The organism is Curvibacter lanceolatus ATCC 14669, from assembly GCF_000381265.1.
GTDB classification, from domain to species: domain Bacteria; phylum Pseudomonadota; class Gammaproteobacteria; order Burkholderiales; family Burkholderiaceae_C; genus Curvibacter; species Curvibacter lanceolatus.
Map to the genome: position 1 here is coordinate 112,274 of NZ_KB906266.1, position 55,270 is coordinate 167,543.

At 56.9% G+C, this 55,270-nt stretch carries 49 protein-coding genes and 4 pseudogenes; 37 read left to right on the plus strand and 16 right to left on the minus strand.

Annotation, left to right across the window (positions count from 1 at the left end):
• Window positions 1-112: 112 nt before the first annotated feature.
• Genes F624_RS33575 through F624_RS0121865 form a run of 3 tightly spaced genes read right to left on the minus strand, consistent with a single transcriptional unit; the run spans window position 113 to window position 6,960 of the window.
• Window positions 113-1,621: an SMODS-associated NUDIX domain-containing protein gene (locus tag F624_RS33575; RefSeq protein WP_019576491.1), complete on the minus strand. Its 1,509-nt coding sequence runs from the start codon at window positions 1,619-1,621 to the stop codon at window positions 113-115.
• 30 nt (window positions 1,622-1,651) lie between these two features.
• Window positions 1,652-3,412 (minus strand): phospholipase D-like domain-containing protein, encoded by a 1,761-nt coding sequence (locus F624_RS0121860; protein WP_019576492.1) that lies wholly within the window; start codon window positions 3,410-3,412, stop codon window positions 1,652-1,654.
• A complete protein-coding gene (locus F624_RS0121865; RefSeq protein WP_019576493.1) occupies window positions 3,409-6,960 on the minus strand; it encodes an AAA domain-containing protein in 3,552 nt (1,183 codons plus the stop codon). Before F624_RS0121865 ends, F624_RS0121860 begins: the two co-directional genes overlap by 4 nt.
• Window positions 6,961-7,472: 512 nt before the next feature.
• Between F624_RS0121865 and F624_RS34945 the strand changes: the two are divergent.
• Window positions 7,473-7,620, plus strand: a pseudogene (locus F624_RS34945) (IS481 family transposase); the annotation flags it as partial.
• A 102-nt stretch (window positions 7,621-7,722) separates the two neighbouring features.
• Here the strand turns inward: F624_RS34945 and F624_RS34170 are convergent.
• Genes F624_RS34170 through F624_RS0121900 form a run of 4 tightly spaced genes read right to left on the minus strand, consistent with a single transcriptional unit; the run spans window position 7,723 to window position 12,791 of the window.
• Window positions 7,723-8,193 carry a Mov34/MPN/PAD-1 family protein gene (locus tag F624_RS34170; protein ID WP_157443558.1) on the minus strand — a complete coding sequence of 157 codons (471 nt, stop codon included), beginning with the start codon at window positions 8,191-8,193 and terminating at the stop codon, window positions 7,723-7,725.
• Window positions 8,194-8,200: 7 nt separating this feature from the next.
• Window positions 8,201-9,958 carry a ThiF family adenylyltransferase gene (locus F624_RS34175; protein ID WP_084679587.1) on the minus strand — a complete coding sequence of 586 codons (1,758 nt, stop codon included), beginning with the start codon at window positions 9,956-9,958 and terminating at the stop codon, window positions 8,201-8,203.
• Window positions 9,915-11,156 carry a nucleotidyltransferase domain-containing protein gene (locus tag F624_RS0121895; RefSeq protein WP_019576499.1) on the minus strand — a complete coding sequence of 414 codons (1,242 nt, stop codon included), beginning with the start codon at window positions 11,154-11,156 and terminating at the stop codon, window positions 9,915-9,917. Before F624_RS0121895 ends, F624_RS34175 begins: the two co-directional genes overlap by 44 nt.
• A gap of 27 nt (window positions 11,157-11,183) precedes the next feature.
• Window positions 11,184-12,791, minus strand: a complete 1,608-nt coding sequence (locus F624_RS0121900) for an SAVED domain-containing protein (protein ID WP_019576500.1) — start codon at window positions 12,789-12,791, stop codon at window positions 11,184-11,186.
• Between the two features lie 146 nt (window positions 12,792-12,937).
• Between F624_RS0121900 and F624_RS0121905 the strand changes: the two genes are divergently transcribed.
• The 4 genes from F624_RS0121905 to F624_RS0121920 all read left to right on the plus strand — a co-directional run bounded on the left by F624_RS0121905 (window position 12,938) and on the right by F624_RS0121920 (window position 17,787).
• Window positions 12,938-13,264, plus strand: coding sequence for a helix-turn-helix domain-containing protein (locus F624_RS0121905; RefSeq protein WP_019576501.1), 327 nt, complete (start codon window positions 12,938-12,940; stop codon window positions 13,262-13,264).
• A gap of 1 nt (window position 13,265) precedes the next feature.
• Window positions 13,266-14,132, plus strand: coding sequence for an ImmA/IrrE family metallo-endopeptidase (locus F624_RS0121910; RefSeq protein ID WP_019576502.1), 867 nt, complete (start codon window positions 13,266-13,268; stop codon window positions 14,130-14,132).
• Between the two features lie 583 nt (window positions 14,133-14,715).
• A complete protein-coding gene (gene fusA / locus F624_RS0121915; protein WP_019576504.1) occupies window positions 14,716-16,767 on the plus strand; it encodes an elongation factor G in 2,052 nt (683 codons plus the stop codon).
• Window positions 16,768-17,151: 384 nt separating this feature from the next.
• Entirely contained in the window at window positions 17,152-17,787 is a 636-nt protein-coding gene (locus tag F624_RS0121920; protein WP_157443559.1) for a hypothetical protein, read from the plus strand.
• 45 nt (window positions 17,788-17,832) lie between these two features.
• Here the strand turns inward: F624_RS0121920 and F624_RS34950 are convergent, their stop codons facing one another.
• Both F624_RS34950 and F624_RS33580 read right to left on the minus strand, forming a co-directional pair.
• Complete coding sequence (locus F624_RS34950; RefSeq protein ID WP_157443560.1) at window positions 17,833-18,615, minus strand: hypothetical protein; 783 nt, start codon at window positions 18,613-18,615, stop codon at window positions 17,833-17,835.
• Window positions 18,612-19,043, minus strand: a complete 432-nt coding sequence (locus F624_RS33580) for a helix-turn-helix domain-containing protein (RefSeq protein ID WP_019576507.1) — start codon at window positions 19,041-19,043, stop codon at window positions 18,612-18,614. The genes F624_RS34950 and F624_RS33580 overlap by 4 nt, the downstream gene beginning before the upstream one ends.
• A gap of 61 nt (window positions 19,044-19,104) precedes the next feature.
• On the opposite strand from F624_RS33580, the gene F624_RS34180 reads away from it, so the two are divergent.
• The 8 genes and pseudogenes from F624_RS34180 to F624_RS0121955 all read left to right on the plus strand — a co-directional run bounded on the left by F624_RS34180 (window position 19,105) and on the right by F624_RS0121955 (window position 25,392).
• Window positions 19,105-19,392, plus strand: a complete 288-nt coding sequence (locus F624_RS34180) for a DNA-binding protein (RefSeq protein ID WP_019576508.1) — start codon at window positions 19,105-19,107, stop codon at window positions 19,390-19,392.
• Between the two features lie 174 nt (window positions 19,393-19,566).
• Window positions 19,567-20,247, plus strand: coding sequence for a TnsA endonuclease N-terminal domain-containing protein (locus F624_RS0121935; RefSeq protein WP_019576509.1), 681 nt, complete (start codon window positions 19,567-19,569; stop codon window positions 20,245-20,247).
• Window positions 20,189-22,150 carry a Mu transposase C-terminal domain-containing protein gene (locus F624_RS0121940; RefSeq protein ID WP_084679588.1) on the plus strand — a complete coding sequence of 654 codons (1,962 nt, stop codon included), beginning with the start codon at window positions 20,189-20,191 and terminating at the stop codon, window positions 22,148-22,150. Before F624_RS0121935 ends, F624_RS0121940 begins: the two co-directional genes overlap by 59 nt.
• 29 nt (window positions 22,151-22,179) lie before the next feature.
• The gene (locus tag F624_RS0121945) at window positions 22,180-23,139 is read left to right on the plus strand and encodes a TniB family NTP-binding protein (protein ID WP_019576511.1); all 960 of its coding nucleotides are present in this window, start codon (window positions 22,180-22,182) and stop codon (window positions 23,137-23,139) included.
• Window positions 23,129-23,521 (plus strand): annotated as a pseudogene (locus F624_RS36520) (TniQ family protein); the annotation flags it as partial. The gene F624_RS0121945 and the pseudogene F624_RS36520, both read left to right, overlap by 11 nt.
• A 132-nt stretch (window positions 23,522-23,653) precedes the next feature.
• The gene (locus F624_RS35920; protein ID WP_245573697.1) at window positions 23,654-24,091 is read left to right on the plus strand and encodes a hypothetical protein; all 438 of its coding nucleotides are present in this window, start codon (window positions 23,654-23,656) and stop codon (window positions 24,089-24,091) included.
• On the plus strand, window positions 24,088-24,951 hold the full coding sequence (locus F624_RS36525; RefSeq protein ID WP_084679590.1) for a TniQ family protein: 864 nt from the start codon (window positions 24,088-24,090) through the stop codon (window positions 24,949-24,951). Before F624_RS35920 ends, F624_RS36525 begins: the two co-directional genes overlap by 4 nt.
• Before the next feature lie 60 nt (window positions 24,952-25,011).
• On the plus strand, window positions 25,012-25,392 hold the full coding sequence (locus F624_RS0121955; RefSeq protein ID WP_019576514.1) for a hypothetical protein: 381 nt from the start codon (window positions 25,012-25,014) through the stop codon (window positions 25,390-25,392).
• 447 nt (window positions 25,393-25,839) lie between these two features.
• Here F624_RS0121955 and F624_RS0121960 read toward each other — a convergent pair whose 3' ends face one another.
• From F624_RS0121960 to F624_RS0121970, 3 genes are all read right to left on the minus strand, one after another.
• Window positions 25,840-26,178, minus strand: a complete 339-nt coding sequence (locus F624_RS0121960) for a carboxymuconolactone decarboxylase family protein (RefSeq protein ID WP_019576515.1) — start codon at window positions 26,176-26,178, stop codon at window positions 25,840-25,842.
• Between the two features lie 233 nt (window positions 26,179-26,411).
• Window positions 26,412-26,981 (minus strand): RNA polymerase sigma factor, encoded by a 570-nt coding sequence (locus F624_RS0121965; protein WP_019576516.1) that lies wholly within the window; start codon window positions 26,979-26,981, stop codon window positions 26,412-26,414.
• 4 nt (window positions 26,982-26,985) lie between these two features.
• Complete coding sequence (locus F624_RS0121970) at window positions 26,986-27,195, minus strand: YgaP family membrane protein (RefSeq protein WP_031255828.1); 210 nt, start codon at window positions 27,193-27,195, stop codon at window positions 26,986-26,988.
• A gap of 912 nt (window positions 27,196-28,107) precedes the next feature.
• Between F624_RS0121970 and F624_RS36275 the strand changes: the two genes are divergently transcribed.
• The 3 genes from F624_RS36275 (at window position 28,108) to F624_RS0121985 (ending at window position 30,898) form a co-directional block, all read left to right on the plus strand.
• Window positions 28,108-29,868, plus strand: coding sequence for a methyl-accepting chemotaxis protein (locus tag F624_RS36275; RefSeq protein ID WP_019576518.1), 1,761 nt, complete (start codon window positions 28,108-28,110; stop codon window positions 29,866-29,868).
• Window positions 29,869-30,122: 254 nt separating this feature from the next.
• A complete protein-coding gene (locus F624_RS0121980; protein WP_019576519.1) occupies window positions 30,123-30,404 on the plus strand; it encodes an MbcA/ParS/Xre antitoxin family protein in 282 nt (93 codons plus the stop codon).
• 122 nt (window positions 30,405-30,526) lie between these two features.
• Entirely contained in the window at window positions 30,527-30,898 is a 372-nt protein-coding gene (locus F624_RS0121985) for an antitoxin Xre/MbcA/ParS toxin-binding domain-containing protein (protein ID WP_031255829.1), read from the plus strand.
• Window positions 30,899-31,033: 135 nt separating this feature from the next.
• Here F624_RS0121985 and F624_RS0121990 read toward each other — a convergent pair.
• The 4 genes and pseudogenes from F624_RS0121990 to F624_RS0122005 all read right to left on the minus strand — a co-directional run.
• Window positions 31,034-31,303, minus strand: a pseudogene (locus tag F624_RS0121990) (ATP-binding protein); the annotation flags it as partial.
• Window positions 31,304-31,420: 117 nt separating this feature from the next.
• Window positions 31,421-32,431, minus strand: a complete 1,011-nt coding sequence (locus F624_RS34195) for a tripartite tricarboxylate transporter substrate-binding protein (protein WP_031255830.1) — start codon at window positions 32,429-32,431, stop codon at window positions 31,421-31,423.
• 69 nt (window positions 32,432-32,500) lie between these two features.
• Window positions 32,501-33,585: pseudogene (locus tag F624_RS32720) on the minus strand (porin).
• 87 nt (window positions 33,586-33,672) lie between these two features.
• On the minus strand, window positions 33,673-34,797 hold the full coding sequence (locus F624_RS0122005) for an FAD-dependent oxidoreductase (protein WP_019576524.1): 1,125 nt from the start codon (window positions 34,795-34,797) through the stop codon (window positions 33,673-33,675).
• Window positions 34,798-35,021: 224 nt separating this feature from the next.
• On the opposite strand from F624_RS0122005, the gene F624_RS0122010 reads away from it, so the two are divergent.
• From F624_RS0122010 to F624_RS0122100, 21 genes are all read left to right on the plus strand, one after another.
• On the plus strand, window positions 35,022-36,266 hold the full coding sequence (locus F624_RS0122010; protein WP_245573699.1) for an alpha/beta hydrolase family protein: 1,245 nt from the start codon (window positions 35,022-35,024) through the stop codon (window positions 36,264-36,266).
• Window positions 36,263-36,571 carry a hypothetical protein gene (locus F624_RS0122015; protein WP_019576526.1) on the plus strand — a complete coding sequence of 103 codons (309 nt, stop codon included), beginning with the start codon at window positions 36,263-36,265 and terminating at the stop codon, window positions 36,569-36,571. Before F624_RS0122010 ends, F624_RS0122015 begins: the two co-directional genes overlap by 4 nt.
• The gene (locus F624_RS0122020; protein WP_031255831.1) at window positions 36,564-37,391 is read left to right on the plus strand and encodes a DODA-type extradiol aromatic ring-opening family dioxygenase; all 828 of its coding nucleotides are present in this window, start codon (window positions 36,564-36,566) and stop codon (window positions 37,389-37,391) included. The genes F624_RS0122015 and F624_RS0122020 overlap by 8 nt, the downstream gene beginning before the upstream one ends.
• Complete coding sequence (locus F624_RS0122025) at window positions 37,388-38,161, plus strand: alpha/beta fold hydrolase (protein WP_019576528.1); 774 nt, start codon at window positions 37,388-37,390, stop codon at window positions 38,159-38,161. Before F624_RS0122020 ends, F624_RS0122025 begins: the two co-directional genes overlap by 4 nt.
• A gap of 8 nt (window positions 38,162-38,169) precedes the next feature.
• On the plus strand, window positions 38,170-39,168 hold the full coding sequence (locus F624_RS34205; protein ID WP_157443561.1) for a Bug family tripartite tricarboxylate transporter substrate binding protein: 999 nt from the start codon (window positions 38,170-38,172) through the stop codon (window positions 39,166-39,168).
• 377 nt (window positions 39,169-39,545) lie between these two features.
• On the plus strand, window positions 39,546-41,039 hold the full coding sequence (locus F624_RS34210; protein ID WP_084679594.1) for an amidohydrolase family protein: 1,494 nt from the start codon (window positions 39,546-39,548) through the stop codon (window positions 41,037-41,039).
• A 595-nt stretch (window positions 41,040-41,634) separates the two neighbouring features.
• Entirely contained in the window at window positions 41,635-42,582 is a 948-nt protein-coding gene (locus F624_RS0122040) for a LysR family transcriptional regulator (protein ID WP_031255833.1), read from the plus strand.
• Between the two features lie 125 nt (window positions 42,583-42,707).
• Window positions 42,708-43,214 carry a cupin domain-containing protein gene (locus F624_RS0122045; protein ID WP_019576532.1) on the plus strand — a complete coding sequence of 169 codons (507 nt, stop codon included), beginning with the start codon at window positions 42,708-42,710 and terminating at the stop codon, window positions 43,212-43,214.
• Window positions 43,215-43,270: 56 nt separating this feature from the next.
• Entirely contained in the window at window positions 43,271-44,278 is a 1,008-nt protein-coding gene (locus F624_RS0122050; protein ID WP_031255834.1) for a hypothetical protein, read from the plus strand.
• A 92-nt stretch (window positions 44,279-44,370) separates the two neighbouring features.
• The gene (locus tag F624_RS0122055) at window positions 44,371-45,834 is read left to right on the plus strand and encodes an aldehyde dehydrogenase family protein (RefSeq protein ID WP_031255835.1); all 1,464 of its coding nucleotides are present in this window, start codon (window positions 44,371-44,373) and stop codon (window positions 45,832-45,834) included.
• Between the two features lie 14 nt (window positions 45,835-45,848).
• Complete coding sequence (locus tag F624_RS0122060; RefSeq protein ID WP_031255836.1) at window positions 45,849-46,844, plus strand: Bug family tripartite tricarboxylate transporter substrate binding protein; 996 nt, start codon at window positions 45,849-45,851, stop codon at window positions 46,842-46,844.
• 2 nt (window positions 46,845-46,846) lie between these two features.
• On the plus strand, window positions 46,847-47,902 hold the full coding sequence (locus F624_RS0122065; protein WP_019576536.1) for a maleylacetate reductase: 1,056 nt from the start codon (window positions 46,847-46,849) through the stop codon (window positions 47,900-47,902).
• Between the two features lie 42 nt (window positions 47,903-47,944).
• Window positions 47,945-49,198, plus strand: a complete 1,254-nt coding sequence (locus F624_RS0122070) for an ABC transporter substrate-binding protein (protein WP_031255838.1) — start codon at window positions 47,945-47,947, stop codon at window positions 49,196-49,198.
• A gap of 18 nt (window positions 49,199-49,216) precedes the next feature.
• Entirely contained in the window at window positions 49,217-49,936 is a 720-nt protein-coding gene (locus tag F624_RS0122075; RefSeq protein WP_031255839.1) for an ABC transporter ATP-binding protein, read from the plus strand.
• A gap of 2 nt (window positions 49,937-49,938) precedes the next feature.
• The gene (locus F624_RS0122080) at window positions 49,939-50,655 is read left to right on the plus strand and encodes an ABC transporter ATP-binding protein (protein WP_031255841.1); all 717 of its coding nucleotides are present in this window, start codon (window positions 49,939-49,941) and stop codon (window positions 50,653-50,655) included.
• Window positions 50,656-50,659: 4 nt separating this feature from the next.
• The gene (locus tag F624_RS0122085; protein WP_031255843.1) at window positions 50,660-51,514 is read left to right on the plus strand and encodes a branched-chain amino acid ABC transporter permease; all 855 of its coding nucleotides are present in this window, start codon (window positions 50,660-50,662) and stop codon (window positions 51,512-51,514) included.
• Between the two features lie 11 nt (window positions 51,515-51,525).
• Complete coding sequence (locus F624_RS0122090; RefSeq protein ID WP_245573700.1) at window positions 51,526-52,569, plus strand: branched-chain amino acid ABC transporter permease; 1,044 nt, start codon at window positions 51,526-51,528, stop codon at window positions 52,567-52,569.
• A gap of 62 nt (window positions 52,570-52,631) precedes the next feature.
• Window positions 52,632-53,519, plus strand: a complete 888-nt coding sequence (locus tag F624_RS34215) for a SphA family protein (protein WP_084679595.1) — start codon at window positions 52,632-52,634, stop codon at window positions 53,517-53,519.
• A 133-nt stretch (window positions 53,520-53,652) separates the two neighbouring features.
• The gene (locus F624_RS36530; protein ID WP_169426669.1) at window positions 53,653-53,967 is read left to right on the plus strand and encodes a Dabb family protein; all 315 of its coding nucleotides are present in this window, start codon (window positions 53,653-53,655) and stop codon (window positions 53,965-53,967) included.
• A 38-nt stretch (window positions 53,968-54,005) separates the two neighbouring features.
• The gene (locus F624_RS0122095; protein ID WP_019576545.1) at window positions 54,006-54,854 is read left to right on the plus strand and encodes a dioxygenase family protein; all 849 of its coding nucleotides are present in this window, start codon (window positions 54,006-54,008) and stop codon (window positions 54,852-54,854) included.
• Between the two features lie 8 nt (window positions 54,855-54,862).
• On the plus strand, window positions 54,863-55,270 hold a 408-nt coding region (locus F624_RS0122100), incomplete at its 3' end, for a 3-oxoacid CoA-transferase subunit A (protein ID WP_019576546.1).

Sequence of the window (55,270 nt, forward strand, 5' to 3'; positions counted from 1 at the left end):
TGCGTCGCTCCAGAAAGCAAACAAGCTTGCCCGCTCACGTCCTGGGTTGACCACGACCGCCGAAAGCAGTGCCTGGGCGACCTAGATTACTCGCTTTCGAACCGCCAGCGTCTCAGCAGATGCCTGCATCCAGGATCCAGGACGAATGGTCGGAGATCCTGGTTACCTGTCGCTGGCTGGCCGCGTCGTATCCGAGGGCGCGAATCAGTGCAGGGTTTGCCCACATGATGCCAGGCAAGTCACTTCGGCCACGTAACGCGTTCAGTTCATCGATCTGCTTGGGGGTCGGCACCAATTCGAACAATTCGGCGATCAGCACTTCAAAGCACTGAAAGTGGTTGGTCCAACGGATACCCTCGACTCGCCGCCCGACATAGTTGAACGCGGGGGCTCGGAAGTTTCCGGAACTCAGAATACCCGTTTCTATAAGCTCCTCGTTAAACTCCCGCCAGGGGGACGATTCCCTGCCGCTGCCCTTCAGGTACCACTGAACAAATGCCTCGATGGACCGCCGGGGAACGAAGACTCGAAGGTCGTCTCGGCTGTCCTGATCGATGGGAATCTTACTGTCGGCCTTCACACCGAGGTTGGCGAGATTCGCGCGCGCGGCGCCGTAAGTCTTCAGCACTCCTCCAACGGGTTGAAACTGGTCGATGCGATTGCCCTTGGTCAGCAGGTACTGTCCATCGACCTCGACGCGCACAAGTGCAGAGATGGAGAAGCGGATTTCCGTCCCGTCGTCAATGCCTGCGGGGACGTTCAGATGAATTTTGGCTGTGGCGCCAAGGACGGAAAACTGCTGCGCGCGGTGCATGTTGGCCGGTTCGACAAAAAAACGATTTCCGGCCGAGACACCTTGTTCGTAGAGGTCGGCCTTCTCTCTGTCGTTCAAATTGAACTGAGTGCTCGAGATATGTCCCGGGTCGATCTCGATTAGGCCTGCCAGCTTCTTTGTCTGAACGTCGTAATTGTCGCGCCCATCCAGCATCGCACCCACGATTGCCAGCAGGTAGTCGCGGTATCCCTCCGGAGCGAACGGGAGTGGCGCTGACTTGGCACACAGTCTGAAGCCGAGGGTCTCATTTCCGTCAAACAACGACAAGGGAAAGTTGCTCAACACGCCGCCGTCGACCATCAAGTTCCGGCCTAAGTGCACCGGCTCGAACACCAGCGGGATACTCATCGACATCCGGATCGCCTCAGCAACCTCGAGACAGGGGTGGCTATTGGAATCCAAGACGACGAGCGTCCGCTCAGTGAGGTTAGTTGCAACAATGCGAAGCTTCTTGGGGCAATCTTTGAAGAATCGAACGTTCTTCTGTGCAAGAAGCTTATAGATCCAATCTTGGAAGCGCTTTCCCCTGTAGAGCCCCAGTGTTCTGGTCAAGGCGAGGCGAGGCAGACTGCTGCGATCAAGCAGGGAGTCGAACTGAATATTTTCTAGGATCAAGCGCATCTCTGAGGCGCTAAAACCGGCCGCGTAAAGCGCCGCGACGATCGCGCCAGCCGATGCCCCGCCAACGCCCTCGAACGAAATACCTCGGCTCTCAACCACTTGCAGGGCACCGACGAGTGCGATGCCCTTGACGCCGCCACCTTGAAAAACTCCGTACTTGTACATTGCTGAGTCCTAGCTCTACACGTTGTCTAACTATGAGGCTGCGCCGGCATCGCCTTTAGCGGCATCGAAGTTGTCGATGACTGCGGTTGCGATTCCTTTCGAATGCACCATCAGCCCTATCTCCCGTCGAAGATTCGACTCGCCCGGATCAGCGGAAAGCCAATTCTGGCTAGTGATCAGGACATGGTCATCGTCCCAGGCAAGTATTTTGGCGTGCAGCTTGCTCATGAGAACTGGCAGCACAGATGAGCCTGGATGACCGTTGTGCGAGGTTGACGCACCAACCGGCGATTCGCTTGCCAAGCCATAGAACACGCGCGCCTCGATACCATTCTCGCGCACTGCTGTGATGGCGGGCAAGACGACAGATGGGCGGGCGGCTGCGCCGATCCGATGACTCGTCACGAACATTCGGCGACGGGCTGCGTCTCGAGCAATGCGTGCAAACTGGGCATGCTGCGGACCAAGCACCAAAGTAACCTTCGCTTTGACACCGGTCGGTGGTTTCTGGAGGCGCGCATCGGAGGCCAGTCTGGCCATCTCGCTTGTCAGCTCCGTCCAATGCCGATCACCGCCCCGTGTAAGGTCTGCGACCTGCTCGAGAATAGCCGAGACAACTCGGGGGTCGCTGAAGCGTATAGACGCTTCGTAGTTCTGGAATCCAGACGAGAGCCAGTTGCAGGAACCGACGGTTGCGGAAAGACGCTCGGATCTCCCATCGTCGCATACAAGGATCTTCGCATGAGATCGCGTAGAGAAAGGATGAACGCGGATACTTAAGCTCAGCCCCTCAGCCTCAATGCTCGCGCGAACCTTCGCTATGGTCTTGGCCGTGGTCACCGCATCCGTCTTGTTCTCGTCTTCTCCCCACAGGACGTCGATAACCGCCCCACGCTTTGCAGCTGCGATAAGCGGAGCTTGCACGAGCGCGAATCCTTGCTCGGAGATGAACGTCGAATGGATAATGATCCTGTGCTTGGCCTTCCTGATGGCCTCGTGGAGCACACTTTCATGCATCGCTCCGCCGAGAATCAGGTCCTCGGGTCTGTATATGGCATCTATGGAACGTGGCGCAGGCCTATCTACAAACGAGACCTGACGCCCCGTGTCATGATGGGGTGAGTTCTTGGCCATTGGCTCTGGCGGAGCGTTGCGCGCTGCCCGCTTGACGAGCTCGATGAGCTCGGCTGGTGCACGCGGAGGTAGTCCCTCGACGCTCGTCCCCCGGACCGTAGCGATCGCAAAGCGATTGACCATCTTCTCCGCAGAGGGCTCGATTCCGAGAAACTTCTCGTCGTCCTCGAAAAGTGTTGCGAGAACGCCGGCAGTGTCGTCAAAGGCGTCGAGGTCGCGCGGCCTCAGCCAGACCAGTCGCTCACGAGCGGCGCGCCTCTCGACGATACGCTGCTCCAAGAAGGGCATCTCGCGGCTTCGATAAAGTGTTCCGGTTATCTTGTCGATGACGAAGTTCATCCAGCGGCTTGTGCTCTTGGCCAACTTTGGAAGCTCTTCGTCTCCCACAACGCTGCGGCCAGCCGCGGTCGCACTGAAGACGACGCCCTGGCTCTCCTGCTGCAACGTGACCCAACCTGCACGCATCAGCCGAATGAGCGCCTCTAACACAAGCCGCTGCGGAACATCGCCGGCTACGGCGAGCTCGCCAACGGTCCTCGGCTTATTTATCAGTGCCGCGAGGAGAACGTGTTCAGCAAGGCTCCAAGGCCTTCCTTTCTCGAGGAAAAACTTGCGCTTTCCCTTGAGCAAGGGGATAGCGACGCGCACGACACTCATTTGCGACTCCCGAGCAAGGTTTGGACGGGAACGCGTTTGACGTCACCCTTGTTTTGTCCGTTGTCGAGGCCCTCAAGTAGCTTTTTCAAGAACTCAACACGGTTCTCGTCCGGCTTGCCTCGAACCGCTTGCAAAACTTCCCTCAGGAACTCCGTGCTAGTGATCAGTACGAGCTGCCACTTCGCGCGGCTCAGCAGGACGTTCATTCGCCTGGCATCGCTCAGGAAGCCGAGTGCGCTCTGCACCGTTGAGTGGTGGTTGTTGCGCACGAGCGAGACCACAACAATATCTGCCTCGCTGCCCTGAAACGAGTCTACTGTGTGGCACCACTGGCCGTTAGAGGAGGGCGAACGAAACCCCCTAAGGCAGCTAAGCTTCTTATTCAGTTCTTCGCTGATGGTTTCGTCGATTATGCGGCGTTGTCGACCATACGGAGAGAGGATTGCCAGCGTTGGCGCTTCCTCGGCGTCCTGTTGAACGCTCCTCAATAGACTTAGAACTTCGATAGCGGCGCGCACTTCCGCTGGGTTGTGCCAGGCTGGGTACTGATCGCCTTGCTTCTGGTTCTGCGTCGTCTGGACATAGGGCATGTCGATTACCACGATTGGAGCCAGGGGAAGTCGGCTTTCATCTACTGAGGCAAACGGCCTCGGTTCGACGGCGAAACGCTTTTCACACATCGGATCGGTTCTGAGGTCTCCATAGAAGCAGCCGGAGACGAGTTCTGCGATCGAAGGGTGCATGCGGTGCTGCGCAGTCAATTTTTGAGCGATCGGGCGCCCGCCCCGGCCTTTGGCCTGTCGCCTGAACTCAGCTTCAATCGCAGACTCGAAGAAGGTGAGAAGCCGCAAGGCCTCGGAGCAAAGAGCAGGTAGCTGTGATTTGTCCTCAGCGACGTCCTCTAACAATTCCTCTGTCGTTACATCCCTGATGGACCTACCAACAAACTCTTCTCCGAGCTTCATCGCTTCGTGAATCCGCTCGGGTTGCGCGAGCAACTGTTTCAGTTGGTCGGACGCAAACGCTGGAAGCTGTTTATGGTCGCCGATCATGAGCCTGCGATGCGAGAGAAGCAAAGGAGATATGAGCTCACTTCCCGTTGCCTTGGCAGCTTCCTCTACGATGGCCCAGTCGAACTGTCCGCGTTCGTCGATCAAACGCTCCAACTCTCCCGAGTTGGTCGTCGCGAAGACCACATTCGCCGCGCGTGCGACGACGCCCTCAAAGGCTCGAAGCGACTGTTCTGAGCCTCTGCCAGCGACCGCAGCAGTCCTGCTTCCAGCGCCCTGGGCAGGATTTGCAGCCTTCGCGAGATCTGAAAGGGACTGCTGCAGCCTCAGCGGAACTTCCTTGGAAAGTGGGCTGGCTGCAAGTCGCCGAACCAGCCGACGGGTCTGTTCTCTAATGTCGAACTGGCTGGGAGCCTCAATGGCATCGCGCTTGCTGGACCGAACGACGAGCGGACCAGAAGGGTCATTTGCTCTCAGGACACCAGCCAGCTCGTCCATCAGATGGTCGATTGCTGCATTGCTTTGGGCAGTCAGAAGCAAGCGGGAGGTCGGTTCGTCAGCGAACCGTCGCGTCACGAGATCCCGCACAAGGCGGGTCTTTCCCACCCCTGGAGGACCTTGCACGAGGAAGAAGGGCAAAGTGGATGTGAGTTGCTTCAACGCCAACTGCTTTGGCTCGTCCAGCTTCGCGAATGCATCATCCTCGACTACCGAGTCGTGACTATCTAACACGTGGTGTCGGGGATCCACGATCATCTGCAGCAACTCGTGATGGTTCTTCAACGCCTTGAGTGCCTTGAGCCGACGACGAAACTGCACGTCCCGGCCGACCGACGCGGGAACCAGGACAGGGTCGTTAAGGAACGGGATTGCATCGGGGCCGTCGAATAGAAATACGTCTGGACGACCTGGCCGCTGGACGACCTGTCGAAAAGTCCAATCGGTGTCCGTCGGATCTCTTTCGCCGAGCGAGTGTCCATCTGCGAGGATCCACTCCTCGGAACCGAGCCCGTCGGCTTCCAGTCGTTTCAAGAATCGATCGGAGGGTGGTTTGAGGTCTAAAGCGGTAGAAAGAGCAGATCTCTCTGGATCCGACCGAAGTTGAACGCAAAGGCGGTCGCGGCCATGCTCTGTGGATTCGCGCAGGTCGCCTGGCAAGGGCTGGAGCTCCACAGCGTAAGCATCAGCTGCAGCGTAGACCGCTTCCAGTAACTGGAGCAGCGTGAGAGCTCTGTGAGCCGTCTGCTCGGGGGAGAGCGGTACATTCTGCTTGCCGAAGTCCTGTCGCACCTCATCCCAGGACATAAGCTTTCCACGAATGCGTGGAAACAAGTCGGACGCATCTCGCAGTCCCAGTATCTCTAGCGATTCCGGCTGCAGCCTTCGTTGGTTGAGCAGATTGACTGGGGCTGGGGCAGTGGTATCCACGGCTTCGCAGTAGGCGAAGTCCCAGCTGAGAGCCATGGTCTTGGGCGCGCGGAATTCCTGCAGGCGGTACAGGAGGTGCTTGCCGCGCAACACAAGGCGAAACTCTTCCGAGCTATCTTGTAGTCGAACGCAGAGCAGCAGCGGCTCACTGGCCAGATCGTCCCTGACAAATTGGAGCTGCGCCCGGAGATCGTCCATTTCGATGTCGAGTCTGGAAGCGTGGCGGATACGCTCGCCCAACCGGCTGCCAGGCCCAATGCGGAGCGCGAGATGAAGCTTGGCTCTGCGGTTGGCCGCCTCCGCTTTCAATGTCCCTAGTACGCCGTCAATCCTTGTGGCGATTGCATCTCCATCGAGCGGCTGTTTGGGATTCAGTTGGACGATGAGCCGTAGCAGTCGTGCCTCTTCAAGTGTCAAATGTTCCGCGATCTGGAATGGGGCGATCGCTGGGTCGAGAACGCGCGCGCGCTTGGCCCCTAGAAGGTCGGTAGCGAGAAGTCCGAAATCGATCCAATCCTGCGAGAACGAATCGAAGGACCGGGTTGCACCCGCCACCGTGCTGCGGCTTGACACACCTTCCACGCTGGCGATACGCATCGTCCATTCAAACCCCGTGAGCTGGAAATCCGGCTCTGCGCCTCCAGCGGTGAGCACCGACCAAGCATCCACGCTGCGATGGAGCATCCCCTGTGCGTGCAGTGTCTCCAATCCGTGGGCGAGCAGCCTTAAATTGGCCCACACACGCAATCGGTTTGTCGTGCTGCGAGGCTGGCGCAGCCAGTGGTCAGCGGGCACGTTCTGGAGCAAGGATGCGAGCGGCTGTCTCTGACCGGGCGCGATGACTAGATAAAAGCCTTTGTTGTCGAACCCTGCATCGTGAAGATGCGCAATGCAGGACGCAGAACCCGGATAGCCGGCCAAACGGTGCAACTGCCTCAGCTCGTGGCGCCAGATCTGTTCCAAGTCGCCATCGGGTGCTTTGGCATTCCTGCGCCACTCGCGGATGAGGACAGGGTTGCCGTCGGGATCTCGTCCTCCAACGACGCCGGGTCGGCCACTCGCTAAGTCGGGCTTCTGCTGGTAGTCTTCATCGACGGTATAGGCAGCCAAGAAACCATCTTTGCGGCGACGCCTAGCATTTGAATTCATAGGATTCCCCCTCTTCATTGCAAGCTTACGGCAAATCATCTTGATAGTTGAAGCACTTCGAGATTGGAGATCTGTAGGGCCAGTATTGCGAACCCTTTGTAATCACATGCTCAAGCCGCCCCGCGGCATGCCGCAGATGTGACGCCGCTGTTCCGGGCTATTGCCCGAAACGTCCTCAATTTGATCGAATGAGGGATGAAGTCGTAACGTGCGGCGTGCTTTGGGGGATCTTGCCGATCGTCCCGATGACCTGCCTAGGCGATCGGGACGTGTCGTTGCCAGAGCTGCGTGCAAAGGAGCGCGGTCATCTGCTGACCGCAAAGTCGAATTTTCACGTCGCGTCGCACCAGTCCCTGAGATTCCATAATGCTCAGCCAACGGAAGGTCAAGGTCGCAGTGACTGCACGGACCCGCCCAGCCGCGTAGTTAGGCGAACCTATGCGATATCGAATGACTCGATTGCCGCGCATTACTGCCTGCGCCGCCATGGAGCGGGCAACCTCAAATGCCCTCAAGCCCCAGCAGCCTGTGTTGGCCTACAAGGCCTATAAGAGCTACGAGCCAGACTACTTTCACTTGGATGTGAAGTACCTGCCCCAGATGCATGTTGAGAGCAAACAATTGATGAACAGCACCGTAGACTAGGGCTCCTTGAAAAATAATGCATTCCAGAGGGCTGTTCATTGGGCCTGTTCGTAGAGTTGTTCACGCATCAAGAAATCATCACGAACGAGAAAATTCTGCTTTAAGAAAACGAACCGTGTCGTGAAACCCAACATACCACCCTTCTGGGAAGGGTCGATTTCCGACAATCACAAAAGCGAACCCGTTCAAAACAGAAATAGCAGCCCGCGCATGATCTGCCGCAAGTCTCTCATCTGTGCCGGAGGGGGTGGGCATCGCCTCAGGGTGGGTATGCCAAAGGCCAATGCAATACAAACCCTCCTGAAGCAAATCCTGTCGTTGCCGCATCGCCTCGATAGGATCGAACGCCACGCTTGCCCAAGACGCACGCCGCGCCTTGAGCGAGGTGACTTTTGAGATCACGATGGTTGACGCCGTGAGGTCATTTGTGAAGAGCTGACCCACGGACTCTTTTGAACGTGACCAGCGCTGCATCCTCCTCTGCAGCATCGAGACTGCGGTTTCGTCAAACTTAAGACTCCATTCCGCGCCCGGGAGTGCAAACTTCACTAGCGGCTCAGGCACGTTGCAGTATCTCTGCCAACGGGCGATGCTCAATGACCGAATCTACCCCCACGGGAACCGGAGGGGGACGATTGAAAGTCGCGGAAGGTGACATGCTATTGAAGTAGCTTTCATGACGAATCATGGACCATACCCCAGAGGACACATGTTCGCCGTTCAGAACTTGCAGTACGCGCTCAGACACCATGCCTGCAGCTGCCCAGGCGTCGGCAACACCATACGGATGGAAGCCCTGGCCACATCCTGGAAGATCAACCTGCACGTCATCTGGCCAAGTCGCGACATTGACCGCTGTATCGGCGGGGTCCGAAGCAGGCCACACATCACTACCAGAAATCAAAACTGCATGAGCGGCTGCGCCAAATGGCTCCATCCATGCCATCATCACTGGGACGTCTTTCAGCACATGCTCCCGAAGCAATGAAGTGCCAATCCTTACGGAGCGCTCGCCCGTGCAATCCACGATGAGATCCGGCAGCTGCCGTTGATCCGCCTTGGCGCACCACTGCATGGCTTTTTCACCGAAAGCGTCGAGTTGCGCCCCTGGGATGGCCTGCCGCAATCGAGCGCATAGTGATGCAGCTTTCCCAAAGCCTATGTGTGGCGCACCGAGCACATGGCGCGAGATATTTTCAGGCTCGAATGTTTGGGGATCCACTACCTCAAGGGAGCCGACGCCTGCACGTGCCAAGAGTTCGATCAACGGCGCACCCAGCGAGCCACTTCCAAATACCACCACCTTCTTGGCGGCAAGATGAGCCAAACCCTCAGCCCGATGATCTCGGGACAGGCTCCATTGCCTGTCAACACGGGTGACGTCGATGGGCACAAGGGCCGGCTCGACTTGACGTGCGACCTGCGGCGGCACTATCCGCCATCCGTACACGGCCGGGCCCTGCAAGAGCACCACGAACACGGGCGCCTTGTTCGGCCAACGGCGCGCCAGGTACCAATTCTGCAGCTTTCCCGCGGAATCACTGAGCTGCGAAAGAAGCTCATCAAGATCATGAAAACTCCTCGGCCAAACACTGGGCGTCCATCGTTCGGCAGTAGGCAGCTTCATCACCAGCGCGCCGCCACGAATGATGCCGCCCAATGGCCATGCTCTGGCCTTTGCCACACGCTCCGGCTCCGTCGTAGACGTCGTGGCGAGGGCCCTACCGTCCCCAAGAGAAAGCGCGGCAGCCTCCTGTGGTTCATCAATTCTCACATCGGCATCCAGCAATAGCTCTACCGTGCGATAGCTGGCTGGTACTTTGGCCCCAGCCGCATAGCGGGCCCAGTAATCTTGACGTTCCCGACTGAATTCAGCCTCTACCCAACCTGGATCGGCGCATCGATCGAGGAAGTCGGAAAACCTGGCCAAAACACGACCGACTGCCGCCACCGGGGCGGCGACGTCTGCCGAGTCGAATTCGACACCGTGGCAGAAATGGCCATCTACCTCGATGTGGGGCAGCTGCAAACAGAACTTCCGGTCCAATTCGATGCGGGCAGGCGTGAGCGGAAAATCGTGCTGAAGCACCAGCAGTGGCGCGGCGCCATTCAGTACCGGCGCACCTTCTGCCAAACGCCAGACGCGACAACGCTGCTCCGACTCCTTGTCCGGGCATCGCGTTGCTGCGCTGGGCCCGAGTCCGTCAAACCACGCCGTGACCATGCCGATCGCGGCTAAAAATAATGGCATGGTCGGCACCTTGACCCCCTTACGCCAACGTGTTGGTGCGATGGCTGACGGGCGTTGCAACATTTGGATTGGCCACCTGCCCCCCGGATGCCACAACCAAGCTCTTGAGCAGCGGCGTGGACTCGGTCGAACTGCCGAGACTGTCGCGCCACGCATCAACCCCGGCTTGCCCGAACACGCCGCGCAGCTTCTCTTCAGCGCTCCTGGAATACTCATCTGTGAGCAGTGCCTCGAGGTGCGTCTCCAGTTGCTTGTGCCAACGCTTGAATTCGCGTGCACGGGCCCCTTGATCACTATTCCAACGATCCGCGAAATTCTCCGTGGAAAGCTTCGGGTTTTCCACATAGAAGCGACCTGCTGCATCACGCTTGATGTAGTCGGGCATCTCCTCCACGATGGCAAGCACCACCTCAATAGGCGAATTGAAGCTGTGACGCCTGGTTCGCCAGATGTTCTCAAACGCTTGGGTCGCCAGGGTCACGATGATGACCGAGATCGGCATCGTGTCTTTCTGATCTGGGCTCGCGTAGAAGTAGAAGTTGTCACGATGCAGCTTCATCAACTGGACGGCTCGACGCAGGATGTCGTCTATCCCAACAGGGGCGCTGGGAAGAGGGTCGACTGACTTACGGGCCTCGACCACCGAAGACAACACTGCTTCTTGCTGAAATTCAAACCGCAGGTCGGCGCGTTCGCAAAACCAGTCAGCAAACTCCTTCGGATTCGACGGACTCCAGACTGTATCGGGGTCTCTTACCCGCAGGCCTGCGCCATAGGTTTTGTACATGTCCGCCACTGCCGGCGTCACGTCGAAATAGAACGCCTCTCCCGGGTACTGCAATCGCCAGCAACGACGCCGTGGATCTGGGGCACCGGTAAACTCTTCGTTGCCCTCAAGGGCTTTCCCAAACTCTTCAAACATCGCTTCTGAGTCCGGGTTGTTGTACTTCGGCCCGGACAGCTCCACCATGATGTCGATATCAAACTTCGCATTGCCTCGAGGGCGGATGGTGGTCTGTGTGCGCATCGACCCCTGCGAATAGACATCAACGTTATGGCGCGGAATGTCCAGCTTGGTGGCGATGTCATCTGCCAAGAGCTCGTATTGCTTGATGGCCTTGGCGCGATCGACCTTGTCGAGCTCAAGTCGCCGAAGCAAGGACATGATGAGTTGCTCCCAACGGCCGGCATCTCGCGTCATGCCCAAAGACTTCTGCAAGCGAGTGGTGAACGTAATGTTGTTTGGCGGGTTCGCAGTCATGATGAAGTACCTTTGTGCCGACCTTGTCTACGAGATGGAAAGGGACTCGCCGGTCGACAGCAGGGTCACCTCGGTGGGAGAAATCGCAATCGTCTTGGCAAACTCACCGCGCGCACCGGGCGTAGTGCTGGGCTTGCGTTCGTACAGGATGAACTCGGCGTGGTGACGGGCTTGCATCTTTTGCCCAACACGGCAACAAGCAGACACTGGCGCGATCAGCACCAGATGTACTTTTGACACCCGCCATTCATCCTGGAGCTTCTGCAGCGCCTGGTCGACAGCGCGTCCAAACAGATCAAGATCGGCGGGGTGCCCCATGACACGGTGATTCGGACTGTCAACCGTGATCTCAATCGTCGGCACTTCGTGTTTCCCATCGGAAAACAAGTGTGCAGGCAAATCGGACGCAGGGACCGCTGCAGTCAAATTGATCCGCAGGCATGCCTCGGCTTCACCGCCGTTGGCATGACGGTGAACCCGAACCTTGAATTTATCATTGGCTGGTACTGGCTCTGCCTCTGGCCAAGTCCACTGTCCACCGCGTTGGCCGCTCACTTGATCGCGATGAAACTGGAAAATGTGGGCACTGCTGGAGTCTCCGATGAGCCGCCCCGACAGGACCAAGACCGAGGTGCCATGCACAGGAAAGACCGCGAGCGGCGGTCGTGGCGCACCACCGTACACCGTCCCGTCCAGCAGACCCGCCAATCTCGGCCTGTCATTCTTGAGCAGTTGGAACAGGCTCAGCCAGTAGCCATCCGAGTTCGATGCACCGAGATGCGGACCATTGCGCGCGAACCATTCAGCACGCACCCCTCCGGTGCGCAGCTGACGCAACCACATGGCCTCTTCCGCGATCCGCTCATCAAAAGCGAATGACTGCCCTTCGATGTTGCCGCCGATGACCAGCATCTGGGCTGCCGGGTAGCGAAGCGTGTTCAGCAGCCGACGAACTTCATCGACGTTGCGCTGACGCATCTCGTTGAGATAGTCAGCGCTGTATCGCTTCGGAGCTACGCGGTCGATCAGGCGGTGGCATTTGTCGCACATCAGCATGATGTTCGACGGGGCATTCGCCAGAAGCGGTGACTTCACCTTGTCCCCACGAGGACCGTCGGCCGACGAGGCCACGATGTGCGCGAAGTAGCTGTAGTTCCCCGTGGCCCCTGGCACAAAGTGATGGCGCAGGTCCTCTCCGCAACCATCGAACTGGCACCGCCAGCTGGCCAGCGATGCAACTTCAAAGCGCGTTGCGGTATCCACCTCCCCATGGCGGCAGGACGTTCCTGTGATCTTGTTTCGCTCCTTGCACCAAGCACGCATCTGGGCGGGAACAGCCCGAATGACTGGGCCTGACGCAACGTGGTCCACCTCACCCACATCCGATTCGGAGGTCTCGATCCATTGGACTTGCTGCGGCTTAGCAGCCGCCTCCAACGCCTTCAGCGCACCTGGACCGATGTCCCCAACGCCCAGATCACTCCAGGCAGCAGGCGACGCAGTCGCGGCTGTGAGCATCCGGGCGCTGAATTTGTTGGCAATCACCCGGACATGAGGCTCTCCCGCCGCCGCTCGGGCGCGCAAGGCCGCGGCCAACTCGTCATCGGTCAAACCTCCAACCATCGGCGTGCTCATTCATTACCCCAGGAATCGAACCACGGCACAGCATAACAGGAAGTTCGGTATAGCGAACTTTTGAAGGCGCAATTTTGATCGGGATTTGCTTATGGAAAGTTCGGAGTAGCGATATAATTGAAGGCTGTCTAGAAAGAGAGCGCAAGATGGCGTCAAAACTTGGCGAGAAACTTCGAGCGTGCCGGACTTCGCCGAAGGTGAACCTAACGCTTGAAGAGGCAGCCCGTAGAGCCGGGCTGAGCAAGAGCTACCTCTGGGAGCTGGAGAACCGTGAATCCCAGAAGCCGTCAGCAGAGAAGCTGCAGGCGATAGCGGACGTGCTTGGACAGGATGTGTCCTTCTTCCTGGACGACACGGTGGATACGCCGCAGGAATCCAACAAGGACAAGGAGTTCTTCCGCAGCTACTCCAAACTGGAACCTGAAGCTAAGGAAAAGCTACGGCAGATCCTGGACGTGCTGAAAAAGTCCTGACATGACCGAGGCGACTTTCACGCCCGCGACCGCCGCGATACGGCTCACGCATTGGCTTGACGCTGCTGCGGCAGCCGGCTTACAGCGATTTCCTATCGATGTCGAGCAGCTTGCGCTTCATGTAGGCAAGGAGCTCAAATGGCCAGATCCCATCTTCAAAGTCGTGGCGGCGGACATCCCGTCATTTGAAGGTGGCCTCTTTCACGTTGAGGATCAAGGCTGGGCGCTTCTGTACAACCGCAACATGACGTCTGAAGGACGGATTCGGTTCACCCAAGCCCATGAACTTGGGCACTACCTTGTCCACCGCCTTGCACAGCAGGAATTTGAATGCTCTCAGGCAGACATGGTGCACTGGGGGCCCGAAATGAGGTCGATCGAAGCAGAGGCCGATGACTTCGCATCAAACCTGCTGATGCCCATGAAGCAGTTCCGTGCGTGCACTTCGACTTCGGATATTGACTTCGACATTCTTTCCGACGCCTCAAGCAAGTTCGGCGTGTCCTTGACCGCAGCCGCGCTGCGTTGGATACGCTCAACGGAACAATGCGCCGTCCTCATCTTGTCGAGGGATGGGTTCATGGATTGGGCGATCTCGTCCGACAAGGCCAGAGCCAATGGCGCGTTTTACAGAACCAAAGGCCGCGTAGTTGAGCTTCCTCCAGGGTCCCTCGCCGCCGATGAGACGATTGCGTCCAACCGCAGTGGTGACCCAATCAGCTTGAACACTTGGTTTAAGCACGCACATCGCGACGCCGTCGCCAAGGAAATGAAGCTCGTTTGTGAAAACTATGGTTACACGCTGACCCTATTGAGTTTGTCTAACGGTGACAAGGTATGGGAGCCCAAGGAGTGGGGCAATGCTTGAAATGAGCCGCGTGAATCACCAAGTGAATAGTTCAAAGCCTTCGACCAGTCTCTAATCCAGTGGCCTTTAGGTGCAGACCACTACTTCAGTCAAAGCACCTTGCAGTGAATGCTGTGTTCATCAGCGGTCATTTGTGCGCAAAAGTTGAGCGACTGCATCCAGCCTGTTCCTGACATGCGTAGGCGTGCCGCTTGCACGCTTTTTGCGCGAGGAGGATAATTCACCCCTATGAAAATTCTCACCAACGTGATCAAGGCATTGCTCGCCACCTAGTTGCGCCCCTCGATCGCGTGTCGGAGGGCTTTGCGCCTTCCGGTCCCCAAAACCCCGGCAGGCTCCACCTCCGGGGTTTTTTGTTTTCAGACCTGCTTCCTCCCTACCTCTATGCGTACCTACGACAAGTTGATTGCCACGATTCGCGACCGCCGGAGCTTGAGTTCCGTGCGCCCGGGCTTCGGCGACAGCACACAACACATTCAACGCTAGCCTGAAGGCGAATCCATCTCGCCTGGGCTGGCAAACAGCCAACCAGGCGGCAGCTGCTCGCAGGACCGAGTGCAGCCGCAAGAAAGATTGATTCGCCATGACCAAGAACTCACGCAACCACAACAGCAACGCGCAACTGCGCAATATCGGTGTCATCGCCCACGTCGACGCGGGCAAGACCACGACCACCGAACGCATCCTCTTCTATACCGGCGAAAGCCACCGCATTGGCGAAGTGCACGACGGTACCGCCCAGATGGACTTCGACCCGCAAGAGCAGCAGCGCGGCATCACCATCAACAGCGCGGCCGTCACCGTGCACTGGAAAGGCACGCAGCTCAACCTGATCGACACGCCCGGCCACATCGATTTCAACATCGAGGTGAACCGCTCGCTGCGCGTGCTCGATGGCGCAGTCGTCGTATTCGACGGCGTCGCTGGCGTTGAGCCGCAGACCGAGACCAACTGGCGACTGGCTGACAAGTACCGTGTGCCCCGCATCGCCTTCATCAACAAGCTCGACCGTGTGGGTGCCGATTTCCACCGTGTGGTGGCCATGATGGAGGAGCGCCTGGGCGTGCGGGTTGTGCCGCTGCAGCTCCCGATCGGCGCGGAAAGCAACTTCCGCGGCGTGGTGGACCTGCTCACCCTGAGGGCCCGTATCTGGGACAAGGACGATGCCAGCATCCCGTACCGTGAAGCCGACATTCCAGCCGACCTGCTTGAACAAGCGCTGCACAGCCGTGCCCGCCTGGTCGAAGCCGCCGTGGAGCAGGACGAAGCCGCCCTGCAAGCCTATGTGAACGGAGACGAGATCGCCGTGACCGTGCTGCGAGCCAGTATCCGCAAGGGTGTCCTGGCGGGTGCCTTCGTGCCCGCCTTGGCCGGCTCGGCTTTCAAGAACCGCGGTGTGGAGCCCCTGCTTGATGCGGTGGTCGACTACCTGCCCTCGCCCGATGACATTGGGCGCAACGGCAGCGATGGCCAACCTGCGTCGTCCAGCGATCCGTTCGCGGCCCTGGCGTTCAAGGTCGTCACTGACGACCATGGAGCAAAGGTGTTCGTGCGGGTCTACAGCGGCCGGCTAGGGAAAGGCGACGTGGTGCTCAACACCAGCACGGGCAAAACTGAGCGTGTGTCGCGCCTGTACGAAGTGCATGCCGACAAGCACATCGAGCGCGACGAATTGGTGGCGGGTGACATCGCGGCTGTCGTCGGTCTCAAAGATACGCTGACTGGGCACACCCTGAGCGATCCAGCCCACCCTGTGGTGCTGGAGCAGATCAGCGTGCCCGAACCCGTGATTCACATGGCCATCGAGCCCAAGACGAGTGCGGACCAGCAAGGCCTGTCCAAGGCCCTGCAGTCCTTGCTGCGCGAAGACCCGAGCCTGCGCCTGCAGCACGACGCCGAATCCGGACAGACCATTCTCTCCGGCATGGGCGAACTGCAGCTCGAAGTCTCGATCGAGAAGCTGCGCGCACGCCATGGCGTGAACGTGTCGGTCGGCCGCCCCCAGGTGGCTTACCGCGAAACCATTTCGCGAAGTGTGGAGGTGACCCATGTGCACAAGAAGCAATCGGGCGGCCCCGGCCAGTTTGCCGAGGTGAAGCTGCAGCTGGAACCCCTGCCCAGGGGCGAAGGCATCCGCTTTGAAAGCCGCATTGTCGGTGGTGCCGTGCCGCGTGAGTTCATCCCCGCCGTGGAGGCCGGCATTCGCCGCGCCGCCTTGACCGGCGTGGTGGCGGGCTTCCCCGCTGTGGACTTCGCGGCAACGCTGGTGGACGGCAACTTCCATGAGCGCGATTCCTCCACGCTGGCCTTCGAGCTGGCTGCCATGGCAGCCTTCCGCGAAGCCTTTGCCAAGGCTGGGCCCCTGGTGCTCGAACCCGTGATGGCCGTCGAGGTCATCACGCCGGCTGAGTACTTGGGCGACACCATTGGCGACCTGAACCGCCGTCGCGGTGTGGTGCGCGGTCAAGGCCAGCGCGGCAATGCTGCCACGATTGAAGCTCAGGTACCGCTGAAAGAGATGTTCGGCTACATCGGAAGTCTGCGCGCGCTGTCATCTGGGCGGGCGCAGTATTCGATGCAGCTGGACCACTACGGAGTGGTGCCGACAGGGGAGATGGCTGCATTGATGCCGTGAGGTGCACGGTGCCGACCGGGGCCGGAATGATGATGTGGGCCCGGTGGCCCGCATCAAATTGAAGAGGCGCTGACGCAAGTTGGCGCCTCTTTTTATTTGCCGATGACTGGTGGGGGTGCTACTTTCAGCTTAGCCGTAATGCCGCCGTCGGAGGCGCCGCGCGTCTTTACGACCTCCGCGCAAATGCCACAGTGCCGCCAACCATTGCATACACCCTTGGTAAGAACGACGGGGTTGAATTTAGGTCGCAACTTGATATTTAGTTGCGACCTAAAAACAGCTAGCGTGCTGGCGAACGATCACGATGCAGGGCATCGGGAATGCCGATAGTGATGACGGTGATGGATAATTTGCGACGAATTGGTTTCCTTGACCGGAGTCGTCATGTCTATTGCCTCGAATACCTTGTCTCATCTTCAGGCCGCTGGTATGGCCGTGCACATAGCTGCCGAGGCTTTGCAGCAAGAGCTTCAATCTCACTCTCAAGCCCTGATGGAGCAGATGGCCTTGCAGCCGTTTGGCGTTGAGGCTGACGGTGCTTATCAGCAGATGCGCCAAGTTGCGCGACTGGCCCACGAGATCAACTCATTGGAACAGCAGTTGAGCGCAATCTATCAAGAAGCCTCGCAAGTAGTTGCGGTGGATACCCCAGTCCTTCCTGCTCTTCCGTCGGCTCGTAGGGGGCGTCGTATCAAGCCGGCTGTCGGGGGCGACTCAGTTCAATCCAGAGATATCGAAGATGCAAGCGTCGTCGAAGGCAAGCTGGCTGTACCCAAAGTGCCCCGTAATGTATCAAAGCGACCTCTCGCCAAATCCACCAATGGGGCAACGCTGCCCAATGCGGATCGCTTGCTCAGAGCTCTGCAAAAGATCTTGAAGGGCAAGGTCAAGCCTGTTGGTCACGCGGAGATGGCACAAGTCAGTGGGCTGCCCCGAGGCTCGGTTGGTGCGTCGATTAAAAAGCTCCTGGAAACCGAAAAGCTGGCCATCGACGACGACGGTGCATTCAGGCTGATCTGACGAGACCTGACCTTTCCAAGCCTGCACTGCCGGGGCACTCCTGGACTACCAGGCAAGGCTCAGCACTGCCTGAAACCTTGGTCTTGCCCGCGGTGGCTGATAATCCCCGCGGGGTTCAAGCAATGCGGCCAAGGTTTTGCTGGCAAGGGTTCGTCCCCATGTGACCGTGCTGCACACAGAGGAGAGCATAGTCAGCAGCACGAAAATAAAGAGCGAGCCTAGCGCGCCGCAGCCCTGACCACCACACTGCCCCACGATGTACGTGACAAATTGAAAAAGGCAAACGAGCGCTGCCAATGCAAAGACCACCGAGGTCACGCCTCCAATGTACAAAGACGTTTTGGAGGCCGGACAGGGTAGCAACTGCTCGTTGCCAACCTTGCACCCAGAGGATCTTGTCAAACGCCGTGCCTCTCTCGGTGTGAGTGTCCCTTCTCTGATCCACTGCCGCAGGCGTGTTCTAAACGCTTGTGGAACTGGAATTCCGAACTCGATGCAAGCCAGAAGTGCGTCGAGCTCTTTGAGCCGCACTAACGGCAATTGTTGCCAATCGAACTTACGGCGTAGACGTACGAACGCAACCACATGAAATGGCCGTTCGATCACGTTCCACCAAGAGATGCGTGCCTTCAAGACGTGGTCGAACTGTTTGCGAATTTCTTTCGCCCGCAGTTCTCTCAATCTGGCTGCAAATACCAGCTGACTTTCGAGATCACTGCCTACCTTCTCTGAGGCGTGGCTGGTCAATTTGATCAAGTCCAGGGTTAGGGCCGCAATACCAGCCGCATCCGCAACCTTGCCGCTGCCGTGCTCCGACGTACCAGTCATTTCTCGCCTACATCGACGGCAGTCAGGAGATCATGCATCGTCGGAGGTTGAGCGTGACCACCTCCGTTCATCAGTCGGTGATAGGCCCAAATTATTGCTTTGATCCGAAATGCTGGTGGGAGAGTCATATCGTGCCGTACTGCAAGCTCATCGATCAAGTCAATTGCCTCATTGAGGATGATTGGTGACGTCACCTCCATAAATGAGCTCGTGCGTTTGCCAAAGATGACAAACATCACGTCGAACCCCAATCCCCCCAGGCGTGCCAAGTAGTCAAGGCCAGGGGTTGATGCGCCGGTCTCGTAACGCGATTGAGACGGGCGAGTGATGGCCGTGAGCTCACTGCATCTTTCCTGGCTGAGGCCGAGTCGCTCGCGCTCCTGTTTGAGGCGCTCTCCAACTTGTGCCGTGTCGATCAATAGATCCATTGTGCTCTGATGCGTTTCGGTACAGAATAATTGAAAATTGTAATTAGAAATTTACAAAAATATGGGGCCAGACCGTCGCGAAACCTTAAAGAAAATGTTCGTTGAGGATGGCCTCAGCGTTGCTCAATGGGCTCGTGAGCATGGATTTTCTGCGCCCCTCGTATACGCGGTACTCAATGGACGCAATCTTGCATCTCGAGGTGAGAGCTTTCGGATTGCGGTAGCGCTTGGGCTACGTTCCGCACCCAAACACCAGAGTTTCTTTCAGACCGGCCGAGTTGAGAGCAACGTCATTGAACCAACCAACTCTCCCCAACTTCCCTTCGTAGAACGAGGAGTCGTCATGTAGAAAAAACAAACGCCAGCCATTCCAAAGAATGCCGGCGTTGTTCGGACAAAGTGAGATGTCCTAAGGATTTCGCGGTCCCCTGCGGTAAGTATCTCTCTGTGGTCGAGCAACGTCAACCCCGTAGCTGTCGGGGCTGGGCGGAGCTTTGCCTCGCCCCGACCAAGGAGAGAAACAATGACCCTTGCTGCCCGTAAGGTGGTCACGCGTTCGCCCAAACGAACCGTTGGCCGAATCAATTGTCGATGGTTCCAGGACGAGCCCATCGAACATGAAAGTCGACTGGAAAAGCGCTTCCTGCTCCGCGCGATTCTCTTTCCGTCCCTGGCTCACATACAGCACCAGCCGTTCAAGCTCAATCTTGGTGGGCGTGAGCACTACACGCCCGATTTCCTGCTGGAGTTCAGCAACGGCGAGCAATGTGTTGTTGAGGTCAAGCGAGCGGAAAGGATCAAAGAACTCATCAGCCGGTTTGATCGAATCGCCCAGAGGTTGGCCGAAGATAAGTTGCGCTTTTTCGTCATCCACAACGGTCAGATCGAAGGGCAGTTGCGAGCCCATAGAGCTGGCTTATTGAGGCGTTACGCCACGATGCTCTTGCCTTCATCGATTCTCCAAGCGGTTCAACTCTTGGTGGAGAAGCACGCCAAGGGTGTTTCCATCAAAACAGTGATGGATCAAACGGGCGCCTCACCCATTCAGCTCTATGCGCTCGTCGCAAGGCGGGTGGTCACCGTCTCTCCTGGGTTGCTTTTGAGCGAAGACGACTTGCTTTTCCCTGTAAACAAGGAGGTGCAGCATGGCGCTGATCAGTTTGGAAACTGGTTTGGTTGTGCGCCGTGGCGCGCGAACGCTTGAATTCGTTCGTCTCCTGGAGGGCAACAAGGTCCAGTTCGAGGATCAGCTGACCAGGCAGGTGCAAACGTTCACACTGGCTCGGTTTTATCAGGGCATCGTCGCTAAGCAGCTGATACCTGTTTTGGTCGAAGAACCGGAGTTGGTCCACACGCACACACCGGTGGCGCTCACCGACATTTCGTCTTTGGATCAAAAGTACCAAGCGGCCCTTCGGCGTCGGATGGGCTATGTGACCGCGATGCGGAAGCGGTCAATTCTTCGAGGGCAGCGCAAGCGAGTCCAAGAAGCGATTCCTGCTATTGCAAAAGCGCTAGAGGATTCAACTCCGCCGAGCGCCTCTTCGGTCATGGAGTGGATGCGTCGATTTGAGACCTCGTCCCGAAGTGCGGCGAGTCTGATCACCGGCAATCGTAATCGTCGGAGATCTAGGCGCATCAACGACCAGGTCGAAGGGGTGATCACTCGCAAACTGAAGACGGTCTACATGACCAAAGCCCGGCATACGCTGCAGATCACCCTGCATCACATACGTGATGAGGTTGAGACGCTGAGGTTGGCGGGAAAAATCACGGCAAATGAGTCGGTGGTGAGCCTTGCTACCGTTCAACGACGACTCAAGGAGTTTGACCCCTACGAGGTCACAAAGGCTCGGTACGGCACGCAGTACGCAAGGTCGAGTTTTCGGACCTCCGTGGAGGGCACGGTCTCGGCGCGGATCATGGAACGCCTTCAATGCGACCACACGCTGCTGAACTGGGTGGTGGTGTGCGACCGAACCGGACTGCCGCTTGGACGTCCGACGCTAACCATCATCGTCGATAGTCTCAGCGGCTATGTGGTTGGTCTTTATGTTTCGTTTTACGGCCCAGGCGTGGGAAGCGTACTCAATGTTCTCAAGAGCGCCATTCAGCCCAAGGACGACATAGTCAAGGCGGCCGGCGCTAAGCGTCCCTGGATCGCTTTTGGCATCGGCGAAACATTGGTGCTGGACAACGGCATGGAATTCCACGCGAAGCAATTTCAACTCGCTGCCTGGGAGCTGGGTATTGACTTGGAGTACTGCAGGGTCCGTACCCCTTGGTTGAAACCCAAAGTCGAGAGGTTTTTCCTCAATCTTGACTTCTTGGCAGGAAGAGGTCGTGTCTTCAAGCCGCTGCCAAATTCTCAGGCCCTCGACCCGATCCAGGATGCCGCCATCACGTTCTCCGACTTCTTGAGTGGCCTGGTCCGGTTCGTCGTGGACGTCTACCCGTTTGAAGACAACAGCCGAACTCTGGAGATGGCATTCGATAGGTTCAAAGCAGGGCTCGATGAACTGCCTCCGCCCGTGTTCCCGACCTCCTTGGATCAACTTGACCTAGTCCTTGCGCAATCGAAGGAACTGACGGTCGGCCCTGGTGGTGTGGAGATGCTCGGGTTGTCTTACTCCAGCCCAGATTTGGCGCTCATGAAAAAAGTGGTCGGCAGTAAGTTCAGGACACTGGTCAAGTGGGATCCGGATGACCTTGGGAATGTGTACGTTCAGAACCCCAAGGACAAATCTTGGTTAACTGTGCCGAGCCTCATGCCCGAGTACACCAATGGTCTGTCCTGGATTCAACACAACATCATCCGAAAACATGCCCGAGAAAAGCGGATTGAAGGCGGCTATGAGGTAGCTCTTCGCTGTGCTCGCTTGGACATCCATGAGCTCTGGATGAACCCTTTGGCCCGAATCAACCGTAGTGCTGACCGACGCAAGCTTGCTAAGTTCACTGGCCTCTCTTCGAGCACGATTTTGCGCTCAGACGAAGAGATTCCAGTGCCTGTGTCGCCCCAGAAGCTGATCTCCAAAGCAGAGGTCATCGCAGCTCGGCAAGCTGAGGTCGAGGAAATTCCTGACTATGAATCCTTCAATTTCTGACACGTGGGACACCACGCACGAAAGTTGTCATGGCTGAAAAAATCAATGAACCCACTGTTGAATTCGACGCACCCGAAGTGGAGGACGTAGCCATCGCCTCGCGCCGGTTGCAGGAATACTCAAAGCGTGCTTTGCAATTGGCTGTCGAGGTTGATCGCATTCACGTCAACCACGATCGATTTGCCAAAGGGCTTGGCGCGCTTGATAGATTGTTCCAGATTGGTCCTGAGTTTGAAATGACCCACGGCATGCGCTTGGTTGGGCCGCCAGGAAGCGGGAAGAGCGCTTTGTTCAGGTACTTCAGGGACAGCCTTCCTCGTTCCAATCTCTTTGCTCCGGGGTATGGGGCCGTCGGGATTCGTGCAGGTCGGAGACCGACTGCGGGTCAGATGGTTGGGGCCTTTTTGCGAGCTTACCGGTACCCGTTTAAGTACGGCGGAAGCGCTACTGTCTATGCCCGAACTGGCATCGTCTTTGACCTTGTTCGAGAAAAAGGAACGCGCCTGATCTTTGTGGACGAGGCCCACAACCTTATGCGCCAACTCAAGCGTCGTGACCAGATCGACGATGAGCCAGAGGCTACGGACTTGCTACGGGAGTTGATCGATACGACCAAAGTCTCTTTGGTCATGGCGGGAACAGACCTGTTGGACCGTCTGCATTCCGTCGATTACCACCTCAATGATCGTGTCACGGTGCGGCATGCGCTCGGGCACTTTGATGCCGGTGCTAAATGGCGTGGATTCCTTCGGGCCATGTACAAGAAGGCCCAAAGTTTTGATCTGGCGGTGATCGACTCGAAGGAAGAAGCCGATCGTCTGCACGCGGCGACCGCTGGGAATCCCCGCAGCCTCAAGCGGCTGGTGACCGAGGGCGTTCTAGTCGCGGCAGACGGTGGCAAGGCTGCTTTGGATACAGAGAGTCTGGCCAAGGCATTTCAGATCGTCTTTGGTAGCGACACGTTGATGCGCAACCCCTATGTCGGATGATGCGCTGTCGTTGCCTCTCACCTCGGCACCGTACTCGCAAGAGTCCGGGACCGGGTACTGTTTGCGGGTGCTCGCTCGCAATCAGTACAACTTGAATTGGCTTAGGCGCACAACAGGAATGAGTGAACACGCCATGCTCACGGCATCACATGCCGCAAGAATCTCGGGTGTCTTGGGGTGCGAGGCCACCTGGCTATCAGAGGCACTGCCTTTCCTCCAAGACCGCGGTAAGTCGAATGTGTGGCACATCTATGGGCAGCGCGTTGATATTCGAAGTCATCTCCGCGGAATGCATCCCCAGGTATGCCCACGGTGTATACATCATGATGGCTACTGCCGCAAAGAATGGGACCTCTCGATCACGGCCATTTGCCGCCGGCACAAGTGCTCTTTGGTTGATCAGTGCCAAAGGTGTCATGGCCGTCTGCGATGGGATCGGCCAGACCTGGGTGTGTGCCACTGCGGTGCCATTTTGCAAAGTACGACAGGGCAGGATATCAATCCCGGAGTGCTAATGATCCTGTCGGCGGTGGAAGTCCTGATGATGGGAGAACCTTACGCGCCAGTGACATGGTTGTCGGTTGGGCTTCCTGCTATCGCCTCAGATCTCTCTCTCAATGGTCTGATGGCCCTGGTTCATGCCTTCGGTGTCAACGACGCAGCTCATCAAGCGGGCCGCACTCAACAGTTCACACGCGTTGCTCGCACCCATGAATGGGTTGGCATTCTTGAACGAGGTTCTGAGCGCCTTCGTAGGTTTGAAGCGGCCAACAGATCCCAACTGCAGGAGCTGGCTGAATTGGTGAGTCAGTCGTTGCTAGTGCGGTTGGCAAAAGCTGGTTCCAGAGGGGCGGATGCCCAAGTTGGGCTTCACGTCTTGGAGCAATTGTTCGGAAAAACCGAGGCGCGGCGACTTCATTCGAATCATATCCAAATGGAGCTGTTTGAATGAACGTCTCAAAACATGAGCAGGAGCTGGTCGGCGTTCCTGAGCCATTTCTTACTGAGTCACCCAGCTCCTGGTTCACACGTGTCGCGGTGAGTCAGGCGGTGACACCGATTGAGCTACTGAGATATTTTGGCTTGGCCCGAAGAGCAGATCCAGACCTCCTCCTGGAAGGGCCGGTGATACGCAGGATCTCGGGCCTTTGTGGACTGCGAACTAAGCAGTTCCACCTGATGCGGGTCATGCTCAATCGGTTGAGACGCTTGGATCGAACTGGAACGACCTACTTGTTGAGTCATCAGGGCGCAGCGAAGTACCGATTTTGTCCGTCGTGCTTGGCTGAGCGAGGTGAGAAGTACTTTCCGATTCACTGGCGATTTCGTAGTTGGCGTTGGTGTCCGAATCACCGTTGCCTGATGGAGGACGTATGCCCAAAGTGTTCTTCACCAGTCTTACTTCCGGGGGACATTTTGAAAGCCGGAGCAAACCAGGCAGGTGTGTCTTCGCTGGGCAGGTGCATGGTCTGCTCATCAAGTCTTGCTGCGGGCATTTGGTCGAAGGGAGGCGCCATAGACAGTCGTTTGCTAACGAGCTGGGAGCGTACGCAAATGGCTAACGGAAGGGCGGTTCTTGCCGGACTTTTCTTGGGCTACGTAAGAAGCACCGATTCGGATGTTCGCCAGCCCCTGGTTCGAATCAAACGTTTTGAACGCCTTGGACTGCTGCCACACGGAACGTTCAAACTTGATCGGCAGATCTTGGAGGAACGACGTCGCGAGAAAGGAATTTTTATGTTGACATCAGACATCAAGGCGCTGCTTGACAGCCAAAGGATTGGATCTGGACTTGCCATGCCAGAGGACTGACCCAAGCACAGATGCAATACCCAATTCACTACACAACTGCCCGGTTCATGGAGATGCTGCATGTTTCCTGTGTTCAAGAACGATCGTTTGGCGCCTGACGTCCTGTCCCAACTAGAGGTCCATCTTCATCACTGGCGAATCGTGCAGCGTCCCAATGGAGATTTGCACATCACCACCCAAATCGCGCCCGGGGTCCTTAGAGTGACCTCGAGGTTGCTTGCCATCGATCTGTCGAAAGCGCTTTTGAAGACTGAGTCTGGGCGCAGCTACCACTTGTGTGCGCCGCCTGAGCTGGATCAGGTGATGTGGTCTCTGCTGTCTCTCAACGGTGTTCGCGGGATCGGAGTTGTTTCTGGCGATGTAAGCGAGGCGGTCTGGGGGGCTATATCGTCTGGCGCTTGGGCGAACGATGAAATGACCTTGCTACCTCCAATCCAATGATAGAGCCAAGAAGTTGTATCTGTGATCGATGGGACTGAGCCAGTCCATTGTTGCGGGATGTTGGGTGCATGCTGCGCTCAGCAATGCCGGCCCGCTGTTTACCAACCCACGGATGCTACTTGCGAGTGGCAAACAAAACATGCCGAAGAAAAAGGACCGGAAACATCGATTGAGCCCAACTCTGCAGACAGTGCATATTCCGATCAGCTCAACCAGTGGATCCGATCCAAACCTGCCACCAACCCCGATTCAAACTAGGCCACTGATTATGATTCGATCCAGCCACTTCGGTGACTACATCTCCATGGGACGCTGCCTGATACCAGGTCCGAGAACGGCCATCTGCAGACACAGCGTTACTCGCTTCATTGCTGCCGGTCAGGCCTGGCCGGCAAAGCGGCGTATCAGTCGATCAGCGAACAGATACCTCTACCGCCAGGGGGGCGTTCATGCTGCTGGAGCCTGCTCGAAAAGACGCAAGGTCAGCAATCCGTGGCCCATTGTGGCCCCGGCACGCACCGCTGCGGCAATCAGCACGATCTCGGCCAGTTCCTCCTGCGTGGTGCCAAGACTTTTGGCCGCCCGGGCGTGAACGTCAAGGCAGTAGCCACACTGCGTCGTCAGTGCGACGGCCAACGCGATCCACTCACGAATCTTGGGTGGAATCTCACCGTCGGCGCGCTTGGCAGCATGATCGAAGGCGAGAAAGGCCTTCGCCTCTTTGGGTGCAAGGGCAATCATCCTCTGCGCCAATAGCAAGTCGTTGGGTGATTGATAGGAGTTCATGAATCGGATCTCGAAAGAGGTTGATGACTGTGCTTGGCTCGGCGGGTGACAGTCTGGAGCAGGCCGATGAGCCAACACATCGGGCAGCCCCGCATCAGCAGGATTGCAACTGCACCCGCGGCAATGCGCAGCAAGGCGGGAAATCCGGTGGCAGACACCGCTGACAAAAGCAGAACGAAGGCGACCCCGCCGCGCAGCAGGTGACGAGTGATCGATGTGCTGCAGAACATGGCTCAGGCCTTCGGACGAGTGGCTTCGGGAACGCCGTCTTTGAGCCAGTAACCACTGACGAGCAGTCGCTCGCGAACAGTCGCCCGCGCGCGGTGCAAGCGGCTCTTCACAGCTTCCACGCTCAACCCCAACTGCTGCGCCACCTCTGGGGCGGTAAGTTCATGCACGTCGCGCAGGATCAGCACTTCGCGGTAAGCTGGCTGCAGCTGTTCAATCGCATGTGCCAAGTCGATGCGCAGGTCCATGGGCACGCTTGCCGCCTCCGGCCACGCGCTTTCGGGCAGCTCGTCGAGCCCTTCAGCAATCTGGCCTCGCCTGAAGAGGCGGTAACACTCGCGTTCGACAATGCGGAACAGCCAGCCAGCCAGGGCAGCCACCGTGCGCAGAGCACCGATCTTTCGGTACAACTGCCACAGTGCGATCTGCACGGCATCCTCCGCGTCCTCGGTCGTCGCGCAAGTGCGACGGGCGAAACGTTTCAGGTCGGGCTGGCAGACCCGGATCAGTTCGAGCGCTGCGCCGGCTTCGCCGCGGCGGGCGGCATCAACAAGCTCAATTCTGGGTTGCAGCATCGTTTCACTCCTTGACTGGCCGACGTCCGACCATTGCGCAGGCTGGGCAGAAGCCGATGGCCGCCGTCATGATCAAAATTGCAGCGGTTGCCCAGGCAAGCCAAGCCAGGCCAGCCGTCAGCCAGCTTGAGAATGCCAGGCCAATCAGGATGACGGCCAACGCCAGGCGGCAGGCCCGCTCCCACATCGGCAGATTTCGTTTCGAATAAAACATTCGACAGCTCCATGAATGACTTCGATACTGACTAGAGGTGCCAGAACCAGAAAAGGATTCATCTCGCAGCGATTAGATGCCGGTAAAGCCGCTCGTCGGTCAAGATCGAGTCGGTGCGCAATGTTGCCATCGCTTTCGCGCTTTCGCCGTGGTGCTGTTCCAGTGCAGCAAGCGGAGCGCCCGGGGTGATCCGAGAGTCACCTTGGGACGGAGCCGCACTGGCGGGTATGGGCCCTTTGCAGTCCCTCGCTGCGCCACAGCAGTGGTAACCCCATACATAGATACTTCTCACCTGCTCCCGGCTGATGTCGCTTGACTGCGCAAGGGAAAATTTCCGTCAAATCCCGTCATCCAGTCGGGCCAAAAAATCGGCCGCAGGTTCGCACTAGGCCTCGCACTGCCCAGGGTCGGCAGGTCCATCAAAAGAGGTCCATTAAGACCGAGGGCGCGGCGGGGTCTCGACCGCGCGCAGAAGCGTTGACCCACAGTTCACACGGGGAAATGCATGCAATTGAGTTTCAATTTCAGTCCACCGCCAAGAGCGCTGCGCCTCGTGGGTGCGCATTCGTCGAGCGATGGTGAGCAGCAAGGGGGCAAATTGCGTCAACACCAGGCGCTGGTGGCGGAGTGAGTTCAGGAGCGGCTTGAAAGCGTGGGCCTAAGCTGCCCTGATGGATCGCCGATCCAGTCTGACGCACAGCGCAGGCGGTGGTCTCGTTCTAATTGAGAACAAAAATATCAATAAAGCTATTTAAAGGGATTCAACAACGAAGAAAGTCTCGATTTCGTGAGAAATCCGGCACACAAATACCCAATCAATCATTTTAATTGATATTAATGCTTGCGGATCATTGATTGCTGGCTATGATCGAAAGTGATTTTTGAACATTTCCATGAACGAGAGAGGCAATCATGAACTCCCTGAGACAACTGAAGATTGGCGCCCGACTTGGCGTGGCATTTGCCGCTGTGCTGTTGCTGCTCGCCTTGCTTGGAGGTTTTGGCACCTACCAGACCAGCCAGGCCAACTTCTATGCCAAGGACCTAGGCACCAATTGGTTGCCCAGCATCAAAGTGATTGGTGACATTCGCGCCTCATTGAACCGGGCCCGTCGCGCTGGGCTGCGCCACCTGCTGGAAAACAGCCCTGAAGGCAAGCTGGCGCAGCAAAAGCTGAGCGAAGACGAGCTGATGCAGAAGTTGCCCAAACTCCTTGCGCAATTCGAGCCCATGATCGCTACAGCCGAGGAAAAGCAGGCCTACGAAAAAATGCGCAGCACCTACGAGGAATGGCATGCTCTGGAGAAGAAACAGCTGCAGTTGTCTTCTGGCAGCGCAAGCGATCAGGAGGCTGCACGACAGATGGCGGTGGGTGACAATGCCCGGGCTTTCTCAGCGATCACAACTGCGGCAGAGAAGCTGGTGGCCATCAATGTCGAAGGCGCCGACAAGTCGACCGCAGCGGCGGCCGCCAGCTACCAGCAGGCACTCATCGTGTCCATTGGCATGATCGCTCTGGCGGTGCTGATGGGTGCCGCGCTGGCCTTGGTGGTCACGCGCTCCATCACCCAACCGCTTAGCACTGGCGTAACGGTGGCAGAAGCGGTGGCCCAGGGAGACCTGACCTCGAAGTTCGACATTCAGGGCCGCGATGAGCCCGCCGACCTGCTGCGTGCCCTGCAGCACATGAACGACCGCCTGGTCGACATCGTGGGGCAGGTGCGCCTGAGCAGCGACAGCATCGCCACCGGCTCGGCCGAGATTGCCACCGGCAACGCCGACCTGAGCCAACGCACCGAGCAGCAGGCCAGCAACCTCGAAGAGACAGCGGCCTCAATGGAAGAACTCAACAGCACCGTCAAGACCAATGCCGACACGGCCCAGCAGGCCAGCCGCCTAGCCACCGAGGCCACGCAGGCCGCGGAGCAAGGTGGTGCCGTGGTGGGCCGCGTGGTGGCCACCATGCAGGACATCTCGGCCTCGTCGAAGAAGATCTCGGACATCATCGGCGTGATCGACGGCATTGCGTTCCAGACCAACATTCTGGCGCTGAACGCCGCCGTGGAAGCGGCCCGTGCCGGTGAACAAGGCCGTGGCTTTGCCGTGGTGGCCAGCGAGGTGCGCAGCCTGGCTGGGCGCTCGGCCGAAGCGGCCAAGGAGATCAAGAGCCTGATCAGCACCAGTGTCGAAACCGTGGAAAGCGGCACTGTGCTGGTCGACGAGGCTGGCCAGAGCATGGAAGGCATCGTGGATCAGGTCAAGCGCGTGAGCCAACTGATCAATGAGATCTCCAGTGCCTCGATGGAGCAGAGCAGCGGCATCAGCCAGATCGGCGATGCGGTGAACCAGCTCGATCAAGTGACGCAGCAGAACGCGGCGCTGGTCGAAGAGAGCGCGGCGGCCGCCGACAGTCTGAAGAACCAGTCGCAGCGCTTGGCCGAGCTGGTGTCGGTGTTCAAGATCGATGGCCAGCCTAACCGAGTCGGGCAGGCTAGCTCGGCAGCTTTGCCTTCGCGCCAGTTCGCCAAGGCCCCGGCCATTGCACCCCTGCCCAAGGCCGCCGCGCCCAAGAAACCCAGCCTGGCCAAGGCGCACAATCCAGCCTTGACCAGCTCGGCGAAGGCCCAGGCCACCGCAACTGCCGGCGGAAATGACGACTGGGAGTCGTTCTAACAGGAGCTTATGTTGGCAATCTTTGCAGTCGTTCGTGCTCGGTAGAGATTTGCGAGCGGCTGCTCCTGGCCGTTCTCAGACATCGTATCAGGTGCCCACTAGGTGTGATGAAGGCCCGAGTTGGCAGGTTTGAGTCGGAATCAGTGGCAGGTTTGGATCGGACAGACTGGCGGGTTGAAATCGTAGCTGGTGGCGGATTTCATCGGAATACGCAGACAGAGAGTGGAGATCGAGAATGGCTTGATATGCCTCCGATGGGCCGTGAAATCGGGAGCCCGGACTATGAGCGATTGACAGCGTTCGATCAAGCCGCATTTGCGGTCTTCCAGTCGTGGGACAAGGTAGAGCTCTGGTTGACAGCACCAAATTCGCAGCTTGATGGAGCATGCCCAAAGGATATGGCGCGAAACTCTGATGGACTTAGCAAAGTTATGTCCATCCTCATGTTCGCTGGCGGACATGCAAGTGAGGATTTCATGCGTGAAATTGAGACATTGGCTGTTCAGGATCGAGCCGCGCTGAAGGAACGTAAGTAGCGCCAAAATTGCATTCGTCGAGCATGGGTAGGTCTCGCTGATATGGAATGGCGTGGGTGTATGGGAGAAGACTGTCACGTTCAATCAACAACCCGTCAGAGAGGCCGCGTGGAGTAACCCTTATGGAACATGTTCTTGAGCATCCAGACGCTGGCATGGCCTTAGCTCAGGCCACGGTGCGGGCCAGTCTGTTCCTCGGCATGAACGAGGCCATACTGGCAAGAACCCTGGGATTGCGTGAGCCTGCGGTGGCGCTGATTCTCAACTCTGAAAAGCCGATCAATCCTGAGAGCAAGGAAGGCGAACTGGCGCTATTGCTGGTACGTTTGCATCTTTCGTTGAATGCGCTTGTGGGTGCGGACGATCGCAAGTGGCAGTTTTGGATGGAGGGGTACAACAAGGCTCTCGAGGGCGTGCCGCTACAGCTTATTCAGAGGGTAGACGGTCTGGTGACCACGCTTGCTTATCTCGATTCCATGCGTGCATCAAGATAGGCACCGGATATCTGAGGTATTGATGAGGGCGTTTACATGGGCCTTTTCCGGTCTTGCTGGGGGAACCGTCTGGGGATGTGGCAGCAATGACGATGCTGTTGAGGCGATACTCTTGTATGGTGAGTCCCACCGTGGTCAAGGCCACCGACTATAGCTTTTGCCCTCGAACTCCAGCATCGCGCAGCGGTGCATCAGCCGGTCCAGGATGGTGCTGCCCATGGTGGCGTCACCCAGGTATTTGCCCCAGTCCTGCACCACACGGTTGGAGGTGATGACGATGGAGCGGCGCAGCTTGTAGCGCTGGTGCACGATGGCCTGCAAGAGTTCGGCACTGACATCGGCAATGCGCCTGGCCAGGAATAGGTCGTCCAGGATCAACAGATCCGGCTCGATCCAATCCTTGAGCTGACGGGTCACCGCGACAGAACCGAATGGACTGCACCATGAAGCCGTGGCCTACCTGAACCGGATGGGGCAGTTTTTCTGTGGGCCGACCTCCTTTGCGACGAGCGCCTTGGAGCCTCAACTTACAGCGGTGAAGCCGAGGGTGTTTACGACATCTTTCCAGCGGGCGGTCTCCATTCGCATGCGTTCTGCCAGCGCTTCGGCCGTACTATGGGTAACCTCATAGCAGCTTGCCGCCATCGCATCCTGTAGCTCTTTGTTTGAAAGCGCACGCATGAGTTCCTCTTGCGCACGCCGGAACTGCGCCGTGGGCGTTTTCGCCGGAAGGAAAAATCCGACCCAGTCTTGGATCACGACTTCTTTATATCCTTGCTCTAGGAAAGTACCGACCTTCGGAGTAAATATGCTCCGCTTGCTACCTGTCGTGCCAAGGATTCGGCACTTATTCAAATTGGCGAAAGTCTGAACGTCACCGAGCGGAACACAGGCTGCAGAAACATGCCCGCCCACCATGTCGAGCACAGCAGGGCCCGGTCCTCTGTAAGCGATGTGAGTCAACTTAAAGTTTCCCGCCCTCGCTAGCATGGCCCCTGCGAAGTGTGGCGTCGAGCCCGCAGCTGGTGAGCCAAACTGAGCTTTGTCGGGATTGGCTTTGCACCAAAGGACATATTCATTCAACGTTGTGATCTGCTCGGGAACTGCCGGCCCGACCGCGAAGGCAAGGTCGAAAGTCGCACCGATCGATACCGGCATCAGGTCCACTGCTGGCTTATACGGAAGGCTCTGAAAAGTGTAAGGGTACAGCACCATGTGCGGCGAAGGCGTTAGCAGCAGGGTGCCACCGTCGGCTGGTGCGCCCTTGACGAAACTAACAGCAAGCTGTCCAAAGGCACCGGTGCGATTGTCGACGATGGCTGAAACAGCATATGCTGGCTGTAATCGCTCGCCAACACGGCGTGCCAGGTTGTCAATGACTGACCCAGCGCCTGAGCCCACCACCAAGCGCACGAGCGGAAGGCTTTGGGATTTTTGTGCCCAAGCCAATCGGGGAGGCGCAAGCAGGGGCAGAGTGCTGAACACTGTTGCGTTACGAATCAGCTCGCGACGGCTTTTGAGGTATGGTTTCATGCGGACTCCTGAAGATGGCTGCGCGTTGAGTGCGCAGCGTTTGTTGTGGACTTTTTTGAACGCGTTCACTCAAAAGCTGTGGCGCAATCCAACCGCTAAACCCAATTGGTTCATGCCGACGCCAACAGTGGAAGCCGCACTGACAGAGACAGCGGCAGCGCCTGAATTGCGTACATATCCCGAACTGATGTAAGCCACTGTCCGGGGCGAGAAAGCATGACTAATCCTCAGAGCCAGCATCTTGGCGTCGTTAGGGCTGCCCTTGACGTCGTAGCGATAGATTTCGGCATCCATGGTCCAACTTGGCGCAAAGCCATAACTGGCCCCCAGATAGGCGATATCGCTGCGGAACTCGGTCGCTGTACTGCGCTCACGATGCAGAACGCCCCCGAACAAACGCACTGCATCCATCTGTGTACTGCCCGACAAAAGGGTTCGGCGATCACGGTAATTGGGGTTGTTGAGGCCGAGGGTTGCATTGGGGCCGCCGTTCATGACATCGCGGCTGATCGCAACGTTGAATGCCTTGCTGGTGTACTTGGCCATGGCGCTCCACTGTTTGCAGGCCTGACTGCTAGCGTCACCAGGACAGTTGGTCGCGGTGGGCCCGACGCCTGCCATGACATCGCGACCAAAACTGTAGGTCGCGCCGACGGCGACGTTGCCGAAGGTACCCAAGTAACCCAATGCGTTATCGCTTAAAGCAGCGGGAATGTAGGGGTCGATTGAACCTATAGAGTGCAGACTGGGGCCCATGGCTGAAAAAATGGCCTGCGTTGTCATGGTGGGGAGCCGGCCAGCCGTCACGGTGCCATAGGGAGTGGCAAGTCCGACAAAACTACCGCGGCCCCATGCGCGACCGCCGAAATTCATGCTGCCAGTACCCGGCGCAAATCCCATTTCCATCTGAGCCAGGGCAAAGACCCCCCCCCCAAGTCTTCCCGTGTACGAAATCCCAACCGCGATGGCAGCGAGCCGGTCAGGGAAGGCTGTCGGATTTGGCTACCTCCTGCGCTGTCGACATTGGTCAGCCGTTCGAATGCCACATCCACCACACCGTAGATCGTGACACTCGATTGCGCTTGCGCTGCATATGCCCCGCCGGCCAAGATGGCCATGCATGTACCACGTTGAAGAATTCTTTGTGCGTTCATGTTTTGTCTCTTTTGCGGATTTATCTCCGCTTTGTAGTGCGCTACCGAGGAGGCGATGAACGGCGAGATGGCCGCTCATCATTGAACTTAAATTTCTTCAGCTAGTGCTGACAAGCTACGTGCCAGGATGGCTGTTTGCTCCGCTGAGGATGCACCGCTGCGCTCTTTGTCGCCGATTTCGAAAGAACTCTCGACTACAAGCTGACATCTCTCATGACGCCGTCTCATGAAGTTGTGCAATGCTTCAGGCACAGAGTCCGCAACATCCAGTTCGGCCGCAAGCACGAGGGCATCTTCTATGGCAAGTCCGGCGCCCGAAGCCAGTTGCGGCGTAGTAGGGTGAGCTGCATCACCAATCAACTGGACGTGGCCGCGTGACCAAGGCTGCGGCAGGCGGAATGCTTCGAGCGGTCGTACGATCACGGCTGACTCCTGTGACAGACCCTCACGGATCGCCTGCAGCGGCCCGCCGTAGGATTGCAACAAATTCGACAGCGTTGGAGCCAGATCTACGTCCTTGACGTGGTCACGCCCTTCGCAGGTTTCCAGCAGGAACATGTACATGCTGTCAGCAGAAACCGGCGTGAGGCCGACCTTGTGTGGGCCACCAAGGAAGAAGTGGCGTTGATTCAATCCAGGAGGGCGTGGCGCGACAGTTCGCCAAACATATTGGCCCATATAGCGCGGCTTCTCTGCCTCAGGAAACAACAAACTGCGTACCCTTGAATACAGCCCATCGGCGCCCACTACCAAGTCGAAGTCAGCCTCGGTACCGTCGCTGAAGCTGACCTGGGCACCCTGCTCAAGATCTTTGACGGCTTCCACCGTCAGACCTAGCCCCACCTCTGCACCAGAGGCAAGTACCTGGGCCGACAAGATTTTGTGCAGCGCGGGGCGCATGATGCCGCCGCAACCCTCCACACCGGCAGTCGGCGAGATTGGCGTGGGCACTTCGTGGAGGAACCGGCCATGTATATCGCAGACCCTGATCCCATGGCCAATGTAGGCTTGCGCAGCTACCTCGTCGTAGATGCCCAACTGTTTCATGGCGCGTAAGGTCGGACCAGTGATCGTGATGCCCGCGCCATAAACCCGCCAGCCTGGGTCTAGATCGATCAGTCTCACTGTGTGGCCAGCTCGCCTGAGCATGAGCGTCGTGGCCATACCCGCGATGCCACCGCCGACCACGAGAACGCGTCGCTTGTGTCTCATTTGTTTGTTCTCCGCTTTAGATGGGAGCCGATTAAAGCGGCCCATCTGCGCTGGCGTCAACGGTCAATCAGGCTGATCGCCGTGCCGATCAAAGACGAGTTCAGAGCCAAACAAAAGCAAGGGTTTACGCGTGCAACACGTGGCTTAGGGTCGGTGTTCACGCACGCTGAGTTCGACGCACACATGGTCAATACCAAGTGCGTTTGTAGCCAAACGATTCAACAGTGAATCGACTTAGCATCACCAAAACCGCAGGCAGGCAGCAGATTGCGCGAGCCGCCAACCACTTCAATGGAGACATGATGGTAGACAGCAAAGACGTCCCACAGGCCGAAGTCCAAGGACGGCCTAAGACATTGGAAGAAGCACGTGCGTGGATGAAGACGCGGCTTGCTTCGCGCACTCACCCGATGAATGCGCTGGACCCTCATGAAGGGGCTGCATTGATCGACGCGTTGCCTGGCCTAGACGGCCAAAGCTGGTCTGACCATTGGCGCCGCCATGGCGATCACGTCTATCTCGAAGCGGAGAAAGCACTGAACAATGGTCGCACCGCTGACGCCAGTAGTCTGTTCATGAAGGCCAGCGGCCTGTACTTCATGGGCCGCTTTCCTTGCCCCGACCACCCTGGAAAGCTACAAAGCGCAGAGCTGGAGCGGGCGGCCTATATGAAGGCCGCGCAACTGTGGGTACTTCCCGCCGAACGGGTCAGCATTCCCTTTGCCGGTCGCGCGGACGAGGGCAAAGAGGTGATCGTGCTGCTGCGAAAGCCGGTGAACGTGGCGTGTCCGCCTGTGGTGGTGATGTGGGGCGGCGTGGATGCCTGGAAAGAGCAGATGACGCAAGCCTGCGATGCGTTGCTAGCGCTAGGTGTGGCGACGGTAGCGATGGACAACGCCGGCACGGGTGAATCTCCAGTACGCGGTGTTCAGGACGCCGAGAGGCAATTCGTGACTGTGTTCGACTGGGTCGACTCGCGCCGGGACCTCGACGGCAACCGCTTGGCCTGTCTTGGTCGTTCATTCGGAGGCTACTGGGCAACCAAGCTGGCTTTGCTGTATCCCGATCGGCTCAGAGGCGCAGTCAATTGGGGTGGTGGAGCCCACCACATGTTCCAGCCCGAGTGGATCGGTGCCTCTCGCTATCCTGACAGCTATCTCATGAACTTGGTGGAAACCCGCTGCCGCATGCTCGGTGCCACAAACGATCAAGAGTATCTTGCTTTCTTCAAACGCTTATCGTTGCTCGACCAGGGCTTGCTGGACCGACGCAGCGCCCCCTTGCTGCTGGTCAATGGACGAGAAGACAAGCAATGTCCTATTGAGGATTTGCACTTGGTCAGCTCCTACGGCAATCCAAAGCATGTCCGCCTATTCCCCGGGGGGCACATGGGGCTAACGCCGGAGACCTTGCCAACTATCGTGCGCTGGCTGGCCGATCAGGTTGAGGCAGATGGAGGTCCGAAATGACCGCGCGCAACTGGCAACTGTCGATGCCAACCCAAGAATGCTATTGGATCGACAAAATTTTGTTCGACGTGCATCACAAGGAAGGTCACCTGCAACGGTATGTGGAAGATCCCATGACCTACATGGAGAGCTTCGCACTCTCTCACTCAGTCAAGGCCCAGATCCGCGACAACGATATCGGCGCACTGTACTTGGCTGGCGCCAATCCCTATCTTTTACGTGCTCACGCGCTCGGAGTCCACATGCTCGAACAGGATTTTCTTCTCTCGCTGCGCAGCGTTAATCAGAAGGTCGCCCATGGCTAAATTTGTTGGTGCCTTCGCTGCAAGTCATACGCCCGTGATGTTGAACCTACCACAGGCTGTGCATGACGACGTGCGTATGCGGGTGTATGCCGCCTTCAAGGATTTGGGGGCGCTCATTGCTGCCACTCGCCCGGACGTATTGGTGCTGGTGTCGGACGACCATCTGCACAATTTCTTTCTAGACAACTTCCCCGCGTTCTGCGTGGGTGCCGGCGACCTGTATCCGGTACCGGCCGAACACTGGCTCAAAGCACCTAAATCTGTACTACCGGGTGACGCTGGTTTCGGTGCGCACCTGCTGGGTGAGGCATTGAACGCTGATTTCGATCCTTCGTTTTCTATGCACCTCACGCTTGATCACGGCGTCCTCACACCGCTTCTGCTCGCTGGGCTTCACGAGAAGGTGCGGATCGTGCCTTTGTTGATCAACTGCGTACAACCGCCATTGCCTACCATGCGCCGCTGCCTGCAGTGGGGTCGCATGCTTCGTGAGGCCATCGAGTCATATGAGCCTGACCTACGCATCGCCGTGCTCGCGACCGGCGGTATCAGCCACGACGTGGCGACGCCGCGCATGGGCATGGTCAATGAGTCTTTCGACCGAGAATTCATCCGCTTGTTAGAGAGCCGCGATGAATTCGCTCTGGAACAGTTCGCGACCCATCGGGTCAACGAGGCAGGGAATGGGGCTGAAGAAATAAGGAACTGGCTGGTGGCCCAGGGGGTATCACGCGGTGCTGCTTTTCACAACCACTTCTATGAAGCTGTGCCGGAATGGTACACAGGCATCGCTCTAGCATCCTGGGCGGGTGAAAAATGAGTGCAGATAGCGAGGCGCTGCATTTGCGCATTTTCGGGAGTGGTGGCAAACCGCTGCTGTTGCTTCATCCGATTGCGACCCGTGGCGATGTATGGAACCTGCAGGTGCCGGTGCTGGCATGTGATCGCCAAGTCATAGTGCCCGACCTTCCCGGGCACGGTAAGTCCAAGCGATTGCATGACGGCGCAAATGTCGGTGACTATGCGCGCGCAGTGTTGGGCGCCATCGAGAATCTTGGTCTGTCTGAAGTCGATGTGGTGGGCTTGTCTTTTGGCGGCATGGTGGCGCAGGCCATCGCGCTGGCATCGCCTCAAAAAGTCCGGCGACTGGTGCTGGCGCACTGCGGTGCTGCAACGCCATCAGCGGTGGTGGAGGTATGGCGTCAGAGGCTTGAAGAGGCAACAGAATTCGGCATGTCGCAGCAAGTCACCTCCACCCTCCACAGGTGGTTCACGCCAGACTTTCGGCAGCGTGCAAGTGCAACATGTGCGTGGGTGGCAGACATGATTGCAATGACCCCGGTGCAAGGGTATGCAGCCGCCGTACAGGCTATATGTAGGCTGAACCACACCGCGCAGCTTGGTGGTCTTCAAATGCCCGCTTTGGTCATTGGCGGTGCTCTCGATCAAGCCGTGCCATTAGCGACATCTGAATCCATGGCCGGCCTGTTGAGTCATGGAGAATTCATTGCTCTGGCCGATGCGGCTCACCTCGGGAACGTTGAGAAATCGACCCAATTCACCGAAATACTGCACGCCTTTCTTCGGTGAACAAGATCATGTCAGACCCTCACGCCAAAAAGTCAACGCGCCGCCAATACCTTCGGTATGCCGTGCAAGTGTCTTTGGTTCCCGCACTTCTGCCTTTGCCAACGACTGCAAAAGAAACTGGGGCCATTCGGATCGTGGTGCCCTTCAGTTCGGGAGGTGCTCCAGACTTCATTGCGAGATTGCTTTCCCTGACCTGGAGCGCACAGACTGGCAAAGTCATCATTGTCGAGAACCGAGCAGGTGCAAATGGGATCATTGGGACTGACGTGGTTGCCAAAGCTGCCGCAGATGGGCGAACCTTGCTACTCCAAGGGCCATCACTTGCAATTAATCCGTCGATTTATCGAAAGTTGCCTTTTGATGCCGAGCGGGATCTCAGGCCCGTAGTGACGGTCTGCACAGCGGAAAGTTTACTGTTTGTTGTCAATGCGCGAAGCCCGTTCACGACCCTCGATGAATTTTTACGGCACGCGAAGAACCGGAATGCCAAAATTGCATATTCATCACCTGGGACTGGGAATGCACTGCACTTAGCCTCGGAGAGTTTTTTGGCAGCTGCAAGTCTTAATGCAACCCACATTCCCTACAAAGGGGCAGGTGAAGCGGTGGCAGCGCTGCTGGCCGAAGAGGTGGATTTTATGTTCGCTTCCGTACCCGCGGTCAAACAGCAAATTCAAGCAGGGAAACTCAGACTGTTAGCGGTTGCAGGTTCAACGCGAAGTGCTGATTTTCCATCCATTCCAACTTTTAATGAGTCTGGACTTCAATCAGTCAACCTAATGTTGTGGTATGGACTATTTGCTCCGAGTGCTATCGCAGATCAAGTTGCAGCAGATGTGCAGTCTGAAGTTCAGCGTGCAATCCAGGACGAAAAGCTTCGAAATCTATTGTCGGCGCAGGGTATGAAGGGGTCGGGTGCCAGTGGACAAATATTGCGTGAGATAGTCCATGCCGATATTGCCAAATACCACGCACTTACGATCAAGGCTGGAATTATTCCCGAATAGAGCCCTGCATATTTTTGGAGATATTAGAGATTTCAAAGACGCAAATGATCGCTTTTCTCTCAGATGGTCACCCTGATTTCCCTACGTCTGGCTATCTCTCCTCCAGTCGCCATCTGAATTGATTGGATACTGCCGATGATTTCTGCTCAGTTTCTTGAAAGCTGCTCGCTTCTTTCTTTATGAAGAGACGCCAAATAATCTGACTTCGGGGCGGTTTTGCCTGTTTACGCTCCAGTACTTGATCAGCCATGCAGAGCTGACTCATGTCTGTTGACATGGCTGACCGCACGCAGGCTAATACGACTGTGGGCACGATCACACTGCACACGCACTAAGCAAAATACTAGGAGACTACTTTGTCCGCAACGCGAAAAAACATGCATCTATCTTCTAACGTCGATGCTACACACTCTCTCGATGGTATCAATATTCGCCGAAGGGAATTTATAGGTGCCACCCTTAAAGGTGCAGCAGCGAGCGCTTTGCTCACAGGAGGTGCTGTGGGCCTTACAGGATGCGGCAGTTCTGAAGCCCATGCAACACCTTCTTTGCCATCGCAGGGCGAGTTTATTTTTCGGGGCGGCTATGTCCTATCCATGGATCCTGGAGTTGGCGATCTTGCGAATGGTGATGTCCACATTAAAAATGGTGCCATTATTAATATCGCCCCCTCAATCTCAGCTTCCTCTGCAGAAGTGATTGATGCTAACGACTGTATTGTCATGCCGGGTTTCGTAGATGGTCATTGGCACATGATGAACGCTTTGTGGAGAGGCTTGGTGAACGATAAGGCCGGTTTCACATACTTTGAGGTTTTCGGCAGGTTAGGCCCCGCATATACGCCGTCTGATAGCTACACCGGCGTGAAACTTGCCTTGACCGAGGCAATTAACGCTGGCATCACCACCGTCCATAATTGGTCTAATAACAATCGTTCTCCTGCGCACGCCGATGCTGAGCTTGCTGCACACACAGAGTTGGGTGTTCGGACGCGTTGGAGCTATGGCGCGCCCTTTGGATTGTCCGAAATTCCGTGGAGCGATGTGCCTCGGGTACGTCAGAGGTGGTTTGCTGCAGGAGATCGGATGATGACGCTTGGGATCGGTGCTACCCAGGTGGGTTTAGGTTCGCAAACGATCCAACAGACTGCGGATCAGCTTTCTAAAGCCAGAGCTCTCGGCCTGCCTGTCTCGCTCCATTCGCTGGCGACGCAACCAGACAGCCCGGATTCGATTCGATTCCTGATTGACAACAATTTGCTCGGGTCGGACCTGCAGTTGCTCCACGGTATCAGTTCCGAGCCTTATTTGGCGGCAATCGCTGCAGCAGGGACTAGCCTGGCAATAAGCCCCGCTGTAGAGCCTTTAACCACGATCCTGGTACCCCCGGTCCCTGCAGCGATGACCGCGGGACTCAAGCTGTCCATTGCTGTGGACACCTCAGCGCTTGCGAGCGCGGATATGTTCATGAACATGCGATTGGTTTGGGCGTCTGCCCACGTGAGGTCCGACGGGAGCAACTTGCCTTCCGCGCGTCAGCTTCTTCAAATCGCAACGATTGGGGGGGCCACGGCGCATGGTCTTCAAGACGTCACCGGTTCGCTCAGGCCGGGAAAGCGGGCCGATCTGATCATGGTTCGCAAAAGCGACATCAACATGCAGTTGGCTCAAGACATTGACCCCGCCTGGCTGCTGGTCTCCTCTGGCCGGCCGGAAAATGTAGACACTGTTATGGTGGACGGCAGAGTGCTAAAGAGACGAGGTGCGCTGACGACGGTCAAGGTACCCGAGGTGATGAAGGCGGCAAAAGATGCGCTAGAGGGACTCAGGACACGCGCCGGCATGCCAGTCTTAGGTAAACCCGCGATCTAGCAAGACAGCTGCCGTAGCGCTTGTCGGGGAGGGCCGGTTGTTTAGGTACTTCTGCTGATCATGTGCCTGGGCTTCGTTCACTTCACCGTGCCCGCAGTCAAAGGCCGCCATGCCCCCGGCGTCGAATATCTATGGTGTTTCCTATGTATGACCGGACACGGTCTATTCGAAATGGAGCGCCTGGCCCTTCAATTGCCCATGCTGTCGCGTACCAGCGCTTTACTGCATTTGGCATGCGGGGCTGCCAGTCACGCAGGCGGGGTGAGGCTGGACTGACCCACAGTCGGTCACTGGTCGAGCCAGAGCGCATGGCCAGGGGCCGTCGCCATTCAGACTGCGTGGGTGCGGATCTCCTGCAGTGCGCTCTGGCACTGAGCAGCGGCGGTCACGGGTCAATGGAGGTTGACGAGGCGACCGTCCCTGTGCGGTTCTAGACCGACACACACCATCGCCTGCTCGATCCATTGGGCCTATCCTGTCCACAGAAGTTGCGCCAAACTACGATGGGCAACTCCCCGGTCAAAGCACCTCGGTAGTGGCTTGACTCAATCCAAACTGCCACCGTGGAACCCGGGGCGATTCAGAAAGCCCGATTGTGGATCGTTTACAGAACATAGAAACATTTGTCCGAGTTGCTCAGACGCAAAATTTCAGCGAGGCTGCGAGGCAGTTGCGCGTTGCTAAGTCTGTGGTCACTAACAGGATCCAACAATTGGAGGAGTACGTTGGTGCTCCGCTGTTTCATCGCAGCACACGCGTCGTGAGATTGACAGAAATAGGGCAAGCCTTTCAGCGGGATTGCACTGAACTGGTTGCTCGGGCAGGTGACCTGGTTGATCAGATGCGTGACGTCAAAGGGTCGCCATCCGGCACACTCACCATCCATGCCCTGACTGGGTTGGTGCTGGGTCACTTCGCGGCTTTGATACATGAGTTCCAAGAGCGCTACCCTGACATTCGCTTAGACCTGAACGTGAGCGACTCAGTCGTGGATCCAGTGAAAGCCGGGGTGGATTGCGCGCTGCAAATTTTCCCGGCCACATCGACTGAATTGATCGCACGCCCCTTGTTTCCTGTGCGCAGGGTCTTCTGTGCCTCTCCACAGTACTTGGAGGCCAGTAAAGAGCCCAAAGACCCACGGGACCTACACGATCACAAGCTCGGTCTTTACTCACGCTACCCCAGTCGCGACCGGTGGACGTTCCATCATGAAGGCAAGGAAATCACCCTTTACCTGCATGCCAAGTTGCTGACTAACAGCGTTCACCTGTTGAGGGAGTACGCCATGGACCACGCTGGTATTGTGTGTTTGCCAACCCTGGTGGCCTCCGAGGCCATTAAGAAGGGGCATTTGAAGGTGGTCTTACCGAATCACTTGCTTTCATCGTTTTGGCTGTCTGCCGTGTACGCCGGCACGTCACGCAACGCTTTCAAATTGCGACTGTTCATCGAACACATCTCTGACCGGTTCAAGCGATTGCCACCTTGGGATGCCGAGTTGATCGAGCGAGGTCTGATTTCAGATGTGCTGATTCAAGGGTAATCCCGTACTATTGTTTGGTGTTGTCGAACAATGCATTCCGCCTGTGCTGGCTTCTTAAAACAGATCTCACGGCATAAAGTCCCGACCACTCCAGCGATCTGGCTGGCTCACCAACGGAGACGAAGATGACCGTGAAATACGAAACCAAGTTTGGCTCTATGAAGAGCTATGAAAAAGGGCGCGTGGAGCCCATTTCGGATGATGTCAAGCACTACGCCTTTTCCAATTGCTTCGATATTGCGAACAAATCCAAGCCCTATGAGAAGGTTGTCTTTGGCAAAAACCAGATCTATGTGCTGGAGGCCATCCGTGCGGAAGGCGTGTCTCCTTGGTTTACCTGCGCCCATGATGAGTTCGCATTGAACATGGACACCGACGTCGAGGTTCATTTGATCAAGCTCGACGCAGCCCAGACGGTGCCGAACACGGAGAAAAACGGAGCGGTTTTGGTGCAGGGTGAGCCCCAAGGTCAAAAGATGGGGTGGATGAAACTGAAGCGCGGCCACCAAGGCATGCTTCCGAAAAACACGGCTTATCAATTTCGTGCTGCCGAACCGAGTGTTTTGGTATTGCAAACCTGTCAAGGGGACCTCTCGGTGGAGAAGTGGGCGGATATTTGCCAGTCTGCGTAATCGATGGCCCAGCACTTCCGAACTTCTTTTCCTTTCACCTTGCACTGGACACGATCATGAACGCACCTGTTGATTTTGCTAAAAGTTATTCTTCTGCGGCCGACTCGCTGACGGGCTACCGGTCTTTCAAATTGGGCTCATTCGGCTTTCGCCGAGACGAGTACTTTGCTCACATCACTTGGACAACCCGCGACGGTCGCCCGCTGTCCCACACCATGGACGTGGGTGCCTTTCTCAGTGCGCTGATGCGCGATGTGGCCTGGGGCTTCTTTTACGGTGGCGTCAACTTCGATGACGTGATCGGCACTGTGAACCACTACAGTTCGGTTGACCTTCAAGCTGGGCACTTCAATGGCACCATGAAGGAGGCCGGTGTAGACCTGCTGGAGAACTTCCCGACCGACCAGATCCGAGTTGTTTTTGAAGACATGCTGGACGACTGGACCAACGCGGGTTATGACCCGTTCGCAGCGCCTCAAGAAACAGGGCAACCTTATGGCCGCAAGAATGGCCACAACAAGGCTGCGATCACACGTGCACGTGAATTGGCGACCCGCTGTGTGGGGCTGAAGGACGATTTGGCACTTCGCACGGACGATCGTGGTGCACCGGTCAATCGTCAATTTGCCGATGTACCGCAAGACGCGCCCGAGTTGCATCCCGAGCCCGGCTTTGAGTCTGAAGTACACGCCTTCAATTTGTTTGCGTTCCTCAGTCGTTCCCAGGTGACCTGGAACCCCTCATTTACCAGCGTGGTTAAGCACAGCTACATGTGCCCGACCACAGAGGAACACATCCTGCCCATCATGCACTCCAACGATCGGGTGGAATGGTTCTTCCAGATGAGCGACTCCATCGACTGGGATTGCGCCGACAAGACGACGGGCAAGCCATTGGCCCGAGTCATCATGAAGGCCGGCGACATGGCCGCCATGCCGGCTTACTGCCGCCACCAGGGCTACAGCCCCAAGCGCTCGATGCTGCTGGTTTGGGAAAACGGATCGCCCAAACTGGTCTACGAAATCGCCAATGGCGAAGCGCCTGAAGTTCCAGTCGCATTCTGACCTCACTTTCCCCCTGAACACCCCGCCCCGGCGGGGCGGAGATCTCCATGAACCTCGCAGACATCGCGGCTGCGGCGGGCTTGCGCACGCCTATTCGCCACCAACTATTCATCAACGGTCGCTTTGTCGACGCCGAATCGGGTGAGACCCTGGGCACCCTGAATCCCCACGATAACTCGGTGATTGCCGAGGTCTCGATGGCTGGCCAGGCGGACATTGACAAAGCCGTTCACGCAGCTCAACAAGCGTTGCCTGGTTGGAGTCGGATGGCTGCCATGGACCGCGGTCGCATCCTGCTGCGACTGGCTGACTTGATCGAACAAAACGCCGAAGAGCTGGCACGGCTGGAGTCATTGGATACCGGCCATCCCATTCGGGATTCGCGGATATTGGATGTGCCCCGTACGGCAGTCACTTACCGCTATTTCGGTGGCATGGCCGACAAGTTTCAGGGCGAGCAAATTCCAGTTGAGGCTGGCTTCCTCAATTACACCTTGCGTGAGCCGGTGGGTGTCGTCGGGCAAGTAGTCCCTTGGAACTTTCCTTTGATGTTCACCAGTTGGAAGATGGCGCCTGCATTGGCTGCTGGCAACTGCGTGGTCATGAAGCCCGCGGAAATAACCCCTTTGTCCTCTCTCAAGATCGCTGAGTTGATGGTTGAGGCTGGCATTCCCGATGGGGTGGTCAACATCCTGCCTGGCCTGGGTGCCGTGGCCGGGCAGTACATCGCCGAGCATCCCGGCATCGCCAAAGTAGCCTTCACTGGCAGTACCGCCACTGGGCGTCGGATCGTACAGGCCAGCGCGGGCAATCTCAAGAAAGTTCAGTTGGAGTTGGGCGGCAAGGGTGCCAACATCGTGTTCGAGGACGCCAATTTGAATGCAGCGGTGAATGGCGCCGCTTGGGCCATCTTTCACAACCAAGGGCAGGCCTGCATTGCAGGGTCCCGCCTGGTGTTGCACGAGAAGATTGCGGACGCCTTCCTAGAGAAGTTCATTCCCTTGGCCAAGAGTATTCGCCTGGGTAATCCGCTCGATCCCAACACCGAGATGGGGCCACTCACCAGCTTGCAGCACCGTGATCGGGTGTTGGCCTACGTCGACATCGCGCGTTCGCAAGGCGGTGAGGTGCTCGCAGGTGGCAAGGCACCTACAGGCGATCTGGCCTCAGGTTGCTACGTGGAGCCCACCATTGTTCGGGCTCAGTCCTGGACCGACCGAGTCGCGCAGGAGGAGGTGTTTGGCCCCTTCGTCACAGTCATCACCTTCAAAGACGACGCTGAAGCACTTCAGATTGCTAACGGTACAGAGTACGGTTTGGGTGGCGGATTGTGGACCAACAACCTTCAGCGCGCGCATCGCTTCGCTCGGGAAATGAAGAGTGGGATGGTATGGATCAACTGCTACAAGCGGGTGAACCCCGGCTCACCATTTGGAGGGGTGGGGGTCTCTGGCTATGGCCGCGAAATGGGTTTTGACGCCATGCGTGAATACACCCAGGTGAAGAGCATCTGGGTGAACGTGGACGCCCAATTGGCACCTCATTACGTGCGATGAGCAGGGAGCAAGCCATGAGCATTCGTACCTTGTTCCATTTGTGCGTTCCATTGTTGCTTGGTGCTCTGTCTGCACTGACGAGTAGTTCGGTGCTTGCGCAGTCAGCTGCCTGGCCCAGCAAGCCTGTTCGAATCGTTGTGCCCTTCCCGCCAGGCGGAATCGTCGACGTGGTCGCACGACAGATTCAGAGCCGATTGCAAACCGCGTTGGGACAGCCGCTGATCATTGATAACCGCAGCGGCGCCGGCGGATCCGTTGGCGCTGCGGAGGTCGCTCACGCCGTGCCTGACGGTTACACCCTGCTCATGGTGTTTGATAGTTATGCGACCTACCCTTTGGTATATCCAAAGCTGGGCTTCGATGTCGCTCGTGATTTGGTTCCGGTGACTCAGTTGGTGACGAATCCATTGATCCTGGTTGTCAACCCGAAGGTTCCAGCCACTGATGTTCCCTCATTGGTGAAGGAGCTCAAGGCCAATCCAGGCCGGTACAACTATGCAAGCGTCGGAGCAGGTTCAAGCAATCACCTGACTGCAGAGTACTTCAAGAGTGTCAGTGGGACCTTCATCACCCATATCCCATACCGGGGCGGTGGCCCGGCACAGCAGGATTTGATGGCTGGGCAGGTGGAGATGATGTTCTTGTCCGCTGTGCTGGCTCAGCCTCACATCAAAGCAGGCAAGTTCAAGGCCCTGGCTCAAACCGGGGTAAATCGGATCCCATCGCTGCCTAGCGTGCCGACGGTGGATGAGTCGGGCGGGGTTTTCAAGGGCTTCGAAGTCAGTTCTTGGGTGGGCCTGCTGGCTCCAGCCAATACACCCAAGCCCATCATCGATCGACTCCAGCTTGAAATTAAAAACATCCTCAATGCTCCGGATTTTTCTAACCGACTGACTGAACAGGGACTGACTGCAATTGCCAGCACCCCATTTCAGTTCGGTGCGTTGTTGAAGGCTGAGCAGGCCAAGTGGACCCGCCTGGTTCGCGAAAAAAACCTGAATCTGGAGTGACCATGCGTTCCTTCATTTTTGCGACGCTGCCCGCACGCGTGATCTTTGGCGCCGGTAGCTTAATTCAATTGCCGGCGGAGCTCCATGCGTTGAAGGCCAAGCGTGCCCTTGTGCTTTGCACTCCTGAGCAACGTGGGCTCGCCGCCCGCGTCTCTGACATCTTGGGTGCGGCCGCGGTTGGGATCTTTGATCGTGCCGTGATGCACGTTCCAGTCGAGACAGCTCACGAGGCTTGCCAAGTCGCCAGAAGCCTGGAGGCTGACTGTGCCATTGCGATTGGAGGGGGCTCCACGATTGGACTGGGAAAGGCCATTGCCTTGGATTCCAGTCTGCCAATTTTGGCCATCCCCACCACGTATGCCGGCAGCGAAATGACGCCGATCTATGGCATCACCGAGGCCGGTCTCAAGAGAACCGGCAAAGACTTAAGAGTCTTACCCAAAACAGTTATTTATGACCCCGAGTTGAGCTTGGGCCTGCCCGTTCATATGAGCGTGACAAGCGGAATCAATGCGATTGCACACGCCGCTGAAGGCCTGTATTCCCACGATGGCAATCCCATCACGAAATTGTTGGCAGAAGAGGGCATTGCGGCGCTGGGCCGGGCCTTGCCCCAGTTGAAACAGCACCCACAGGACCCAGCCGCACGAAGCGATGCGCTGTATGGCGCCTGGTTGTGTGGCTCCGTGCTCGGCAGTGTCGGAATGGCCTTGCATCACAAGTTGTGCCACACCTTGGGCGGCACTTTCAACTTGCCTCACGCCGAAACTCACACCATCGTTTTGCCGCATGCGTTGGCTTACAACGCCACCGCAGCACCAGAGGCCATGAGCAGGATTGCCCGCGCATTGAATGCATCGAATGCGCCAAGTGCTGTGTACGACCTCGCCCAACAAAACGGTGCGCCGATCGCCTTGCGTGACATTGGACTGAAGGCCCAAGACTTGGATCGGGCCAGCGAACTTGTCATGCAGAACCAATACCCGAATCCCAGACCCCTTGAGAGGGCGGCTATTCGTGCGCTTTTGCAAAACGCCTTCGATGGCGTCAGACCCTGAGTGCCTTTCCGATTGATCCTGACAACAACTGGAGACAAAAACATGACATCGACACGCAGAAGCTTCGCGCAGGGCATCCTGGCCGTGAGCGCATTAGGCCTGAGTTCCACGGCTTGGGCCGTTGACACCCTCAAGATCGGCTACGTCTCACCTCAAACAGGTCCGCTCGCGCCTTTTGGTGAAGCGGACAAGTGGGTAATTGACCAAATGAAGACAGCCTTCAAGGATGGGATCGTGGTGGGTGGAAAAACTTACAACGTCCAGATTGTTCTTAAGGACAGTCAGTCCAATCCCAACAGAGCTGGCGAGGTGGCCAACGATCTGATCCTCAAAGACAAAGTGGCTTTGATCCTGACGGCAGGTACGCCAGAGACTGCCAACCCAGTCAGTGATGTGGCTGAACTCAATGAGGTGCCCTGCATTTCCAGCGTGGTTCCTTGGCAGCCCTGGTTCTTTGGACGCAAGGGCAACCCTGCGACTGGTTTCAATTGGACCTTTCATGTCTTTTGGGGATTGGAAGATGTGATCGCCAATTACACCAATGGTTGGAAAAGCGTTCAGACCAACAAGAAGGTCGGGGGCTTGTTTCCGAACGACGGCGATGGCAATGCCTGGGGCGACAAAGAACTTGGCTTTCCGAAGCCACTGCAACAGATGGGCTTCACGCTCACAGATGCAGGTCGCTTCCAGAATGGCACCCAGGATTTCAGTGCCCAGATCGCTGCCTTCAAAAAAGAGGGCGTCGAGATTGTCACCGGCGTCGTGATTCCGCCAGACGCCAAGACCTTTCTGACCCAGGCCAAGCAACAAGGATTCAAGCCAAAGGTCATCACGTTGGGTAAGGCGCTTCTTTTCCCGGGGGCCATCGAGGCCTTGGGTGAGCTGGGTGATGGTTTGAGCACAGAGGTTTGGTGGAGCCCTGCTCACCCATTCACCTCGAGCCTGACTCAGCAGTCAGCGAAGGCATTGGCCGATGCCTATGAAAGCAGTACCAAAAAGCAGTGGACTCAACCCATTGGGTTTGCACATGCCTTGTTCGAGCTTGCCTCGGACTCCCTGAAGCGGAGCAAGTCGTTGAAAGCTGCCGACGTGCGAGATGCAGTGGCCGCGAGCAAACTAAAGACCGTTGTTGGCGACGTTGCCTGGGGTGGTCAAGGCCCTTTCAAGAACGTCAGTAAGACGCCTCTGGTTTTGGGGCAATGGGTCAAAGGCAAGAAGTTCAAGTATGAGCTCAACATCGTGAACAACGACGCCGCCAAGGTCATCCCAACGAGCGGTGTGCTCAAGCTGAATTGAGGTCTTCGGACAGTCAATATGACGCTGCTTGCACTCCATTCAGTCAGCAAGTCCTATGGGGCACTCAAGGTCACCGACGGCATCACCTTGTCGGTGGCCAAGGGTGAGACCCTTGGCATATTAGGCCCCAACGGGGCCGGTAAAACCACTCTGTTCAATCTGATCTCTGGCGATGCGCGTGTGAACTCAGGTCGAGTGGAGTACCAAGGCCGTGATATCACCGCTTTGCCACCACATTTGCGCTGTCGTTTGGGCATTGGGCGCAGCTATCAGGTGCCGCAGCCTTTTGGCCACATGAGTGTGTTCGAAAACCTGGTGACAGCGGCTTCATTTGGCGGGGAGCAAGCTGAACACGAGGCTTGGGATACCGCTGTGAAGGTTCTGGAGCAAACCGGCTTGATGGCTCACGCCAACAAGCCTGCAGGCTCACTGACCTTGCTCAATCGAAAACGGCTTGAGTTGGCGCGTGCTTTGGCCACTCGGCCCGAGTTGCTGTTGCTGGACGAGATCGCCGGGGGCCTCACCGATCATGAGGCTCACGAGCTGGTCGATGAGCTCAAGCGCATCAAGTCCGAGGGGGTGACCATGATCTGGATTGAGCACGTGGTTCATGCACTTTTGTCGGTCGCGGACCGCCTCTATGTCATCAATTTCGGTCGTGAGTTGGCACAAGGCCTGCCTCAAGACGTGATGAACGACAACGAGGTGCGACGGGTATACATGGGCATGGAGGCGTGAAGATGAGCCAGATATTGTTGCGGACCGACCATCTTCAGGCCTTTTACGGAGATGCTCAAGCGCTGTTCGGGATTGATTTTGAACTGCGCGCTGGTGAACTGGTCGCCATCATCGGTGCCAACGGCGCGGGCAAGTCCACCTTTCTCAAATGCCTTACTGGGTTAGTCAAGGCCAAGCCTGAATCGGTGATTTGGAAAGGTCAGCCTGTCGGGGGGCGCGCACCCGGTGACATCGTTCGCTTGGGCCTGGCCATGGTGCCGGAGGGGCGTCGCTTGTTTCCTTCGCTTTCAGTTGAAGAGAACCTGCTGATGGGGGCTGTCGTGTCTCGCAAAGGTCCTTGGTCGCTGGACAGGCTGTATGCCATGTTTCCAATTCTCAAGGAGAAACGCCATCAACCCGGCACCTCTTTGTCGGGTGGGCAGCAACAGATGGTGGCGATGGGCAGAGCCCTCATGAGCAACCCCGAGGTCTTGCTTTGCGACGAACTATCGCTGGGCCTTGCCCCGATTGTCATTCGTGAGATCTACAGCGCCATGCCCACGATCACGTCTGAGGGAATGACCGTGGTGATCGTTGAGCAAGACGTGAGCATGGCCCGCAAGGTTTCTGATCGGCTGTATTGCTTTCAGGAAGGCGTCGTCTCACTTCAAGGGGCGTCGGCCGATCTGACACGCGAACAAATCAGTAAAGCCTATTTTGGCTTGGCAACCGGAGACTGAGACCGTGGAAACTCTATTGCAAGGCCTTCTTTTGGGAGGGCTTTATGCCCTCTTCGCGCTCGGCCAATCTTTGATTTTTGGAGTCATGCGGCTAACGAATACTGCGCATGGTGATTTCATTATTTTGGGTGCCTTCATCGCGCTCAGCCTGACCATCTTGGGTGTCCCCCCTTGGTTCGCCTGGCTGATCACGTTGCCGGTGGCTGCGGCTTTAGGCTATGCCCTTCAGTGCTATGTCTTGAATAGCACCTTGGGTCGGGATCCGCTTCCATCTTTGGTGGTGACATTTGGTTTATCAGTCGTTGTACAGAACATGTTGCTAGAGATGTTCTCGGCGGACCCGCGTTCGATTGATACCGACGGATTCAACACGCTGAGTTGGAGCCCCATGGCTGACTTGTCGATTGGGGTTCTTCCCTTGTTGATTTTTGGCTTGGCGTTGGCCGCAACGGTGGCGCTTCAATGGCTGTTCAACCACACGGCGACGGGCAGGGCTTTTCGCGCAGTGTCCGATGACCGTGAAATTGCAGAGTTAATGGGTCTCAAGGCCAACAAGGTGTATGCGCATGCGACGGCCTTGGCTTTTGTCTTGATTGGGGTGGCGGGCGTACTGCAGGGAATGCGTACGACCGTCGCACCTTCGGACGGACCGATGCTTCTGCTATTCGCATTTGAGGCTGTGGTCATCGGTGGGATGGGAAGTTTCTGGGGTTGCTTGGTGGGCGCTTTGTTGCTGGGGCTGACCCAGCAGGTGGGATTCCGACTTGACCCCGGTTGGGGCATCTGGGCAGGACACGTGATGTTTCTCATGGTGTTGGTTTTTCGTCCGCAGGGCTTGTTTCCCAAGACCAGAAACTGACAGGTGACTCGATGAGCTTTCAGGACACACCTTCAAATTCGGTTTCACTCAGTTTCATGACACACCCTACTTACCGAGTCGTCCGCAGCACAAAGGCCAGTGCCCCTTTGTTGTCGATGGCTGCCCTTTTGACGCTATTCGCGGCCAGCATTCCCTTTTGGGGCGAATCCAGTTGGATGCGTGAGTTCGTTGAAATTGCCTGCTATTTCATTTTCGCCATGATGTGGAACCTCATGGCCGGTTATGGCGGCATGGTGTCGATTGGGCAACAGGCCTTCTTTGGTCTTGGCGGTTACACGATGCTTGTGTTGGGCAATTTTCTCCAGATCAACCCCTTTGTCGCGGTTGTGCTTGGAGCGATCATGGCGGGGATGGTGGCCTTGCCGGTTTCCAGGATCGCCTTTCGTTTGCAGGGGGGCTATTTCGCCATCGGTACTTGGGTGATCGCCGAAGTTTTCCGGCTGACTGTGGCCAATATCTCTGTGATTGGTGGGGGATCGGGCACCAGTCTGACCGCTTTGAGAGGAATCGATAAAGCCACGCGTGAATCGATGACGTACTGGATGGCACTCGCCTGTGTCGTGGCTTCGATCAGCTTGGTGTACTTTTTTTTGCGCAGCAAACCAGGTCTCGCTTTGATGGCAATCCGTGACAACGAGGTGGCGGCTCGTTCGCAAGGTATTGCGGTCGGACGTATGAAGCTGGCCGTCTATGCTGTTTCTGCCTTTGGTGCAGGTTTGGCCGGTGCCCTGTATTTCGTTGGCAACCTGCGCATCAGTCCGGATGCTGCGTTTAGCGTGAATTGGACAGCTTTTGCCATTTTCATGGTGGTGATTGGCGGTATTGGTCGCATTGAGGGGCCTTTGATTGGTGCCCTGGTTTTTTGGGCGCTTAATAAGATTTTCAGTGATTACGGAACTTGGTATTTGCTGGGGCTCGGTTTACTCGCCGTTTTTACAACAATTTATTTCAAGCATGGTCTTTGGGGCTATGTTCAGCAACGTTGGGGTTGGACCTTGTTTCCAACTTCTCGTAAGTTGTATGTGACTCCTTGAGTTATGTGCATCGGGGATGCTCAATCCCGAAATCTCATCATTATTCACAACGAGGAGACAATATGTTTAAAAGGATTGCTATTGCTGGTTCTATGGTGTTGGCTGGTATGGGGTGTGCTCACGCTACAGAGGGGGGCGGTTCTATATTCCCTCATGGCGTTGAAAACTTCATGGCAGGTGCACTGCCGCCTCCTGGCTTATATGGAATGGTTTTTGGGAGTAGTTACACGGCAGATCGTGTTAATGATGGTAATGGGGAAAGTCTCAATGTTCCTGGTTTCAAAGTCACGGCAAACGTGATCGCACCCCGTCTGGTGTGGCGTCCGAATATGCAAGTCCTGGGGGGGGATGTTGTCGCCCATGTGATTGCCCCATTGGTCGATTTAAAAGTAAACACACCTGGCGGATCACAGCATAAGTCGGGCTTGGGTGATCTCACAGTCGGTGTTGGCTTGGGTTATCACCACAGTGAAAGCTTGCATAGCGTGGTAGCTTTGGATGCCTACTTGCCTACCGGCGGATACACCAAGGGTGATATTGCAAACATCGGGCGTAACTACGGTGCGATTGAACCAGTATTTGCCCTCAGTTACATCAATCGGACTGGATTCAATGGCGATGTCCGAGTGGGGTACATCATCAATCAAAGAAATACTGCAACGGATTATAAATCTGGAAATGAATTGCATTTTGACTATGCAGCTGGTTGGGGCCTCGGTAATGGATGGACCCTTGGCGTAGGTGGGTACGTAAAGCAACAAGTGGCGCTTGATAAACAAGTTGGTGTCGCCTTGGCCAATAGCAAGACCAGCGGCGTGGCAATTGGTCCTAATGTGAAGTACGACAGCGGAAAGGGTTGGTTTGTCACTGTCAAATGGCAAAACGAGAGCAACGTCAAAAATGGTACTCAGGGCAATGCACTGTGGTTGAAGGCGGTTTTTCCGCTGTAAGTAACCGCAGAGACTTTTTGCAGATCCAAGGGCCTTTGCGACGGTGCTAACCGATACAGAAGGATTTGCCGCTCCGATGGGTATCTCCATTAGGGCGGATTTTTTCAATTGATCATTTTTATTCATGAGTAATATGAGTGTGCCTATCGTCCACGTTGTCACGTGGCGATTGAATGGGGATCGCCCTGAAGTACGTGCCACTCAGGCGGCCAAAATTGTGGCTGCATTTCGGGCTTTAGAACACGACGTTCCAGGCATGGTTCGAATGGAAATCGGCGCCAACGTAACTGAGGCTGATGACGCGTGGGATTTGGCTCTGGTGTCGGTGTTTCGCACACGAACTGATCTCATGGCTTACCAAAGCCATCCGGCTCACTTGGCTTTGAAGCACTTGGTCGCCCCGCTTCGGTCACAGCGTGCACAAGTTGACTTCGAGTTGCCTGAGTGAATTGAGAACCGGCAAGTAACTGCCACCAAGGAATTCCTATGACCAATTTGGATACCCAAGAACTGACTCGTGAGGTCGTTGGGCGTTTCACCGACACGCCGGACCAACGCTTGCGCACAGTGCTCAGCTCCCTTGTCAAACACATGCATGCGTTTGCCGTAGACGTTCAACTCACGCAGGAGGAGTGGCTCGCAGGCATTAACTTTCTCACCGCTACGGGTCAAAAATGCACCTCCACCCGACAAGAGTTCATTTTGCTAAGTGACGTATTGGGCTTATCGATGCTGACCGTTGGTTTGCAGGCAAAGCAGCCTGTGGGTGTGACCGAGGCCACCGTATTTGGTCCATTTTTTGTGCCCGATGCCCCGGAACTCCAGAATGGTGACGATGTTGCGCAGGGAGCACCAGGGCGCCCTTGTACGGTATCTGGTTCAGTGCGAGGTGTTACGGGTGAGCCTATTCGAGGCGCCGTCATTGATGTCTGGCAGGCCGACGAAGAGGGCTTCTACGACGTGCAGAAATCTGATCTGACAAAAGCACAAGCGCGAGGCCGCCTGCGCAGCCGAGACGACGGTAGTTTTGAATTCCGGTCGATCGTTGCCGAGGCTTATCCAATTCCAACCGATGGGCCCGTTGGCACACTCCTCGAGGCGACCAAGCGTTCTCCGTGGCGGCCAGCACATCTCCACTTCATGATCCAAGCGGAGGGCTACGAAACCTTGATTACTCATGTTTTCAAAATGGGCGACCTCTATCTTGACTCCGACCCCGTTTTTGGCGTTCGTCCTTCCCTGGTGGCTGATTGGGTGCCTCAAGCGGACGGCACAACTGTCCTTCATTACGACTTTGTTCTGGCCCCTGCACAGAGTCGCCCATCTGTTCGATAGGACAAATCTTGATCAACAAATTCAGCGAATCGGTGGGTGAGGCTTTACAAGGCACGGCTGATGGTGCCACTATTCTGATCGGTGGCTTCGGTACCGCCGGCATCCCCAACGAACTCATCGACGGCCTGATCGAGCAAGGCGCGCGTGAGCTCACCGTGGTCAACAACAACGCCGGCAACGGCGACGCAGGCCTGGCCGCCCTGCTCAAGACCGGTCGCGTGCGCAAGATCATCTGCAGCTTTCCGCGCCAGGCCGACTCGTTTGTGTTTGACGAGCTCTACCGCAGCGGCCGCATCGAACTCGAACTGGTTCCCCAGGGCAACCTGGCCGAGCGCTTGCGCGCCGCAGGCGCTGGCGTGGGCGCCTTCTTCACCCCCACCGGCTTCGGCACCGAACTGGCCCTAAACCCCGACGGC

What these genes read in the sequence shown, in the direction of transcription:
- F624_RS0122080 (WP_031255841.1), top strand. Translation starts at nt 49,939, where the DNA reads ATGAGCCAGATATTGTTGCGGACCGACCATCTTCAGGCCTTTTACGGA.
- fusA (WP_019576504.1), top strand. Translation starts at nt 14,716, where the DNA reads ATGACCAAGAACTCACGCAACCACAACAGCAACGCGCAACTGCGCAAT.
- F624_RS0121920 (WP_157443559.1), top strand. Translation starts at nt 17,152, where the DNA reads ATGTCTATTGCCTCGAATACCTTGTCTCATCTTCAGGCCGCTGGTATG.
- F624_RS0121910 (WP_019576502.1), top strand. Translation starts at nt 13,266, where the DNA reads ATGACCGAGGCGACTTTCACGCCCGCGACCGCCGCGATACGGCTCACG.
- F624_RS34195 (WP_031255830.1), bottom strand. Translation starts at nt 32,431, where the DNA reads ATGAAACCATACCTCAAAAGCCGTCGCGAGCTGATTCGTAACGCAACA.
- F624_RS34180 (WP_019576508.1), top strand. Translation starts at nt 19,105, where the DNA reads ATGGGGCCAGACCGTCGCGAAACCTTAAAGAAAATGTTCGTTGAGGAT.
- F624_RS36275 (WP_019576518.1), top strand. Translation starts at nt 28,108, where the DNA reads ATGAACTCCCTGAGACAACTGAAGATTGGCGCCCGACTTGGCGTGGCA.
- F624_RS0121960 (WP_019576515.1), bottom strand. Translation starts at nt 26,178, where the DNA reads ATGAACTCCTATCAATCACCCAACGACTTGCTATTGGCGCAGAGGATG.
- F624_RS0122020 (WP_031255831.1), top strand. Translation starts at nt 36,564, where the DNA reads ATGGCTAAATTTGTTGGTGCCTTCGCTGCAAGTCATACGCCCGTGATG.
- F624_RS0121940 (WP_084679588.1), top strand. Translation starts at nt 20,189, where the DNA reads ATGGCGCTGATCAGTTTGGAAACTGGTTTGGTTGTGCGCCGTGGCGCG.
- F624_RS34175 (WP_084679587.1), bottom strand. Translation starts at nt 9,958, where the DNA reads ATGTTGCAACGCCCGTCAGCCATCGCACCAACACGTTGGCGTAAGGGG.
- F624_RS0122025 (WP_019576528.1), top strand. Translation starts at nt 37,388, where the DNA reads ATGAGTGCAGATAGCGAGGCGCTGCATTTGCGCATTTTCGGGAGTGGT.
- F624_RS0122060 (WP_031255836.1), top strand. Translation starts at nt 45,849, where the DNA reads ATGAGCATTCGTACCTTGTTCCATTTGTGCGTTCCATTGTTGCTTGGT.
- F624_RS0121985 (WP_031255829.1), top strand. Translation starts at nt 30,527, where the DNA reads ATGGAACATGTTCTTGAGCATCCAGACGCTGGCATGGCCTTAGCTCAG.
- F624_RS33575 (WP_019576491.1), bottom strand. Translation starts at nt 1,621, where the DNA reads ATGTACAAGTACGGAGTTTTTCAAGGTGGCGGCGTCAAGGGCATCGCA.
- F624_RS0122090 (WP_245573700.1), top strand. Translation starts at nt 51,526, where the DNA reads ATGAGCTTTCAGGACACACCTTCAAATTCGGTTTCACTCAGTTTCATG.
- F624_RS34215 (WP_084679595.1), top strand. Translation starts at nt 52,632, where the DNA reads ATGTTTAAAAGGATTGCTATTGCTGGTTCTATGGTGTTGGCTGGTATG.
- F624_RS36525 (WP_084679590.1), top strand. Translation starts at nt 24,088, where the DNA reads ATGAACGTCTCAAAACATGAGCAGGAGCTGGTCGGCGTTCCTGAGCCA.
- F624_RS0121905 (WP_019576501.1), top strand. Translation starts at nt 12,938, where the DNA reads ATGGCGTCAAAACTTGGCGAGAAACTTCGAGCGTGCCGGACTTCGCCG.
- F624_RS0121970 (WP_031255828.1), bottom strand. Translation starts at nt 27,195, where the DNA reads ATGTTTTATTCGAAACGAAATCTGCCGATGTGGGAGCGGGCCTGCCGC.
- F624_RS34210 (WP_084679594.1), top strand. Translation starts at nt 39,546, where the DNA reads ATGCATCTATCTTCTAACGTCGATGCTACACACTCTCTCGATGGTATC.
- F624_RS34205 (WP_157443561.1), top strand. Translation starts at nt 38,170, where the DNA reads ATGTCAGACCCTCACGCCAAAAAGTCAACGCGCCGCCAATACCTTCGG.
- F624_RS0122050 (WP_031255834.1), top strand. Translation starts at nt 43,271, where the DNA reads ATGAACGCACCTGTTGATTTTGCTAAAAGTTATTCTTCTGCGGCCGAC.
- F624_RS36530 (WP_169426669.1), top strand. Translation starts at nt 53,653, where the DNA reads ATGAGTGTGCCTATCGTCCACGTTGTCACGTGGCGATTGAATGGGGAT.
- F624_RS33580 (WP_019576507.1), bottom strand. Translation starts at nt 19,043, where the DNA reads ATGGATCTATTGATCGACACGGCACAAGTTGGAGAGCGCCTCAAACAG.
- F624_RS0121900 (WP_019576500.1), bottom strand. Translation starts at nt 12,791, where the DNA reads ATGAGCACGCCGATGGTTGGAGGTTTGACCGATGACGAGTTGGCCGCG.
- F624_RS0121965 (WP_019576516.1), bottom strand. Translation starts at nt 26,981, where the DNA reads ATGCTGCAACCCAGAATTGAGCTTGTTGATGCCGCCCGCCGCGGCGAA.
- F624_RS0121935 (WP_019576509.1), top strand. Translation starts at nt 19,567, where the DNA reads ATGACCCTTGCTGCCCGTAAGGTGGTCACGCGTTCGCCCAAACGAACC.
- F624_RS0121860 (WP_019576492.1), bottom strand. Translation starts at nt 3,412, where the DNA reads ATGAGTGTCGTGCGCGTCGCTATCCCCTTGCTCAAGGGAAAGCGCAAG.
- F624_RS0122095 (WP_019576545.1), top strand. Translation starts at nt 54,006, where the DNA reads ATGACCAATTTGGATACCCAAGAACTGACTCGTGAGGTCGTTGGGCGT.
- F624_RS0121945 (WP_019576511.1), top strand. Translation starts at nt 22,180, where the DNA reads ATGGCTGAAAAAATCAATGAACCCACTGTTGAATTCGACGCACCCGAA.
- F624_RS0121895 (WP_019576499.1), bottom strand. Translation starts at nt 11,156, where the DNA reads ATGACTGCGAACCCGCCAAACAACATTACGTTCACCACTCGCTTGCAG.
- F624_RS0122005 (WP_019576524.1), bottom strand. Translation starts at nt 34,797, where the DNA reads ATGAGACACAAGCGACGCGTTCTCGTGGTCGGCGGTGGCATCGCGGGT.
- F624_RS0122045 (WP_019576532.1), top strand. Translation starts at nt 42,708, where the DNA reads ATGACCGTGAAATACGAAACCAAGTTTGGCTCTATGAAGAGCTATGAA.
- F624_RS34950 (WP_157443560.1), bottom strand. Translation starts at nt 18,615, where the DNA reads ATGACTGGTACGTCGGAGCACGGCAGCGGCAAGGTTGCGGATGCGGCT.
- F624_RS0122065 (WP_019576536.1), top strand. Translation starts at nt 46,847, where the DNA reads ATGCGTTCCTTCATTTTTGCGACGCTGCCCGCACGCGTGATCTTTGGC.
- F624_RS35920 (WP_245573697.1), top strand. Translation starts at nt 23,654, where the DNA reads ATGATCCTGTCGGCGGTGGAAGTCCTGATGATGGGAGAACCTTACGCG.
- F624_RS0121980 (WP_019576519.1), top strand. Translation starts at nt 30,123, where the DNA reads ATGGGCCGTGAAATCGGGAGCCCGGACTATGAGCGATTGACAGCGTTC.
- F624_RS0122070 (WP_031255838.1), top strand. Translation starts at nt 47,945, where the DNA reads ATGACATCGACACGCAGAAGCTTCGCGCAGGGCATCCTGGCCGTGAGC.
- F624_RS0121955 (WP_019576514.1), top strand. Translation starts at nt 25,012, where the DNA reads ATGTTTCCTGTGTTCAAGAACGATCGTTTGGCGCCTGACGTCCTGTCC.
- F624_RS0122075 (WP_031255839.1), top strand. Translation starts at nt 49,217, where the DNA reads ATGACGCTGCTTGCACTCCATTCAGTCAGCAAGTCCTATGGGGCACTC.
- F624_RS0122015 (WP_019576526.1), top strand. Translation starts at nt 36,263, where the DNA reads ATGACCGCGCGCAACTGGCAACTGTCGATGCCAACCCAAGAATGCTAT.